General features: G+C 70.7%; 39 protein-coding genes (1 of these 39 cut by a window edge). 22 read left to right on the top strand and 17 right to left on the bottom strand.

Annotated features, from left to right (window positions below; translation table 11 throughout):
• Positions 1 to 877: primosomal protein N' family DNA-binding protein (locus tag CAP_RS27240; protein WP_503129128.1), on the bottom strand; the 877-nt coding region annotated here is incomplete at its 3' end.
• A gap of 213 nt (positions 878 to 1,090) precedes the next feature.
• Between CAP_RS27240 and CAP_RS45620 the strand changes: the two genes are divergently transcribed.
• Complete coding sequence (locus CAP_RS45620) at positions 1,091 to 1,423, top strand: hypothetical protein (protein ID WP_156041179.1); 333 nt, start codon at positions 1,091 to 1,093, stop codon at positions 1,421 to 1,423.
• 15 nt (positions 1,424 to 1,438) lie between these two features.
• Here CAP_RS45620 and CAP_RS27230 read toward each other — a convergent pair whose 3' ends face one another.
• Entirely contained in the window at positions 1,439 to 2,425 is a 987-nt protein-coding gene (locus tag CAP_RS27230; protein WP_156041178.1) for a hypothetical protein, read from the bottom strand.
• A gap of 366 nt (positions 2,426 to 2,791) precedes the next feature.
• Here CAP_RS27230 and CAP_RS54065 point away from each other — a divergent pair, with 366 nt between their 5' ends.
• The 11 genes from CAP_RS54065 (at position 2,792) to CAP_RS27175 (ending at position 19,829) form a co-directional block, all read left to right on the top strand.
• The gene (locus CAP_RS54065) at positions 2,792 to 4,456 is read left to right on the top strand and encodes a 1-aminocyclopropane-1-carboxylate deaminase/D-cysteine desulfhydrase (RefSeq protein WP_063748759.1); all 1,665 of its coding nucleotides are present in this window, start codon (positions 2,792 to 2,794) and stop codon (positions 4,454 to 4,456) included.
• Complete coding sequence (locus CAP_RS27220) at positions 4,453 to 5,970, top strand: GMC family oxidoreductase N-terminal domain-containing protein (protein ID WP_044246283.1); 1,518 nt, start codon at positions 4,453 to 4,455, stop codon at positions 5,968 to 5,970. The genes CAP_RS54065 and CAP_RS27220 overlap by 4 nt, the downstream gene beginning before the upstream one ends.
• Before the next feature lie 46 nt (positions 5,971 to 6,016).
• Positions 6,017 to 7,198: an alpha/beta hydrolase gene (locus CAP_RS27215; protein WP_197041374.1), complete on the top strand. Its 1,182-nt coding sequence runs from the start codon at positions 6,017 to 6,019 to the stop codon at positions 7,196 to 7,198.
• Positions 7,199 to 7,622: 424 nt separating this feature from the next.
• Positions 7,623 to 13,880, top strand: a complete 6,258-nt coding sequence (locus CAP_RS27210) for a HAMP domain-containing protein (protein ID WP_044246334.1) — start codon at positions 7,623 to 7,625, stop codon at positions 13,878 to 13,880.
• Positions 13,877 to 16,063: an ATP-binding response regulator gene (locus tag CAP_RS27205; protein WP_044246282.1), complete on the top strand. Its 2,187-nt coding sequence runs from the start codon at positions 13,877 to 13,879 to the stop codon at positions 16,061 to 16,063. Before CAP_RS27210 ends, CAP_RS27205 begins: the two co-directional genes overlap by 4 nt.
• A gap of 104 nt (positions 16,064 to 16,167) precedes the next feature.
• The gene (locus CAP_RS27200) at positions 16,168 to 16,521 is read left to right on the top strand and encodes a hypothetical protein (RefSeq protein ID WP_044246280.1); all 354 of its coding nucleotides are present in this window, start codon (positions 16,168 to 16,170) and stop codon (positions 16,519 to 16,521) included.
• Positions 16,522 to 16,523: 2 nt separating this feature from the next.
• Entirely contained in the window at positions 16,524 to 16,814 is a 291-nt protein-coding gene (locus CAP_RS27195) for a DUF5985 family protein (protein WP_044246278.1), read from the top strand.
• A 63-nt stretch (positions 16,815 to 16,877) separates the two neighbouring features.
• The gene (locus CAP_RS27190; RefSeq protein WP_044246277.1) at positions 16,878 to 17,159 is read left to right on the top strand and encodes a DUF5985 family protein; all 282 of its coding nucleotides are present in this window, start codon (positions 16,878 to 16,880) and stop codon (positions 17,157 to 17,159) included.
• Between the two features lie 142 nt (positions 17,160 to 17,301).
• Positions 17,302 to 17,703 (top strand): MYXO-CTERM sorting domain-containing protein, encoded by a 402-nt coding sequence (locus CAP_RS52620; protein WP_044246275.1) that lies wholly within the window; start codon positions 17,302 to 17,304, stop codon positions 17,701 to 17,703.
• Between the two features lie 122 nt (positions 17,704 to 17,825).
• A complete protein-coding gene (locus CAP_RS27180) occupies positions 17,826 to 18,149 on the top strand; it encodes a hypothetical protein (RefSeq protein WP_044246274.1) in 324 nt (107 codons plus the stop codon).
• A 729-nt stretch (positions 18,150 to 18,878) separates the two neighbouring features.
• On the top strand, positions 18,879 to 19,829 hold the full coding sequence (locus tag CAP_RS27175; RefSeq protein WP_044246331.1) for a squalene/phytoene synthase family protein: 951 nt from the start codon (positions 18,879 to 18,881) through the stop codon (positions 19,827 to 19,829).
• A 55-nt stretch (positions 19,830 to 19,884) separates the two neighbouring features.
• Here the strand turns inward: CAP_RS27175 and CAP_RS27170 are convergent, their stop codons facing one another.
• The 3 genes from CAP_RS27170 to CAP_RS27160 all read right to left on the bottom strand — a co-directional run bounded on the left by CAP_RS27170 (position 19,885) and on the right by CAP_RS27160 (position 23,672).
• Entirely contained in the window at positions 19,885 to 20,250 is a 366-nt protein-coding gene (locus CAP_RS27170; protein WP_044246272.1) for a response regulator, read from the bottom strand.
• Between the two features lie 7 nt (positions 20,251 to 20,257).
• Positions 20,258 to 22,657: a HAMP domain-containing sensor histidine kinase gene (locus CAP_RS27165; RefSeq protein WP_231511722.1), complete on the bottom strand. Its 2,400-nt coding sequence runs from the start codon at positions 22,655 to 22,657 to the stop codon at positions 20,258 to 20,260.
• A 286-nt stretch (positions 22,658 to 22,943) separates the two neighbouring features.
• Positions 22,944 to 23,672, bottom strand: coding sequence for a glycosyltransferase family 2 protein (locus tag CAP_RS27160; RefSeq protein ID WP_044246326.1), 729 nt, complete (start codon positions 23,670 to 23,672; stop codon positions 22,944 to 22,946).
• 61 nt (positions 23,673 to 23,733) lie between these two features.
• Here CAP_RS27160 and CAP_RS27155 point away from each other — a divergent pair, with 61 nt between their 5' ends.
• The gene (locus CAP_RS27155; RefSeq protein ID WP_044246324.1) at positions 23,734 to 24,171 is read left to right on the top strand and encodes a rhodanese-like domain-containing protein; all 438 of its coding nucleotides are present in this window, start codon (positions 23,734 to 23,736) and stop codon (positions 24,169 to 24,171) included.
• Positions 24,172 to 24,184: 13 nt separating this feature from the next.
• On the opposite strand, the gene CAP_RS27150 is transcribed toward CAP_RS27155, so the two are convergent.
• A complete protein-coding gene (locus tag CAP_RS27150; protein ID WP_044246270.1) occupies positions 24,185 to 24,769 on the bottom strand; it encodes a hypothetical protein in 585 nt (194 codons plus the stop codon).
• Between the two features lie 132 nt (positions 24,770 to 24,901).
• On the opposite strand from CAP_RS27150, the gene CAP_RS27145 reads away from it, so the two are divergent.
• Positions 24,902 to 25,555 (top strand): tRNA-uridine aminocarboxypropyltransferase, encoded by a 654-nt coding sequence (locus CAP_RS27145; protein ID WP_052376030.1) that lies wholly within the window; start codon positions 24,902 to 24,904, stop codon positions 25,553 to 25,555.
• A gap of 118 nt (positions 25,556 to 25,673) precedes the next feature.
• Here the strand turns inward: CAP_RS27145 and CAP_RS27140 are convergent, their stop codons facing one another.
• Positions 25,674 to 26,555 carry an ATP-grasp domain-containing protein gene (locus CAP_RS27140; RefSeq protein ID WP_052376028.1) on the bottom strand — a complete coding sequence of 294 codons (882 nt, stop codon included), beginning with the start codon at positions 26,553 to 26,555 and terminating at the stop codon, positions 25,674 to 25,676.
• 99 nt (positions 26,556 to 26,654) lie between these two features.
• Here CAP_RS27140 and CAP_RS45615 point away from each other — a divergent pair, with 99 nt between their 5' ends.
• Together CAP_RS45615 and CAP_RS27130 are read left to right on the top strand one after the other, a co-directional pair.
• The gene (locus tag CAP_RS45615; protein WP_052376026.1) at positions 26,655 to 27,506 is read left to right on the top strand and encodes a hypothetical protein; all 852 of its coding nucleotides are present in this window, start codon (positions 26,655 to 26,657) and stop codon (positions 27,504 to 27,506) included.
• Between the two features lie 666 nt (positions 27,507 to 28,172).
• A complete protein-coding gene (locus CAP_RS27130; protein ID WP_081865301.1) occupies positions 28,173 to 28,889 on the top strand; it encodes an isopentenyl transferase family protein in 717 nt (238 codons plus the stop codon).
• Positions 28,890 to 28,913: 24 nt separating this feature from the next.
• Here the strand turns inward: CAP_RS27130 and CAP_RS27125 are convergent, their stop codons facing one another.
• On the bottom strand, positions 28,914 to 30,185 hold the full coding sequence (locus CAP_RS27125) for a hypothetical protein (protein ID WP_044246268.1): 1,272 nt from the start codon (positions 30,183 to 30,185) through the stop codon (positions 28,914 to 28,916).
• A gap of 74 nt (positions 30,186 to 30,259) precedes the next feature.
• Positions 30,260 to 32,164, bottom strand: a complete 1,905-nt coding sequence (locus CAP_RS50950) for a hypothetical protein (protein ID WP_156041175.1) — start codon at positions 32,162 to 32,164, stop codon at positions 30,260 to 30,262.
• A 331-nt stretch (positions 32,165 to 32,495) separates the two neighbouring features.
• Between CAP_RS50950 and thiM the strand changes: the two genes are divergently transcribed.
• Positions 32,496 to 33,290: a hydroxyethylthiazole kinase gene (gene thiM, locus CAP_RS27110; protein ID WP_044246260.1), complete on the top strand. Its 795-nt coding sequence runs from the start codon at positions 32,496 to 32,498 to the stop codon at positions 33,288 to 33,290.
• A gap of 14 nt (positions 33,291 to 33,304) precedes the next feature.
• Here the strand turns inward: thiM and CAP_RS27105 are convergent, their stop codons facing one another.
• The 4 genes from CAP_RS27105 to CAP_RS27090 form a co-directional block, all read right to left on the bottom strand.
• Positions 33,305 to 33,718, bottom strand: a complete 414-nt coding sequence (locus tag CAP_RS27105) for an MAPEG family protein (RefSeq protein WP_044246258.1) — start codon at positions 33,716 to 33,718, stop codon at positions 33,305 to 33,307.
• A 23-nt stretch (positions 33,719 to 33,741) separates the two neighbouring features.
• A complete protein-coding gene (locus CAP_RS27100) occupies positions 33,742 to 34,749 on the bottom strand; it encodes an NAD-dependent epimerase/dehydratase family protein (protein WP_052376021.1) in 1,008 nt (335 codons plus the stop codon).
• A gap of 15 nt (positions 34,750 to 34,764) precedes the next feature.
• Positions 34,765 to 35,343, bottom strand: a complete 579-nt coding sequence (locus CAP_RS27095; protein WP_044246256.1) for a DJ-1/PfpI family protein — start codon at positions 35,341 to 35,343, stop codon at positions 34,765 to 34,767.
• Positions 35,344 to 35,432: 89 nt separating this feature from the next.
• Entirely contained in the window at positions 35,433 to 36,416 is a 984-nt protein-coding gene (locus tag CAP_RS27090; protein ID WP_044246310.1) for a bestrophin family protein, read from the bottom strand.
• Positions 36,417 to 36,709: 293 nt separating this feature from the next.
• Between CAP_RS27090 and CAP_RS27085 the strand changes: the two genes are divergently transcribed.
• Positions 36,710 to 39,259: an RCC1 domain-containing protein gene (locus tag CAP_RS27085; protein WP_044246253.1), complete on the top strand. Its 2,550-nt coding sequence runs from the start codon at positions 36,710 to 36,712 to the stop codon at positions 39,257 to 39,259.
• A complete protein-coding gene (locus tag CAP_RS27080) occupies positions 39,256 to 41,868 on the top strand; it encodes an RCC1 domain-containing protein (RefSeq protein WP_044246250.1) in 2,613 nt (870 codons plus the stop codon). Before CAP_RS27085 ends, CAP_RS27080 begins: the two co-directional genes overlap by 4 nt.
• A gap of 249 nt (positions 41,869 to 42,117) precedes the next feature.
• On the opposite strand, the gene CAP_RS27075 is transcribed toward CAP_RS27080, so the two are convergent.
• The 3 genes from CAP_RS27075 to CAP_RS27065 are packed head-to-tail and all read right to left on the bottom strand — an operon-like array spanning position 42,118 to position 45,963.
• Positions 42,118 to 43,563: a DUF1501 domain-containing protein gene (locus CAP_RS27075; protein ID WP_044246247.1), complete on the bottom strand. Its 1,446-nt coding sequence runs from the start codon at positions 43,561 to 43,563 to the stop codon at positions 42,118 to 42,120.
• A gap of 16 nt (positions 43,564 to 43,579) precedes the next feature.
• On the bottom strand, positions 43,580 to 44,311 hold the full coding sequence (locus CAP_RS27070; protein ID WP_044246244.1) for a hypothetical protein: 732 nt from the start codon (positions 44,309 to 44,311) through the stop codon (positions 43,580 to 43,582).
• The gene (locus CAP_RS27065; protein ID WP_044246242.1) at positions 44,308 to 45,963 is read right to left on the bottom strand and encodes a hypothetical protein; all 1,656 of its coding nucleotides are present in this window, start codon (positions 45,961 to 45,963) and stop codon (positions 44,308 to 44,310) included. Before CAP_RS27065 ends, CAP_RS27070 begins: the two co-directional genes overlap by 4 nt.
• A 204-nt stretch (positions 45,964 to 46,167) precedes the next feature.
• On the opposite strand from CAP_RS27065, the gene CAP_RS27060 reads away from it, so the two are divergent.
• The 3 genes from CAP_RS27060 (at position 46,168) to tesB (ending at position 49,323) form a co-directional block, all read left to right on the top strand.
• Positions 46,168 to 47,430: a hypothetical protein gene (locus CAP_RS27060; protein WP_156041174.1), complete on the top strand. Its 1,263-nt coding sequence runs from the start codon at positions 46,168 to 46,170 to the stop codon at positions 47,428 to 47,430.
• 103 nt (positions 47,431 to 47,533) lie between these two features.
• Positions 47,534 to 48,397, top strand: coding sequence for an SDR family oxidoreductase (locus CAP_RS27055; protein WP_044246237.1), 864 nt, complete (start codon positions 47,534 to 47,536; stop codon positions 48,395 to 48,397).
• 53 nt (positions 48,398 to 48,450) lie between these two features.
• Complete coding sequence (tesB, locus tag CAP_RS27050) at positions 48,451 to 49,323, top strand: acyl-CoA thioesterase II (protein ID WP_044246235.1); 873 nt, start codon at positions 48,451 to 48,453, stop codon at positions 49,321 to 49,323.
• Between the two features lie 3 nt (positions 49,324 to 49,326).
• Here the strand turns inward: tesB and CAP_RS45610 are convergent, their stop codons facing one another.
• Positions 49,327 to 49,482, bottom strand: partial view of a hypothetical protein gene (locus tag CAP_RS45610; protein ID WP_156041173.1) — the 3' portion only. It continues 414 nt past the right edge of the window; 156 of the gene's 570 nt are visible here — the last part of the coding sequence; its start codon lies beyond the right edge, outside the window; it ends in the stop codon at positions 49,327 to 49,329.

Genomic DNA, 49,482 nt, shown 5'->3' with positions numbered 1-49,482 from the left:
CGGAGCCTGGCGCAGGGCTCACCACGCTCACCGGCGCGGCGGGCGCGGCGGGCGCGGGCGTGGCGGTGGGTGGTGCAGGGGCGGGCCGGCTCGCGGCGAGCGCGGCGTCGATGTGGTCGGCAGCGCGGGCCTGGGCCTCGTTGAGCTCGGGGGGCGTGTCGCGGGCCTCGGGGTCGCGGAAGAAGGGGTCGCGGGGGCGCTCGCGTTCGTCGGTGGTGACCAGCCCCTGAGCGACGAGCTTCTTCACGACGGCGCGGGCGCTCGTGAACTTCTCTTCGAGGCGGGCGATGGGCTGCTCCCCGCTCGCGCGGAGGAGGGCCAGGATCGCCGCGGCGTGCCCGCGCAGCGTGCCGGGGGTCTCCAGGGCGTCGGTGGGCTTCGCGAAGAGGACCCTGCGACCCCCCACCTGCTTCTGTCGGCCGAGGTCGAGGGCGACGCTGAGCTGGTCGTTCTCCACCATGGCGCGCACCTGCTCGCGTTCGAGGGCGGGGAGCGCGAGCCGGAGAACCTCGCCGATGGGCGCGAAGTAGTACGAGGAGAGCGTCTGCAAGAAGGCGAGCAGCTCGGCAGGGAGCGCGGGCTCGGGGTCGACGACGGCGGCGATGGGCTTGATGCGCTCGGCCACCATCCCGGGGGGGCGGTCGGTGATGGAGAGGATCACGCCGACGAGGCGGCGGCGCCCGAACTCGCAGAGGACGCGCACCCCGGGGCGGACGTCGTCCGCGAGGTAGGCGGGAACCGCGTACAGGAAGGGCTGCGAGAGCGGGACGGGGACCGCGACGTCGGCGTAGAGGGGCATGCGGTACGCACCGCGGAGATAGCAGAGATCTTCGGGCCCGAGGAGGGTGCGACCTGCACGGTCGGGCCGAAGTGTCACCGCGCTTCGCGCCGTGAGGCGCTGGCGTGTGGGGCATGGAAGGTTGGCTGCCGGTGGCGCAATGCACACCTCGCGCGGCAGGCTGACAGCCGTGGCCTGCTCACGCGGCGAGGGCCCGGGCGCGATGGGAGCGCACCTGGACACGGCGCGGCGAGGCCCACCATGCCAACCTGTTGTGTCGAGCACGGCATGTTCGCTGCTAGCGTGAGGTCCATGACCTCGACCTCCCCCCGCTTGCTCCGCCCGTTCCTCCTCGCTGTGGCCCTGGCGACCGGTGTCGCCACGACCGGGTGCGGCACATCCATCGCGGGCCTCTGCGACGCGTACTGCGACTGCGAGGGCTGCAGCGACAGGGACTACGAGGACTGCGTGGACGACCTGGAGGACACCGAGGACGAGGCGTACGACGCCGGTTGCGGCGACGAGTACGACACCTGGCTCTCCTGCCTGGACGACGAGGCGGAGTGCCGTGGGGATGATTTCGAGCTCGGGGACGAGGACGAGTGTGGCTCGGAGTTCCTGGATCTGGCGCAATGCGCGAGCTGATCCGGGTGTGCCGCCTCAGTCGAGGTAGGTGGTGATCACCTGCGCGATCGGCGTGGCCCCGGTGCTCGCCTGACACGAGGGCAGGAATCCCCCCGCCGAGGACACTGGGGTGCAGATCTCGGCGCAGGCTCCCGCGGGTGTGATGGGACCGCAGGGAGTGCGGATCGTCTGACCGTTCGGACCGGTCCCGGGGTGGCCGATGGCGCACTCCCGGTCGGCGGCCTCGGCATGCGCGACGTTCGCGGGTTCGTGGCAGGCCCACAGCCGGGGCTCAGGTGCGAAGAGGTTCCCCCAGAAGGCCCCCTCCCGCACGGTGTAATAAGTCGCCTCCTCCGGGGAGAGCTGCGCGAGAGCCGCGTGGGGGCCTCGCAGCGAGACGACGACCTCCACGCCGTACCAGTTCGTCAGCGCGGCGAGGCAGGCCGAGACCCAGCGCTGCTCGTCCTCGTTCACGAGCGGCCCCTGCGCCCACGACGGCGCGAGGCCCACGCTCCCCCGGTACGTCTCGCGGAGGGTGTCGCCGTGGCCATCCACCCACGAGAGCGTGACCGATTGCGACGCGTCCAGCGCGCAGCGCACCGCGTACCTGAAGAGCTCCCGCGAGAGCATGCCGCTGGCACCTGGCGCGCTCAGAGGGGCGAACGCCGGGTCGCCCAGGGACGACGCGGCGAGCGCGAACTCTCCGAGGACGGCAGGTCGCAGCGCGTTCGGGTTCAGCGCGTTCGGGTTCAGCGCGTTCGGGTTCAGCGCGTTGGCCATCTGTAGCGCCATCTCGACGTCTCCCGGGTCCCCTTCCGTCTCGGCGAAGGCATCGCTCGCGCCGTGCTCACCACAGTCGTCGCACGCGTCGTCCGCCGAGCAATCGCCGCTCATGTCACACGCGGCGCTGCTGGCGGGGCCAGCGTTGCCACCGCACCCGGCGCTCCCGGCGCTCCCCAGCGCCACGGCGCACATGGTCCACACGAGCACTGCGTCGAGCGCGAACACCATTCTCTGCTTCATTGGTCCCTCCCCACGCGTCGCCCTGGCGACGCTCAGTCCACCGAAAACAGCCCTTCTCGTCTCATGTGCGTGCCGGTTCCGCGGCGCGATCCGCTGCCTCTCTTCTGCGCCGAGCGACCTGGTTCAGTGCATCGTCCGATCATGAAACCCGTGAAACCGTGCGGAATCCGCGCGCGGTGGTCCCTCCGCACGCAGGCGTGCACCGTGGTCTCACGCGGGTGAGGGGGCGTGCATGCGTTGCACCCTCCCCCCGCCCCGCGCGCAAACACCGATGAACGGGCACGCGCGGTAGGCTCCCGCGGTTCTCCCGTGGCAAGCTGCTGGCAAGCTGCGCGCCTGCTCTCCAGTTGGTTCGCACGGAGGCCCATGACGTCACCGGTTCGTTCGCTCGAAGCGTTCGATGACACCTTTCCACGGAAGGGCTTCCTCGACGCCCCGACGCCGATCACGGCGCTGCCGCGGCTTGCCGCTGATCTTGGCCTCCGCCACCTGGCCATCAAGCGGGACGACCTGTGCGGTTCTCTCTTCGGCGGCACCAAGCCCCGTAAGCTCGACTACCTGCTCGCCGCGCCGCCCTTTTCGGAAGCGGAGGCGTGGGTGGGCAGCGGCGGCATCGGGTCGGGCAACATGGTGGCATTGACCGCGGCGGGCAAGGCGCTGGGTCGCGCGGTGCACGCACATCTCTTCTGGACGCCCGTCTCGGCCGGCATCCTCGACAACCTCGCGTTCACGGCCTCCGGGACGGCCTCGATCTCGTTCTACGCGTCACGGGCCGAGATCGGTCTGAAGCAGCCGCGGCTGATGCTCTCGCGGGCGCCCTTCGTCGGGGGCATGCCGGCGCTGCCGCCTGGGTCGAGCACGCCGCTCGGGATGCTGGGGCTGGTGCGCGCGGCGCTGGAGCTGCGGGCGCAGATCGACGCCGGAGAGATCGAGGCGCCGCTGCGCATCTACGTCCCGCTCGGCTCGGGAGGGCTCGCGTCCGGGCTGTCGGTGGGGCTCGGGTTCGCCCGGATCCCGGCGCGGGTCATCGGGGTGACGGTGGTGGAGCGGTTCATCGCGCCGGCCCGTCGTTTCCGGGGGATGCAGCGAAGCCTCGTGGATCTGCTGGAGGCGCACGGCATGGGTCCGGTGCCGGAGCCCGCGGAGCTTGTGCTCGACCGTGGTCACGTGGGGCGGGGCTACGGGATCCCGACGCCTGCGTCCCTGGCCGCCTGCGAGCTGCTCGCGGCCGAGGGGATGACGCTGGATCCGGTGTACACGGGCAAGGCGATGGCGGCGCTGCTCGCGGACGCTGCGCGGGAGCGCGGGGGCTCGGTGCTGCTCTGGCAGACGGCGCGGCGAGCGCCCCTCCCTCACGACGAGGGGTGGCGCGAGAAGCTGCCCCCGGCGCTGGCGCGACGGATCGAGGATCCGGCCACCGTGGACAGGGCGCGGCGGCGGACGGTGGTGGCGCTCGGGGTCGCCGCGGGTGCCGCCGTCCTCGGGGTGCGCATGTTCGGCGGATATCCGGGGCGGGCGTCGTTCCAGGGGGCCGTGCTGTCCGCGCGGGAGGCGCACATCGTGGAAGCGGCGGCAGAGGCGCTGCTACCCATCCACCCTGGCAGCAGCGAGACAGACGGAAACGTGGGCGGGGACGTCGCGTCCGTCCCGGCGCGGGTGGACCGGTATCTCACGGGGATGCCGGAGGGCACGGTGCGCGAGGTGCACGCGATGCTCCTCCTCATCGAGCAAGGCACGACCCCGCTCGGGGGCCGCCTGCGACGCTTCACCAGCCTGTCGCCTGCCGAGCGGGAAGCGTACCTGGGCGGCCTCGCGGCGCGCGGCGGGCTCCTCGCGCAGGCGTACCAGGGGCTGCGGGATCTGGTGATGGTGGGGGTGTACCAGCAGAGGTCGACCTGGGCGGCCCTCGGGTACGGGGGGCCGCAGGTGCCGGAGGGTTACGACCCACAGGGCCCGGAGCGGCGGGACTTTCCGGCGTACGACGCGCTCGTCGCTCCCCGAGGAGCACGGCCGAAGGGGGCACAGGGATGATCTACGACGCAGGGACGCTGGCGCTGCCGCTGCACCTGAAGGCCGACCTGTGCGTGGTCGGGTCAGGGGCCGGCGGGGCGATGGTGGCGATGGTCGCGGCCGAGGCCGGGATGAAGGTGGTGCTGCTGGAGGCGGGTGAGTTCCTGACGCCCGCCGACATGGTGCAGCGCGAGGAGGTGATGCTCCCGCGCCTGTACTGGGAAGCCGGGGGCCGCACCACCGCGGATCGGGCCGTGCACATCCACCAGGGCAAGGGCGTGGGCGGGTCGACGCTCCACAACCTCAACCTCTGCAAGCGCATCCCGGCGTCGATCCGGGCGCGCTGGGCGGCGGAGCGGCGGCTCGAGCGCCTCCCCGTGGAGGCGTGGGACGCGCTCTACGCGGAGGTGGAGGCGCTGCTGGAGGTGAAGGAGGTGCCTCCCGGGCTCTGGAACCGGCACAACCGCCTGCTGGAGGCGGGGTGCAAGGCGCTCGGGTGGCGCGGGGGCGGCGTCGCGCACAACCGCACGGGCTGCGTGGGGAGCGGGTTCTGCGAGGTGGGCTGCGCGTACGACGCGAAGAACAACGCGGTGAAGGTGCTGGTGCCGCGGGCCGTGAAGGCGGGGGCCGAGATCCTGGCGCGGTGCCAGGCGGTGCTGGTGCGGCACGAGGGGGGTCGGGTGAGCGGCGTGTCGGCGGTGGGGCTGGAGCCCGGGACGAACCGGCCGCTCGGAGAGGTGACGATCGACGCGCCGCGGGTGTGCGTGGCGGGCTCGGCGACAGCGACGCCGGCGCTGCTCCTGCGCTCGGAGGTGCCGGACCCGGGCGGGGAGACAGGGAAGCGGCTCAGGATTCACCCCGCGCTCGTCGCGGCCGGCGAGTTCGACGAGCCGGTGCGCGCCTGGGAGGGGATCCCGCAGACCTACGAGTGCACGGAGCTGCTCGACCTGGAGCGGGAGGACGGGCCGCGGGCGTGGATCATCCCGGCGTTCGCGCACCCGGTCGGGACGGCGACGCTCCTGCCCGGGCACGGGGAGATGCACCGGTCGCTGATGCGGAAGTACGCGCACCTCGCGGCGTTCACGGCGATGATCCACGACCACACAGCGGGGGAGGTGCAGCCGGACGGCGACCTCGGGCTGCGCATCGACTACTGGCCCGACGCGGCGGACCGGCAGGAGCTCTGTCGGGGGCTGCATGGCTGCGCCGCGCTCCTGTTCGCGGCGGGGGCGCGGCGGGTCATCGTGCCGTCGCGGCCGACGCGCATCTACGAGCGGGGGGACTCCATCGAGGAGCTGAAGACGCTCACGCTCACGCGGGGGGCGATGGACGTGACGGCGGTGCACCCCATGGCGTCGGTCCCCATGGGAGACGACCCGGCCGTGGCCGCGGTGAGCAGCGAGGGGAAGCACCATCACCTCGGGGGGCTCTGGGTGGGGGATGGGTCCCTGTTCCCGACCTCGATCGGGGTGCCACCACAGCTCTCCATCTATGCGATGGGGCTGCACGTGGGACGCGCGATCGCGCGGTCATGAGGGCGCACAGCGGGGGAGCGATGGGATAGGCTCCGCCCTGGCCCGTATGCGCCACATCGTCGCACGCTTGGTGCTCCCCCTGGTCCTCGCCACCTCGGCTTGCGAGAACTCCGGCCTCGTGCCGCGCGACGCCTCGGCCTCCTCGACCTCGGGCCCTGGCTCGGGCGCCACCACCTCCAGCACCGGAGAGGGTGGCTTCGGGAGTGTGGGCGGCTCCGGTGGTGCAGGTGGCGCGAGCAGCAGCGTCGGAGGCGCGGGCGGCGCGGGCGGCGCGGGCGGCGCGGGCGGTGAGTGCGAGCCGACAGAGGAGGAGGGTGGACCGATGGCGATGCCGTATCCGTTCACGCTCGGCGGTCAGCAGGCGTGGTCTCACGACGAGGGGTTCGCCTCGGGCTACTTCCACACCTACGACGCGCTCGCCGTCGGAGGCGCTGCGCCGCGCAAGGTGCACGTGTTCCTGCCACGCAGCTACCCCGAGAGCTGCGCGCGGTACCCGGTGGTGTACATGAACGACGGCGACACCACCTTCTGGCCGGGGAGCGTGGGCAAGACCTGGGACGTGGCGGAGCGGCTCGCGGAGCTGTACGCCGCGGGCGGGCTCCCCGAGGTGATGGTGGTGGCCGTGCACCCGCTGAACCGCGACGAGGAGTACACGCACGCAGCGTTCGCGCCGAACCGCGCGTGCTGCGAGGCAGACGGCTACGCGGACTACCTGGGGGACCAGGTGAAGGGCTTCATCGACGCGCAGTACCGGACCCGACCCGAGCGCGAAGCCACCGCGATCGTGGGGTCATCGCACGGCGGGCTCGGGGCCTTCCTGGTGGCGACGATGCGCCCTGATCGCTTCGGGATGGCGGGGTGCCTGTCGCCCTCTTTCTGGGCAGGCCTCGATCCCGTGCACGGCGGCGCGTACCCCGGCGGGGCGCTCGCCACCTCGGCGCTGCTCGACCTTGCACGGCCCACGCTGGAGAGCGCCGCGCTGCGGCCGAAGCTGTGGATCGACTGGGGCCTGGTGCGCACGGGAGGGTTCCACAACTCCGGCATCGAGGCCGCAGCCACCACGCGGGGGCAGGAGATGGTGTCCCTCCTGGAGGCGAGCTTCGGGTACGGCGCCACGACGCTCGGCTGGGCTGAAGACCCGGCCGGAGAGCACGACGAGATCTCCTGGAGCCGCCGCTTCCCCGACGTGATGCAGTTCTTCTACGGCAACACGCCCAGCACGCCCTGAAGCGGCGAAGAGGGCGAGTGAGGGCGTGACGTGCCCTCCCCCACCCCGCTCGACAGCGCGCTCGACGAGCTGACGCAGCGCACGATCCTGCCTGCACGACCTACGTCCCCGATGTCCAGCTTCACAGGGACCATCCGGACAGGCCCTACGGGGATTTAAGCCCAGCCCTGTTACTATTTCGTCAGGGATTATCCGTAGAGTACCCCCTACAGGGCGTTATTCCGCCGCGGTCGGTGGCATCGGTCTCGCGAGAGACACGGTTCTTGAAGGGATCACGATGGACAAGGGTAGCGAGACGCGGAGCGCAGCGCGCAAGGGCGTGGCCCGCGGCAAGAATGGCCATGGGGATGGGAAGAAGGCGGACGGCAACGGCACGCGCGGCAAGCAGGAGGCGAGCCGCAAGGCGTCCACCACGACGCGCTTCATGACGTCGTCGCAGCCGGAGCTGGACCGCCGTCAGCTCCTGGCGGCGCTCGTGGCGCTCAAGAGGGGCGACTTCTCGGTGCGGCTGCCCATCGATCTGGAAGGCGTCGACGGCAAGATCGCCGACGCCTTCAACGATGTCGTCGACCTGAACGAGAAGATGGCCAAGGAACTCGACCGGCTCGCGCGCATGGTCGGCAAGGAAGGCAAGATCGCGGAGCGCGCCTGGATCGGCGAGGTGAGCGGCGCGTGGGCCGACACCGTGGCCTCGGTCAACACCCTGGTCGGCGACCTGGTGCAGCCCACGAGCGAGATGGCGCGCGTGATCGGCGCGGTGGCCAAGGGCGACCTGTCGCAGACCATGGCCCTCGACGGCGGCGGGAGGCCGCTCGAAGGAGAGTTCCTGCGGACGGCGCGGACCGTGAACACCATGGTCGAGCAGCTCTCGTCGTTCGCGTCCGAAGTGACCCGCGTCGCCCGGGAAGTAGGCACCGACGGGAAGCTCGGCGGTCAGGCCAGCGTGCCTGGCGTCGCCGGTACCTGGAAGGACCTCACCGACTCCGTGAACTCGATGGCGTCGAACCTCACCGCCCAGGTGCGCAACATCGCTGCCGTGACCACCGCCGTCGCCAACGGCGACCTCTCCAAGAAGATCACCGTCGACGTCCGCGGCGAGATCCTGGAGCTGAAGGACACCATCAACACCATGGTGGACCAGCTCCGCTCCTTCGCGTCCGAGGTGACCCGCGTCGCCCGCGAGGTAGGCACGGAAGGGAAGCTCGGCGGTCAGGCCAGCGTGCCCGGCGTCGCCGGCACCTGGAAGGACCTCACCGACAACGTGAACTCGATGGCCGGCAACCTGACCTCTCAGGTGCGCAACATCGCCGCCGTGACCACCGCCGTCGCCAACGGTGACCTCTCCAAGAAGATCACCGTCGATGTCCGCGGCGAGATCCTGGAGCTGAAGAACACCATCAACACCATGGTGGACCAGCTCAACTCCTTCGCCTCCGAAGTGACCCGCGTCGCCCGCGAGGTAGGCACGGAAGGGAAGCTCGGCGGTCAGGCAGAGGTGAAGGGTGTCGCCGGCACCTGGAAGGACCTCACCGACTCCGTGAACTCCATGGCGTCGAACCTCACCGCTCAGGTGCGCAACATCGCCGCCGTGACCACCGCCGTCGCCCGCGGCGACCTGACCCAGAAGATCACCGTCGACGTGAAGGGCGAGATCCTGGAGCTGAAGAACACCATCAACACCATGGTGGATCAGCTCAACTCCTTCGCGGCCGAGGTGACCCGCGTCGCCCGCGAGGTCGGTACGGAAGGAAAGCTCGGCGGTCAGGCAGAGGTGAAGGGCGTCGCCGGCACCTGGAAGGACCTCACCGACTCCGTGAACTCCATGGGCTCGAACCTCACCGTTCAGCTCCGCGACGTGTCCAAGGTCGCCACGGCCATCGCCAACGGCGACCTGACCCAGAAGATCACCGTCGATGTGCGCGGCGAGATCCTCCAGATCAAGAACGTCGTCAACACCATGGTCGATCAGCTCAGCTCCTTCGCGGCCGAGGTGACCCGCGTCGCCCGCGAGGTCGGTACAGAAGGGAAGCTCGGCGGTCAGGCAGAGGTGAAGGGCGTCGCCGGCACCTGGAAGGACCTCACCGACTCCGTGAACTCCATGGGCTCGAACCTCACCGTTCAGCTCCGCGACGTGTCCAAGGTCGCCACGGCCATCGCCAACGGCGACCTGACCCAGAAGATCACCGTCGATGTGCGCGGCGAGATCCTCCAGATCAAGAACGTCATCAACACCATGGTCGATCAGCTCAGCCTCTTCGCGGCCGAGGTGACCCGCGTCGCCCGCGAGGTAGGTACGGAGGGAGAGCTGGGCGGTCAGGCCGTGGTGAAGGGCGTCGCCGGCACCTGGAAGGACCTCACCGACTCCGTGAACTCCATGGCGTCGAACCTCACCGCCCAGGTGCGCAACATCGCCGCCGTGACCACCGCCGTCGCCAACGGTGATCTCTCCAAGAAGATCACCGTCGATGCCAAGGGCGAGATCATGGAGCTGAAGAACACCATCAACACCATGGTGGATCAGCTCCGCTCCTTCGCCTCCGAGGTGACCCGCGTCGCCCGCGAGGTAGGCACGGAAGGGAAGCTCGGCGGTCAGGCCAGCGTGCCCGGCGTCGCCGGCACCTGGAAGGACCTCACCGACTCCGTGAACTCCATGGCGTCGAACCTCACCGCCCAGGTGCGCAACATCGCGGAGGTGACCACCGCCGTCGCCCGCGGCGACCTCTCCAGGAAGAGCACCGTCGACGTGAAGGGAGAGATCCTGGAGCTGAAGAACACCATCAACACCATGGTCGATCAGCTCAGCGCCTTCGCGTCCGAGGTGACCCGCGTCGCACGCGAAGTCGGTACCGAAGGAAAGCTCGGCGGTCAGGCCAGCGTGCCCGGCGTCGCCGGCACCTGGAAGGACCTCACCGACTCCGTGAACTCCATGGCCGGTAACCTCACCGCCCAGGTGCGCAACATCGCCGCCGTGACCACCGCCGTCGCCAACGGTGATCTTTCCAAGAAGATCACCGTCGACGTTCGCGGCGAGATCCTGGAGCTGAAGGACACCATCAACACCATGGTGGACCAGCTCCGCTCCTTCGCGTCCGAGGTGACCCGCGTCGCACGCGAGGTAGGCACGGAAGGGAAGCTCGGCGGTCAAGCCAGCGTGCCCGGCGTCGCCGGCACCTGGAAGGACCTCACCGACTCCGTGAACTCGATGGCGTCGAACCTCACCGGCCAGGTGCGCAACATCGCCGCCGTGACCACCGCCGTCGCCCGCGGTGACCTGACCCAGAAGATCACCGTCGACGTGAAGGGAGAGATCCTGGAGCTGAAGATCACCATCAACACCATGGTGGATCAGCTCAGCGCCTTCGCGTCCGAGGTGACCCGCGTCGCCCGCGAGGTAGGCACGGAAGGGAAGCTCGGCGGTCAGGCCAGCGTGCCCGGCGTCGCCGGCACCTGGAAGGACCTCACCGACTCCGTGAACTCGATGGGTGGCAACCTGACCAGCCAGGTGCGCGGCATCGCCAAGGTCGTGACCGCCGTCGCCAACGGTGACCTGAAGCAGAAGCTGGCCGTGGACGCGAAGGGTGAGATCGCCGCCCTCGCCGACACCATCAACGGCATGATCGACACCCTGGCGACCTTCGCGGATCAGGTCACCACGGTGGCGCGCGAGGTCGGTGTCGAGGGCAAGCTCGGTGGTCAGGCCAGCGTGCCCGGCGCGGCAGGTACCTGGAAGGACCTGACCGACAACGTGAACCAGCTCGCCGCCAACCTGACCACGCAGGTGCGCGCCATCGCGGAGGTGGCCACGGCGGTGACGAAGGGCGATCTCACCCGGTCCATCCGGGTCGAGGCGCAAGGCGAGGTGGCGTCCCTCAAGGACAACATCAACGAGATGATCCGCAACCTCAAGGACACCACGCTGAAGAACAGCGAGCAGGACTGGTTGAAGACCAACCTCGCCAAGTTCTCGCGCATGCTCCAGGGGCAGAAGGATCTGCTCACCGTCGGCCGGCTCATCCTCTCGGAACTCGCGCCCGTGGTCGGCGCCCAGCAGGGCGTCTTCTACACCATGGACACGAGCAAGGAGGAGCCGCTCCTCAAGCTCCTCGCGAGCTACGCCTACAAGCAGCGGAAGAACATCGACAACAAGTTCAAGCTCGGCGAGGGGCTGGTCGGGCAGTGCGCGCTGGAGAAGGAGAAGATCCTCCTCGTCAGCGCCCCCCCTGACTACATCACCATCACCAGCGGCCTCGGCGAGGCCCCGCCGGTGAACATCATCGTGATGCCGGTGCTCTTCGAGGGGCAGGTGAAGGCGGTCATCGAGCTGGCCTCCTTCGAGCGGTTCAGCCAGACCCACCAGGCGTTCCTCGACCAGCTCACCGAGTCCATCGGGATCGTGCTCAACACGATCGAAGCGAACATGCGCACCGAGGATCTCCTCAAGCAGTCTCAGTCGCTCGCCCGCGAGCTACAGAGCCAGCAGGAAGAGCTGCAGCAGACCAACGCGGAACTCGGCGAGAAGGCGCGCCTGCTCGCGGAGCAGAACGCGGAGGTCGAGCGGAAGAACAGCGAGGTCGAGCAGGCCCGCCAGGCTCTGGAGGAGAAGGCGCGCCAGCTCGCGCTCACCTCGAAGTACAAGTCCGAGTTCCTCGCGAACATGTCGCACGAGCTGCGCACGCCGCTGAACAGCCTGCTCATCCTCTCCGACCAGCTCTCCAAGAACATGGAGGGGAACCTCTCGGGCAAGCAGGTCGACTTCGCGCGGACCATCCACTCCTCGGGCAACGAGCTGCTCGCGCTCATCAACGACATCCTCGACCTGTCGAAGATCGAGTCCGGCACCGTGGTCGTCGACGTCGCGGAGGTCTCGTTCATGGACCTGCACGACTACGTGGAGCGGGCCTTCCGCCACGTGGCCGATTCGCGGCGGCTCGGGTTCGAGCTGGACTTCGCGCAGAACCTGCCCCGCTCGCTCTACACCGACGCCAAGCGGGTGCAGCAGGTCATCAAGAACCTGCTCTCGAACGCCTTCAAGTTCACCGAGCGCGGCAAGGTCACCTTCGGGGTGGCGCTGGTGCGCGCCGGGTGGGACCCCGACAACGAGCTGCTCCAGCGGGCCGGCACGGCGATCTCGCTCTCGGTCAGCGACACCGGCATCGGCATCCAGCCCGACAAGCAGCAGATCATCTTCGAGGCCTTCCAGCAGGCCGACGGCTCCACCAGCCGCAAGTACGGCGGCACGGGCCTCGGCCTGGCCATCAGCCGCGAGATCGCGCGCATGCTCGGCGGCGAGCTGAGGCTGCGCAGCACCCCCGGGCAGGGCAGCACGTTCACCCTGTTCCTGCCCCTCAGCTACGCGCCCGCGAAGCCCCGCAAGCGCGAGGCGATGGGCGACTCGCAGCCCGCGCAGCCGCTCCTCAGCGGCGACCTCGCGCCCCGCGCGCCCGCCGATCCGCCCCCCCACCTGGTGAACCAGATCATCGACGACCGCGCCTCGGTCCAGCCGGGCGACAACGTGGTGCTGATCGTCGAGAACGACATCAACTTCGCGAGCTACCTCCTCGACGTGGCGCGGGAGCACGGGTTCAAGACCATCGTGGCGTACCGCGGGTCCAGCGCGCTGGCCCTGGCCCAGGAGTTCCGCCCCGGCGCGCTCACCCTGGACATCAACCTGCCCGACGTCGACGGCTGGCGGGTGCTGGCGCGGCTGAAGCACGACCTGGAGACCCGTCACATCCCCGTCCTGGTGATCACCACCGACGAGGACCGCGAGCGCGCGATGCGCCTCGGCGCCCGCGAGGTGCTGCACAAGCCCCTCAAGGCGCGGGACGACCTCGATGCGGCCTTCAACCGGCTGCTCGCGTTCATGCGCACCCACGAGCGCACGGTCCTCGTCGTCGAGCCGGATCCCGCGGAGCGCGCCAGCATGACCAAGCTGCTCGCCGCCGAGGGGGTCACCGTCAGGGCCGCCGAGAGCGGCGGGGGCGCCCTCACCGCGCTCGCCGAGGCGACCCCCGAGGTGATGGTCACCCGGCTCGACCTCCCCGACATGCGCGCCTTCGAGCTGATCGATCAGCTCACCCGGAGCGGCACGCCGGTCGACATTCCCTTCCTCGTCTACACCCCCGGAGAGATCTCGCTCGCCGACGAGGAGCGCATCGGGCGCGTCGGGCAATCCGTCGTGCTCAAGCACGTGCGCTCCCCGGAGCGGCTCCTCGACGAGGTGTCGCTCTTCCTGCACCTGCCCTTGCCGACGCTCCCTGGCTCCAAGCAGGATCTGCTCACGGAGCTGCACAAGTCGAACAAGGTGCTCATCGGGAAGAAGGCCCTCATCGTCGACGACGACATCCGCAACATCTTCGCCATGACCACGCTGCTGGAGGCCCAACAGATGAAGACGGTCTATGCGGAAACAGGAAAGGCTGCGATCGAAGTGCTCGGTCAGACACCGGACATCGACGTCGTGCTCATGGACATCATGATGCCCGAGATGGATGGCTACGACACCATGCGGGCCATCCGCGCAGAGCCTCGCTATCACGCGCTGCCCATCCTGGCGCTCACCGCCAAGGCCATGAAGGGCGACCGCGAGAAGTGCCTGGAGGCTGGAGCCAACGACTACATCTCCAAGCCGGTGGACACCGAGCAGCTCCTCGCGGCCCTCCGGCTGTGGTTGCACCGATGAGCACCGCCAGCAACCCGTCCGGCAGCGGCACGAGGGTCTCCGGCGTCACCGCGAAGACGGAGGATCAGGTCTCGATCCTCATCGTCGACGACAAGCCGGACAAGCTCCTCTCGCTGACCATCATCCTCGAAGAACTCGGGCAGCACATCGTCAAGGCGATGAGCGGCCGCGACGCGCTCCGCCACGTGCTCCAGCAGGAGTTCGCGGTGATCCTGCTCGACATCAACATGCCGGGCATGGATGGCTTCGAGACCGCGGGGCTCATCCGGCAGCACCGCACCTCGCGGCACACCCCGATCATCTTCGTCACCGCCTTCGGGGAGGAGCCCAACGCCCTGAAGAGCTACTCCATCGGCGCCGTGGACTACATCCTGGCGCCGGTCGACGCGGAGGTGCTCAAGACCAAGGTCGGGGTCTTCGTCGAGCTCTTCAAGAAGACCGCGGAGGTGAAGCGGCAGGCCGAGGCCCTCGAGCGGCGCGCCGCGCAGCTCAACAAGCTCGCCAACGCCTCCATCGGCATCAACGCCTCGCTCTCCCTGGACGCCACGCTCCGGTCCATCACCGAGGCCGCGCGCGACATCCTCGAAGCGCGCCAGGCGGTCTCGGTGGTCACCCTCGGCCACCCCGGCGAGCGGCCCCGGACCGCGGTCTCCCTGACCGAGGACCTGGCCTCCGCCTACCGCGGCTACCGCCCGGCGCTCCGCACCAACCGCGCCCCGGGCGCCGGCCTCACCCGCCTGCACGACGTGCTCTACACGCGGAACCGCCCCATCCGCCTCACCGAGGCCGAGCTGAAGGACCACCCTGAGTGGCTCCCGGACGAGCCCATGGGGCCGCCTCTGCGCGGGGTGCTCGCCGCGCCGCTCACCGAGGTCACCGGCCGCAACATGGGCTTCATCCAGCTCTCCGACAAGGTGAACGGCGAGTTCACCGAGGACGACGAGGCCATCCTGGTGCAGCTCGCCCAGCTCGGCTCCATCGCCATCCAGAACGGCCTCAACCTGGAGGCGCGCGAGGCCAACCGGCTCAAGGACGAGTTCCTCGCCACCCTCTCGCACGAGCTGCGCACCCCGCTCAACGCCATCCTCGGCTGGACCCGCCTCCTCCAGACGACCCCCACCGACGCCGCCAAGCTCGAGCGCGGCTTCGAGGTGATCGAGCGCAACGTCAACGCCCAGGTCCGGATGATCGAGGACCTCCTCGACATCTCCCGGATCACCACCGGCAAGATGAAGCTCGCCGTCGCGACGGTGGAGCTCCAGCCCCTGGTCGAGGCGGTGATCGACACCCTCCGCCCCGCCGCCGAAGCCCGCGGGGTCGCCCTCCGCGCCGAGGTGGATAGCTGCGAGATCCAGGGCGACGTCGAGCGCCTCCAGCAGGTCTTCTCCAACCTGCTCTCCAACGCCATCAAGTTCACCCCCCGCGGCGGCAGGGTCGACGTGGGCCTCTCGCTCGGCGAGGGAGAGGTCACCCTCACCATCCGCGACACCGGCGAGGGCATCAACCCCGACTTCCTCCCCTTCGTCTTCGAGCGCTTCCGCCAGGCCGACAGCACCAGCAAGCGCGCGCAGGGGGGCCTCGGCATCGGGCTCGCGCTGGTGCGCCACATCGTGGAGCTGCACGGGGGCTCGGTGAGCGCCGACAGCGCCGGCCAGGGCCAGGGCTCCACCTTCACGGTGCGCCTGCCCTCCATCCCCTCGACCGCGCGCAGCGCCGTCGCCTCGGTCGAGAGGCCCAGCGAGGAGAGCGAGGCCAACCTCGAAGGGCTCTACGTCCTCGTGGTCGAGGACCAGGCCGACATGCGGGAGATCCTCGGCGAGGTGCTGCGCCGGCAGAAGGCGGAGGTCACCGCCGTGGCGACGGCCCAGGAGGCCCTCGAGGCCGTCACCCTGCGCAGACCCCACGTGCTCGTGACCGACGTGGGCATGCCCAACGAGGACGGCTTCGAGCTGATCCGCAAGCTCCGCAGCCTCGGCCCCAAGTCGGGCGGCGACATCCCCGCCCTCGCGCTCACCGGCTACGCGCGCAAGGAGGACCACGCCCGGGCCCTGGCCGCGGGCTTCCAGATGCACGCCTCCAAGCCCATCGAGCCCGCGGAACTCGTCGCTGCCGTCGCCTGCCTCGCGGGTGGCAGCGACATCGTGCGCGCGCTGGGGCGCGCCCCCCGCTACACCGGATCCTGACGTACGCGCGCCGCGGCGGCAGCGCCTGAACCGACCGGCACCTCACGAACGACGGAGACGTGGTGGCGAATGAAATCCCGGAATCAGTGCGGCGATTCGTGTCGATGCATGTCTCGTCCATCGAGCTCCTGGAAGTCCTCCTCCTCCTCCGACAGAGCGCCGACAAGGAGTGGCGCGCCGAGGACGTCGCCCGGGTGATCGGCTCCAGCATGATGTCGATCCGCGACCGGCTCGCGAACCTCTCGGCCCGCAACCTGGTGGCGGCCCGCGAGGGCAGTGACGACATCTGGTACCGCTACGCCCCGGAGGAAGACCTCGCGCGCGTCATCGAAGAGGTGGCCGCGCTCTACAAGGAGCGCCGGCTCACGGTCATCAACATGATCTACGCGCGGCAGGCCGCCGGTGACATCGAGTCGTTCGCAGATGCCTTCCGCATCTTCAAGAAAGAGGGCGACTGACCATGGCCGCTGCCGTGTACCTCCTCTGCGCGCTCACCAGCCTCGCCTGCGCCGTGCTGCTGCTCCGCGCCTACGCGAAGAGCCGGGTGCGCCTCCTGCTCTGGAGCGGCCTCGGGTTCGCAGGGTTCACCGTCAACAACGCCCTGCTCTTCACCGATCTCATCCTCCTGCCCACCGACATAAGCCTCATCCTCCCCCGCAACGTCGCGGCCCTGGCCAGCCTGCTGCTCCTCCTCTACGGCCTGATCTGGGACATGAGCGAAGGCCGGCGCGGGCGCGGCGGGGAGGCGTGACCGCATGCACCGCATGCACCGCATGCACCGTATGCACCGCATACATCCACTGAGGCTCGCCCCATGAACGAGTACATCGCAGGCGCTTCGACGCTCGGTTACGCCGTGGTGGCGATGTTCTTCCTCCGGTTCTGGAGGCAGACGTCGGACCGGCTCTTCGCCATTTTCTCCGCGTCGTTCTGGCTGCTGTGCATCGGCAGGATCACCGTCCACGCCGTCCGCGTCGCCGACGACCACCTCCACTACCTCTACTTGTTCCGGCTCCTCGCCTACGTCCTCATCCTCTACGCCATCATCGACAAGAACCGCGCGAAGCCCAGCGCGCGCCCCCCCGTGTCAGGCTGACCCCCGCGCCGCGCCGATCCTCCCTCACCGCGCCGACCCTCCCCGCACCGCGCCGTACCCCCGCCGATCCCCCCGCGCCCCGTTCGACCAGCCTTCATTTCGGGCCCACGGCCGAGTTCGCCCCGGGATACAGTGGTCGCCGATGAAGACCCTCGTCCCTTCGCTTTCCCTCCTCGCCCTGGCCCTCACCCTCGTCGCCCCGGCCGCGCGCGCCGATGTCGCTCCCGACCCCTGCGAGACCCTCAACGCCGGTGATGCCTGCACCCTGCCGGATGGCTCGCCCGGCGTCTGCGTGGACGAGGGCACGTTCAACATCTGCAGGCCCGCGGAGGGCGCCGGCGGCGGTGGCGGCGCTGGCGGCTCCGGCGGCACTGGCGGCGCTGGCGGCTCCGGCGGCTCCACGTCCAGCGGTGGCTCCAGCGACGACGACTCCGGGTGCAGCGTCAGCGCCCCGAGCCCCGTCAGGCCCCTCACGGGCGCCGGGATGGGCCTCGTCCTGGGCTTCGGCGCCCTCCTCCTCGGCCGCCGCCGTCGCCGCGGCTGACGGCATCCCTGGACCCGGACGCTGCCGCGCGGAGTCCACCTCCTCCGGCAGCGCCCTCGGACCTCCCTCCGCTCGGCCTCCCTCCGCTCGGCCTCCCTCCCCTCTCCCCCCCTCCAGTCCCCGTGCTCACCTCCTGGTTCTCCGCGTTCTTCTTCACCCAGTGCGTGGAGATGCCCATCTACGCCCGCCTCGCCAAGGCAGGCTGGATCGCTGCCTTCGGGGCCAGCGCCCTCACCCACCCCATCGTCTGGTTCGTCATCCCCTCGTTCTTCCCGGGGAATTACTGGCGCATGGTGGCCGTCGCAGAGGCCTTCGCCGTCATCGCCGAGGCCCTGTACCTGCACTTCGGTTTCCGGGTGAAGCGCGCCCTGCTCTGGTCCCTGCTCGCCAACGCCACCAGCGTGACCCTGGGCTTCCTCAGCCGACACTTCTTCGGCTGGCCCTGACCCGCGTCACCGCGCGCCTCCGCGCCCGTCCTTGCCCGTCCCTGCAAGCTCTCTACCCGCAGGCGTCCCCTCCCCTGCCTATGCAATGTCCCGGCCAGAAGTCGAGATTGCATCGGCGTCGAGATGAAAGACAAAACGGGAATGATGGGGCCCCGTCCCACACGCACTTCACCAATTTCCTTGCGTGAATGCGCGCATTGTTGGCAGCGCGCAGAAGGAACAACGCTAGGATGGTCGGGCCATCGCGTACCCGGTATCCCTCAGGAACCGGATGCGAAATGGCAGATGGCGCCCCACATGGGAAGAATGTCCCATGATACCGCACGCTTCCACCCCGTGATCGCTCCTGGTCGTTCGAGAGACGGTTCGACTCCCAGCGGATCAGAACGCATAAGGATGATCGGCCGAACAACAGACCGAGCGGGGTGGTCAAGACGATGCGGGATAGCGACGAGGAGTGCGACGCCGTTCCCCTGTGCGTGAAATCTCACGTCATCGTGATGATACGCATTACGGGAGGCGCGCAGATTTGAGACGATTGGGCGCCTCGTGCGTTTTATGACCCTTCGAACCTGAGCGAGCCTAATGACGCCGGATTCCACGAACGCTTCGGTTGGTATCACGGGCCCGGGACAGCAGCACGGCGCGCCGCTGGAGAGACCGGCCCTGCTCGTGGTGGAGCATCCTCCCCCGGATCCAAGGCCGCAAGCTCTGCGCGGTGGGGCAGGCGTGGACCGCGGCAGGAAGGCCGCGGACGACGTGGCCGTCCTCTTTGGCTCCTCCCGATTCCGTGCCCTCGCCGACGATACCCTCAAGGACGAAGACAACGCGGCGTGGGTGCTCGATCTCCCCGAAAATGCGCGGCAGGCGTGGCTCTCGCGCATTCACTGGATCCGCCTGGTCGATCGTCTGGCCGAGAATGAGCGATTCGAGCCCGAGAGCCGTCGGTTCCGACACTTCCTCGAAGCCTGGCAAAGGCTGCGCCAGGGCGGAGCCGTCGATCCCTCGGATCCTTTTGCACGCGAGCTCACGAGCCTGCGCAGCGCCTGGCTCACCCCTGGGAGCGAAGCGCCCGGTGCCCCCGCTAGCCATTTCGCCCCGCGCGTGGTGGCGGCCTGGGACGCCTACCTGAAGGCGCTGGAGGACTATCACACTCCCGAAATGCGGCTGCAGACCCTGCGTGAGCACGACACCATGCTTTACCGTCTGAGCGGCCGCATCTTCCAGCTCGTCCCCTTCCTGACGGACACCCACTGGGAGGCCGCGGGAGAGTTCGGGCGCCTCGACCAGTTCTTCAACAACCTCCGCGACCTCCAGGAGGATGCCGAGCACGGCATCTGCTATCTGCCCACCGACGTCCTCCGCAGGTTCGGCGTGACCCACGAGGAGGTGCTCTCCGGCCGGTGTGCCTCCGGCGCCCCGTACCGCGCCCTGATGCGTTACTGGCTCAACGAGCACCTGCCCACCCTGCGCGCGCGGGCGCTCCCCTTCCTGGAAGCCGAGGGCCTCGACCCCTCGCTCCAGATCATGCGCACCTGGTCCCTGCGTCGGCACGCCCGCATCGAGCGCGTCCTCCGCGCCGTCGACCTCGACTACCGCCGCTTCCCCAGCCGATACTGGGCCGAGGTCCGCCACGACCTGCTCGTCAGCCGCGCCCGCACCATGACCACCCAGTTCTGACGTCGCACCCGGCACCCGGCACGTCGCACCCGGCACGCGGCGCGCGGCGCGGCGCTCAGCCCGCGTAGCGGCGCACGGTCGACAGCAGCACTTCGGGGTCGAAGGGCTTGCCGAGCCAGGCGTCGGCGCCCACCTCGGCCGCGCGCCGGTGGGCGTCGGCGGCGGCGGTGAGCACGATGATCGGCGCCTGGTGCCCGTAGCGCACCTCCAGCTCCCGCGCGAACTCCGGCCCGTTCATGACCGGCATTTTCATGTCGAGCAGGATCACGTCCGGCAGCACCCGTGCCAGCGCGTCCAAAGCTTCTCGCCCGTTGCCCGCGATCTCCACGGCATAGCCGTCGCCCTGGAGCAGAATCGAGACCAGCGCGACGAGATCCTCGTCATCCTCGATGACGAGGACTCTTTTTGCCTGCTTGCCCATCAAGACCTCACCCGTGGGCCGGCTCGCTCTCTTCGAGGGGCACCGCAAAATGGAAAACGCTCCCCCGGTTCTCCTCGCTCTCGAACCACATCCGCCCACCCTGGCGGGTGATCATGTCCCTGGCCAGGAAGAGCCCCACGCCCATGCCGCCGTAATCGTGTGGGGTATCGGTGTGGGCGCGGAAGAACCGATCGAAAATACGATCCTGCTTGGCCGCAGGAATACCGATGCCGTGGTCCCGAATGGATACCACCGCCATGGGCCTCGCGCCATCCTGCGCATTCCCGCGGCCCACCTCGGCAGGGGCAATCGTGACGCTCACGTCCACCTCGCCGCCCTCAGGTGAATACCTCACCGCATTGTCGAGCAAGCTCGCCAGCACCTGCCGCAGCCGCTCCCCGTCGCCCCGGGCCACCACCTGCCTACCCTCCGGCAACTGGAGGTTCAGGCGATGACGCGCTGCGGTGGCCGACACCCGCGTCACCGCCCCGGCCACGAGCTGCCCGAGGTCCACCGGCTCCAGGCTCACCGCGAGCTGGTCCAGGGTGATCTGCGAGATGGCCAGGAGGTCGTCCACGATGCGGTTGATCCGGTCGGCACCCCGGTCGATCGCCTCCAGCATCTGCCGGCGCGCCGGGGGCATGTCGGTGTTGGCGCGGAGCAGCGCCAGCGCGTACCCCTTCATGATCGCCACGGGCGTCTTCAGCTCGTGGGCGCCCACCCGGATGAACTGGTCCTTCACCAGCTCCAGCTCCCGCGTCTCGGTCACGTCACGCGCCACGGCCACCGCCCCGAGCACCGCCCCTTCCACGTCCCGGATCGGCGCTGCGCTCGTCAGCAGGTACACGTCGCGCCGGGTGCGCGCGTTGGTGAGCACCTGCTCCTCGCCCGCGATGGTCTCCCCCGCGAGCGCCCGGATCATGGGCAGCTCCTCCCGCGTGAACTCCCGCCCCTCGCGGTTCCGCATCGGCGCGAGCGCGTTCATCGCCTCCACCGAGCGCGCCGGCACCGGCAGCTCTCCCTCTGCCGCCTCGGTCTTCGGCCGCGTCGGCAGCGACGACAGCCCCAGCAGGCGCAGCCCCGAGGCGTTCACCATGGTCAGCTTGCCCTCGCTGTCACACGCGAACACCCCCTCCACCAGGTTGTCGAGCATGGCCTGGAGCTGCGCGGCCCGCTGCGCCGCGTCTCCGAGGAGCCGCTCCCGCTCGGCGAGGTAGCTCCGGATCCTGGCGCTCGACTCCTGAAGCCGATCCACCATGGCGTTGACGCCCCCGGAGAGCGCCCCGATCTCGTCCTTGAAGTGGATGGGGATCCTCTCGAGCCGCTCCGCGTCGCCGCGCTGGATGATCTTGTCGATCACCGCCCCCACCTGCCGCAGCGGCGTGGCCAGCGCCCCCGCGATGAACCCCGCGCACACCGGCGCCCAGCTCACCGCGACCAGGGAGAACACCACCAGGCTGACCAGGCTGTCGGTCTCCGCGAGCCGCCCCACCTCCATCAGCACCATCGCGATCATCCAGCTCGTCGGCGCCACTGCCAGGCACACGCTGAGCAGCACCAGCCGCGCTGCCAGCGAGAAGCTCCGCCCCGGCACCGACAGCCCCCGCTCCCGCGCCACCAGCGAGATGTGCCCCGCGGCCGGCGAGAGCAGGCGCCCGAGGATGCTGTACGCGAGCGGCATCGCCGCCGCGAAGAGCGCGATGGAGAACAGCACGAGCCCCACCAGCACCTGGGTCCCCGTCGGCGGGAGGCTCGGCGCCAGGCGCGGCAGCGCCGCCGTCACCGGCGCATAGAACAGCGCCCAGCTCATCGCCCAGAGGAGCGAGAACGTGAGCGGCGTCTCGTAGGCCGCGCGCCCAGCGTCCAGGATCAGCGAGGAAGGCGCACTGCTCGCGTAGGGTCCCGCGGGGCGCTCCGCACCGCCCGCGCTGCCGACGCCGCCGCCGCTCACGCCATCGGCACGCGCGGACCAGGTGAGGCCGGCGTCGAACCCGCGCAGCCGCTCGATGGGGCCGAGCATCCGCATCAGCAGCACGATGAGCGTCACCGACTTGAGGAGGTAGAGGGCCCCCACGGCCATCAGCACCCGGCTCTGCTCGACGGGATCGCCGATGTCCAGCAGGCGCAGGTAAGCGACAGGCACGAGCAGGCTGAAGGGAAGCTCGATCCCGAAGGCGTAGGCGACGATGCGCAGGCGGAACAGCGAGCGAGGCCTCATGCGACCCAGCGACAGGTTGTCGAGCGGCGGACGCTTCGGCGGCGGTTCTGGCGGCGGCTCCGGCGGCGGGGGCGGCGCGACGCGCAGGTGGACGGCCGACGAGGCGCGCACCCGCGTGGCGCTCTCCTCGCCGCTCCCACGCCCGGCGCGGATAGGAGCGTCCTCGTCGCCCTCCTCCTCCGCTGCCATGCGTTCCACCATCGCGCCCCTGCCCACCTTCGCCCCCTTCATCGCGGGCGCGCCACTCCCTGGTGGCGGCCCGCCCAGGTGAGATGTCGCGGCAGGCTGCTTGGGCGCTCTTTTTGAGCGCCTCCTTCCGCCAGTGGAGGACACTTCCTGGAGAAAAGGAAACCTTTCGATCACCGACCCTGAAAGCCTGCCATCTCCAGCGCCGCAGGCCACCACGCGGCTCCTCGACGGACCGACCCCTCCCCGGCACTCCCGCACCCATCCCGCACTGGACGGCCGGTAGCTCTCAGGCGTTCCCGGAGCCGCGCTTCCCCCGCTGCCGCAGCGCGCTACGCCCGATCACCTGCAGGATCCGCAAGAGATGCCGGGGGCGCAACCCGCTCGCCTCGCCCCGGTACACCGGCCGCACCGGCACCTCGACGATGGGCAGCCCTGCCGCGGCGAGCGAGAGGATGAGGTCGTTGGGGTATCCGTACCTCGGCCACAGCGCGTCGAGATCCAGGGCCCCGATCGCCCGCGCCGAGATGGCGGTGTACCCGCACTGGCTGTCCGAGAGCGCGGCGAGCCCCCCGACCCTGCGCGTCACCGCCGCCAGCGCCGCTGTCCCCGCGAGCCTCCCGAGCGGCATCACCCGCCACACGTCCGGGTGCGCCTGCCGGTTCCCCTTCACGTAGTCGGCCTCTCCGCGCACCACCGGCCCCACCACGCGCGGCAGGTCCCGGGGATCCATCTGCCCGTCTCCCGCCATCACCGCCACCACGTCCGCGCCGAGCGCCACCGCGCGCCGGTATCCGGTCACGATCGCCGCGCCGACCCCGCGGCACGCGTCGTGGGTCACCACGTCGAGCCGCGCGTCCCCCGCGGCCTTTGCCGCCGCCGCCGTCCCGTCCCCGCTCGCGTCGTCCACCACGATCACGTGGTCCACGAACGCCGGCACGCTGGCCACCGCCTCCCCGATCCACGCGGATTCGTCCCGCGCAGGGAGGACGACCGCGACGCGCGCGCCGAGCATCATGGCGCGGAGCACCCTAGCACCTCGGGTTGGCGTCGCTGCAGCGCGCGGCTACACCGCAGCCATGAGCACCATCCGCCGCGTCTCCCCCGAGGAGGCCAGAAAGCTCGTCGACGACGAGGGCTACCTTTACGTCGACGTCAGGAGCGAAGCCGAGTACGCCGCGGGCCACCCCGCGGGCGCGCAGAACCTCCCGTTCATGCACGTCGGCCCCGGCGGCATGCAGCCGAACCCTGACTTCATCACCACCGCCGAGGCCCTGTACCCCCGGGACGCCAAGCTCGTCCTCGGCTGCCGCTCCGGCCAGCGCTCGCTCCGCGCCGTCGAGGCGCTCCTCAACGCCGGCTACACCAGCATCGTCGACCAGCGCGCCGGCTTCGAGGGCCGCCGCGACATGTTCGGCAAGCTCCTGGAGCCCGGCTGGAGCGTCACCGGCCTGCCCGTCGCCCAGTCCACACCCGGCGGCTCTTACCCCGAGCTGCGCAAGAAGGCCGGCCTTTGAAGCCCGCCGCGTCTCAGCGGGCGCGCTCGTAGTCGAGCGCCGCGTCCTCCACCACGTCCCAGTCGCGCGCGGCGCGCTCGGCCTCGGCGACCAGCTCCGCCGTGAACAGCGACATCCCCCAGATCCCGTTCTCGCGCCGCCGGAACGGGTAGCGCGTCCCCCGCGCCGTCTCGATCGTCGCCCGCTCGCCCGCGACCTCCACCTTGGCCATCCCGGACAGGTCGCGGCGCAGCCGGCTCACCCAGCCGAGTCGCATCGCCATCTCCACCCACACGTCGGCCCCGTCCGGCGCGTCCGCAGCCGCGCTGTACGCCGCCACCAGCCTGCCGCGCTCCGGCTCCGGGTACGCCTCCGCCACCCTGTCCCGCGCCTTCTTCCGGTAGTCGCGGATGGTGTACGCCGCGTGCTGCGCCCGGTCTTCCAGGTACGCGAAGCACGCCCGTGGATCGCCGCGCCCGATGCTCCGGGCGATGCGCAGGTACGCCCCCTCGGGCGTGGTGTCCGAGGGGAAGCCGAAGAACGTCTTCCAGGCGAGCCCACCGCCGACGGCGAGGGTGGCGAGGGTGCCAGTGAAGGCGAGGGCGGTGCGGCGCTTCATCGTTCGGGCACTTCGGGCACTTCGGGCACGTCCGCCGCCCCCCCCGAGCGACGCCGCACGCGCGCATCCCTACCACACGCCGCGAGCCCGGCCACGGCCCGCGGCATTCCGTGGCATGCTCCCCCACCGCCCGTGATCGACCCTGTCGCGCTCATCCCGGCCCCCCGGTCCATCCGCACCCGCCGCATCCCGCGCTGCACCGCCTGCGCCTTGCCGCCGCCGCTCTGCCTCTGCGCGGCCCTGCGCGACCTCACCGTCACCCCCCGCACCCAGCTCGCGCTGCTGATGCACCCCAGTGAGCGCTTCAAGAGCACCAGCACCGGCCGCCTCCTCACGCGGGTCATGCCGACGCTCCACCTCCGCCTGCGCGGCACGCCCGGGCTCCCGCCTCCCCCTCCGTTGCCCGAGGCCCGCCGCCTCGTCCTCTTCCCCGACCCCACCGCCCCGGTCCTCACCGCCGACATGGCCGCCTCCGGCCCCGTCGTCCTCCTCGTCCCCGACGGCACCTGGCGTCAGGCCCGCCGCATCACCCAGCGCGACCCTGACGCCTGCCTCGCCGAGCGCGTGAACCTCCCTCCCGGCCTGTCGAGCCGCTACGGCCTGCGCCGCAACCCGCGCCCGGACACCCTCTCCACCTTCGAGGCCGCCGCGTGCGCGCTCGGCATCCTCGAAGGCGAGGCCATCGAAACCCGGCTCATGGAGGCCTTCGACCTCTGGGTGGAGCGCTCGAAGCACCTCCGGGACCACGGTGAGCGCATCGCCGCCGCCTGCCGCTCCGGCGCCTGAACCATCACCCCCCTCTGCTCGGGCGGACCGGAGTTCCCTCCCCACGGCGACACCTTCGGTCCGTCCGGGATTCCGTCGTCACGTCACGGGCACCACGGGGGCTGCGTGGTGGTCCGCCTCACGTGCGCAGCGTGGCGAGCACGGCGTCGCAGAACCGACCGGCGGCTCCGGAGTCCACGGCCTGGATGAACAGATGCGGCTCGATGAGCTCCAGTTCCACGAGCTGGAGCTGACCGTCGCGCAGGAATCCGTCCACGCGTGCATAGGTCGGGCGACCCGGCATGGCCCGCAGCGCGGCTTCGGCCTGCGCCACCACGGCCGCGGAGGGCGCGACCTGCGTCACCGTCGCGCCGTGGTCGGGCTGCGAGCGGAAGTCGCCGGGCTTCGGCAGCTTGCACACGGCGTGGCTCACCTTGCCGTTGAAGAACAGGATCGACCACTCGCCGTCGCGTGGGATCTCCTCGAAGAATGGCTGCACGAGGAGCCCCGAGCTGCCCAGGATCTCCTCGACGAGCGCGAGCACCTCGGGGCCGGGCGGCGCGTCGGCCACGAGCGTCCGCGCGGCGTTCGCGGAGATGGTCGGCTTCACGACGAAGCGCTGGTAGCCCGCCGCGGCGATCTCCCCGGCGAGATCGGGGCGGCTCCCCCTGGGGAAGTGGAGGAACGGCGCCACGGCCACGCCCGCCGCGCGCAGCTCGCACAGGTAGGCCTTGTCCACGTTCCAGCGCAGCACCGAGGGCGGGTTGAGGAGCCGCGCGCCGCGCGCCTCCAGCTCGTCCACCCAGGCGAGGAAGGCGCGCGCGTCCTCGTGGTAGCCCCAGCAGCCGAGGGGCAGCACGGCGTCGAAGCTCGCCCAGTCGACGGACGGGTCGGGGGCCGCGATGACGTCGAGCGTGGCCCCGCGCGCGGCGAACGCCTCCTTCAGGGTGGAGGACTCGTTGTAGGCCGAGAGGGCAGCGTAGGCGCGGTAATACGGGAAGGCGACGAAGGCGATGCGCACGAGCGCGTGGCTAGCAGCGGATCACCAGCGGTGGCAAGGGCGCACGCGCGACGGCCGGGCAAGACAGGGGGGAGCGACGGGGCATGGTAGGCTCGGGGCGTGCACCGCGCCGTCGTCGCCCTGTCCTTGCTGCTCACGGGCTGCAGCCTGTTCGTCGACCTGGAAGCACTCGACAGCGCCAGCGCAGGCTCGGGCGGCGCGACGGCGACGTCGGGCAGCGGCGGGGGCGGCGCAGGGGTGACGGGCCCGGGCGGGAGCGGCGAAGCAGGGGGCGGCGGGAGCGGCGAAGCAGGGAACGGCGGCACGGGCGGCGGCGAGGCGCCCCTCACGCAGTTCGTCGATGACTTCGAGCGCGCCGACGGAGACGCGCTCGGCAACGGCTGGACCGAGAAGAACTCCGAAGCGTTCCGGATCACGGGCGGGACCGTGATCAAGGACGCGACCATGATGTCGGTGTTCAGGAACAACCTCGCCTCCAGGCCTGCGTCGGAGGATCAGCGCGACGTCGAGGTATCGATCGAGTTCCGGCCCACCACCGACGCGTTCCAGTACCCGCAGCTCTTCCTGCGCGGGCAGCGGCTGTCGCTCGACACCTCGAACAACTTCCACGCCTACGTCCTGTATGTCGGCTACCAGATGACGGGCGCCATGCTCGGTTACCAGGATGGCGAAGGCGATGTACAGGATATCGCGAGCCTGGCTGGGACCTACGACTTCGAATCCGGCGCCGTCTACCGCCTCACGCTGAGCGCAGTCGGGGAGGTCCCGCAGCTCACGGCTTCCGTCGAGCGCCGCAACGGCAACGACTGGGTGATGATCGACAGCGTGAGCGGCATGGATCCACGCGCGCTGCCGCTCACCGGGCCAGGCGCGATCGGCTTCAGCGCCCACATCGGAGGAGGTTGCGTCTACGACAACTTCTCCTGGCGCGCGCTGCCCGCGACGCCGTAGCGGGACCAGCGCACCGCCGAACCTTGGACGAACGCTGACGCCCGGGGGAGGGTACCGACGGAGCGCGGACGAAAACCTTGCGCCGCGCACCGACGGATCCGCTCCGCGCAGCACGTATGGAAGATCAATCGCGTGGGGGTGCAGCGCGCGTGTCGAAGGTGTGGCTCACGGTATGGGCTGGGGTCGATCACGCAGATTTCAAGGCCTGGCGATGCGGTTGGCAAACGTGACAAATCCCGCGAGAGGATGGTGATTCCCAGTTCCCAGAGCAGACGAACCGTGGCAGCTTGAACTGGTCAGGCACTCGGATCGGTTCATCCGGAACGCGCGGGCGCCTGATGACTCTGTCGATATCTCCGGGGGGGGATGGGGACATGGAGAAGGGCGCGGCGCGCGTCATCGACATCGAGGGACAGGCAATGGTGACGGACGCCGCGCACGCGGCTCGCTGCCGGACGCACGCTGCGTCAGGCAGGGAGTGCGTGACGTCAGGGGGGCGCAGGCTGCGCGCTGCAGCTCACGCCCGGCGGACCGCGACGGCGCGACGGCGCTGAAGGGCGCCGCACGGCGAGGGTGCGCCGCTGCGCCTCGGCGCACCCGGTTCATGGCATCGCGCGGCGGGTGGGGTGGGGACGAGGCTTCTGCACGAGGGGGAGGGAGGCAGTCATGAGGGCACACTGCATCGTGGGGGCTACAGGGACGGGGAAGACAGCGCGGGCGACGGAGCTCGCGCGGCAGACGGGGGCGCCAGTCGTGGTCCTCGACAGGTTCCAGGTCTTCGAGGACCTGGGTACGGGCACGGGGAGACCGCTCCCGCACGAGATCGCCGGGACCACGCGGCTCTACCTGGCGCGCCGGTACATGATGGATGGCGAGTTCTCGGCGGAGCAGGCGACCCTCGCGTTCCTGCGCACGGTGGGCGCGCTCGTCGAGGATCACGACCTGATCCTGCTCGAAGGGGGCTCGGTGGCGCTCTACGAGATGCTGATGGAGGAGGAGCTGCTCGGCGCGAGCGGGGTCACCGTGGAGCGGACGCGCTGGGCGAGCGTGCCCTCGTACGAGTACACGCTGCGGCGACGGGCGCAGGCGATGCTGAAGCCGGGCGGGGGACGCCGCTCGATGATCGAGGAGGTCGCGCGGGGCTGGGACGATCCGCGGATGCGCGCGTTCCTGGCCACGATCACGGGCTACGACGCGATCATCGCGCACTGCGAGCAGTCGGGCATGGAGCCCGCGGAGCTTTCGGGGGCGCCGCTGGACGCGATGCTGGTGGAGGAGGTGGTGCTGTCCCACCTGCGGTACGCGGCGCGGCAGAACGCGGCGCTGAACCGGCTGTTCGGGGACGCCTCGTTCGGCGCCGAGGGGTCCTCGTGCACCGCGTGATGCGCGACCACACGGGCGGGTGGATCATCCTGGGGAGGAGGCCCCCGCGGACGGCACGCCGCTCGCGGCCGCCGCCTCGTCCAGCACCCCTGACAGGTCGGCCTGGATCTGGTCACGGAGATCTCGCGCGGGCTCGTCGTGGAACGCCAGCGAGACCTCGTGCGGTGCGACGCGCTCCGTCCAGACGTAGAACTTGAGGCGACACGGCGTCTTCTGAGGGGCGCGCGAGGCACGCGAGGCGCGCCGGGAGCCCGTGTCGCCCATGCCCATCGCCTCCACCAGCGTAGGCCAGCGCTCGGGCAGGTCGTCGCGGTAGCGGGCGAGGCCCCAGTCGTCGCGGCGGTCGCGGGTCAGCGCCCGGAGCTGGGTGGCGATGGCGTCTTCGAGCTTGCGGTGCGCATCGGCCGGGAGCATCGGCCACGGGGAAGTGCCGGCTGCTGGCCGCGCGGTGGGGCCGTGGGCGCCCGCGTCGCGGAGCAGGAACAGCTCGCCGAGCACGGTGGTCGCGCGCAGGTGCGCGGCGGAGATCACCACGTCCTCGTTGGGGCCCTCGGCCATCAAGGTCTTGCGGAAGCCAGGCGCGTCGGGGTCCACGATGCCCGCGGCATGCGCGGCGTCCACGGAGTGGCCGAGGGGCTCGGCGGAGCGCTCCCAGTCGAGCAGGATGGCGAGGTCGGGGTCGGGCTGGCAGTAGAGGGTGTGGTCGAACGAGGCGCGCGGGTGCACCTCGCCGTCGTGCACGTGGAGCGTGGGAAAGAAGAGGGTGGAGGGGTCGCGGCGCGGGAACGAGAACGCCATGGGGTGGACGGTGCGCAGGCGCCGGAACCAGGAGAGGAGGCCGCGGGGCCGGCGGAGCTTGAAGACCGCGAAGCCGTGGTCGCGCACCTGGGGGAGCGCGGACCAGACGGTGGAGGGGAGGCGGAAGCGCGGGTCGAGGCGGTCGAAGTCGCCCACGGTCGGCACGTAGGAGGCCTCGAACTCGCCCACGGGGTGGACAGGCAGGGTGGGGCGATCGCCGCCGAGGCGGGAGAGCGCGCCGCCCTTGCGCGCGGGCAAGTAGATCTCGGGGAAGCTCTTGCCGAGGTCGTCGAAGAAGCGGGGGTAGCCGGAGAGGTCGATGAAGGAGACCGCGTCGTCACCGGAGCCCGGGGTGACCGGCAGCGGGAGGACCATGGCGAGGTCCTCGTCGAGGGACACGTTCATGCCGTAGACGAGGACCTCCTGCCCGTCCGGCATGCTGCGCGCGAAGATCTTGGTCGCGGACACGTGGCGCACCGGGCGGGAGAAGCAGCACATCGGGATGGCCCTCCGGGTCGAGCGCTGACCGGCGACGTCGCTGCACACCCTGCCTCGCCGGTCAGGCCTTCCGTTCAGTCGTCGTCGTCGTCCTCGTCGTCCTCGTCGCCACCCTCGTCGTCGTCGTCGCCGAGGCTGTCGTCGTCGCTCACCTCGTCCTCGTCCTCGCTCTCCTCTTCGCTCTCCTCGTCCTCGTCCTCGTCCTCGTCGTCCTCGTCCTCGTCGCGCTCCTCGTCCTCGCGCGGGGGAGGCGCCTCGCTGAGGTCGATCCGGGGGTAGCGGGTCTCCGAGGCGCTGCGCTGCGCGGTGGCCCAGGCGTCGTCGACGTTGACGATCTCGAACCAGCCGAGGTCACCCTCGGCGTTGACGTAGAACTTGCCGTCGGAGGCGTGGAAGCTGGCGGGGGTGACCTTGAAGGCGGCGAGCGTGCGCACGCCGTCCTCGAAGATGCCCCAGACCCGCAGGGGCCTGCCGCTGGAGGCCTGGAGCACGGCGACCCGGCCTTCGCTGAGGATCTCGGCCTCGCGGATGTCGAGCTGGCCGCGGATCTCGACGCGGGGAGTGCCGCCGGCGACGGAGAAGATCCAGGTCTCGGAGGAGGTGCCGACGAGGACGCGCTCGTGGGCGAGGGCCTGGAGCACGTAGATCTCCTTCTCGGTCTTCTCCTTGGAGAAGTCGCGGATCAGCGTGGCCTTGCCGGTCCTGAGATCCACCCGCCAGAGCTTGCCGTCGCCGTCGGTGGGGACGAAGGCCGAGGTCCGGTCGGGGCTCATGCAGATCAAGGTGGACTGGGCGCTCGATTTGAGCTCGGTGTCGAGCAGCTCCTTCCCGCGCACGCCGCCGTAGATGGCGTACCGGAAGGCGGTCTTGCCGTCCTTCTTCCAGCCCGTGTAGAGGTCGCCCGCGCCCGCGTGGACGACCGTGGCCCGCGCCCCGAACAGGGCCTTCACGTCCTTGGGGATCGCCTCGTCGCGCTGGCGGCGCAGGGGGCTCTTCTTGCCGAGGGAGCGCAGGCCCACGCGGCCGGGGGCGGGCTCGACGACGACCTCGTCAGGGGACTTCGGGGGCGCCTCGTCGAGGTCCTCGTCCTCGTCGACGAGCGCGTCGTCGTCGCTGCGCGCGTCGCTCTCCTCGTCGAGGCCCACGTCGTCCGTGGGCCCGCGCTCGAGCACGGGCACCTCGGGGAAGGACTCGGGGCGGGCGTCGAGGAGGGCGCGCAGGACGCTGACGCCAGCGAGCTCGTAGAACTCGGCCTCGTGGCCGTTGTGCTCGAAGAAGACGCGGCCATCCTCGGCGAAGAGTGCGCCGACGTTGGTGTTGGCGCGGGCGAGGAGCCGGAGGGAGTCGCCGTGGAAGCCGTAGAGGGTGATGCCGTCGCGCCCGTCCTCGATGCGCTTCACGGCGACGAGGCGGCCCTCGTGGAGGGTCATCATCCCGTAGCCCTCGATGTGCCAGCGCCGGTCGAGCACGGCGCGGGAGCCCACGCGGCGGTAGGCGTCGAGGGCAGTGCCCGCGAGCATGAGGATGCGGTCGTCAGGTCCGTAGCCGATGTCGCTGAGCGACTCCTCGTGCTTGAGGAGGCGCCGGGCGACGTGGCCCTCGAAGTCGACCTCCCACAGGGAGTCGAAGTCGAGGCCGATGAGCGCGGCGGCGCCGTCGTCGCGCGCGGCGAGGTACGCGGTGCGGCCGCCCGGCAAGGGGGTGTCCTCGGCGGTGTGCAGCTCGCCCCCGACGACCCACGCGGCGACGTGCGGCTTGCGCTTGTCCTTGCAGACGCCGTAGAGGAGGCCGCCTGGACCGAGAGCGACGTCGCCCTCCGCGCCGAAGGGCCTGCGCTGCTCCCTGGTGATCGCGGTGGGCCGCGGCCACTCCGCCCGGGGGATGGGGGCGACCTCGATGGGACCGTGCAAGACCGCTGGCGGTCCGGTCTCCTCGTCCTGATCCTCGTCGGCCTCGGTACGGTTGACTTCGCTGTTCATGCACGCCTCGCGTCGGCGAAGCACCCCGTCGCGCGGGGCGCCATCGACGGCGTGCTGCGCACCCTACCCGAGCACAGGGCGGAGGTGGAGCCCCGGCGTGCGCTCGCGATGACGTGACGACGATGAGGGCGGGTCGCGGGCGGGCCGCAGGCGAGCCGTAGCACCGAGGGGGCGCCGGCTTGACATGGGACGACGCGCTCTGGTGTCCTGCACCCCCAAAGATCGAGGCGCGGCGCGCATCGCGCGTGACCGTACGGACCGCTTGGAGCGCATGAAGCGCACGAAGCACACAGGGCACGTGGAGCGCGCAAGGCGCGCAGGGTAACGACGCATGGGTCACATCGAGGAGCTGTCGGAGACGTTGCGCAAGCTGAGGGAGCTTTCCCCGCTGGTGCACAACATCACCAACTTCGTGGTGATGAACAGCACCGCGAACGCGCTGCTGGCCATCGGCGCGTCGCCGGCCATGGCCCACGCGGTGGAAGAGGTGGAGGAGATGACCTCCCTCGCGCACGCGCTGGTGGTGAACATCGGCACGCTGTCGCTGCCCTGGGTGGAGGGAATGCGGCTCGCGGTCGGCAAGGCGCTCCGGAGGAAGAAGCCCTGGGTGCTCGACCCGGTGGGCGCCGGGGCGACGTCGATGCGGACCCGCATCTCCCGGGAACTCTTGGGGATGAGCCCGACGGTGGTCCGGGGCAACGCCTCGGAGATCCTGGCGCTCGCGTCGGAGGACAGCGGAGGGACCCGAGGGGTGGACAGCACGTACGGGTCCGGCGCGGCGCTGGAGACGGCCCGGGAGCTGGCGAAGCTCCACGGCTGCGTGGTGACGGTGAGCGGCGCCGTGGACTACGTGACCGACGGGACGCGGATGCTGGGGGTCCAGAACGGGCACCCGATGATGACCCGGGTGACGGGCCTGGGGTGCACGGCGTCCGCGCTCGTGGCCGCCTTCCTCACGGTGCAGCCCGACCCGGTGCTGGCCGCGGCGCAGGCGATGGGGGTGCTGGGGATCGCGGGGGAGATCGCGGCGGAGCGGTCGGCAGGGCCGGGGAGCCTGCAGCTCCACCTGCTCGACGTGCTGTACGGGATGGATGACCAGGCGCTCTCGCGGCTGCGGATGGATTGACGGTCGATTGACGGTCAGTGATGCGGGGGGACGCCGGCGGCCATGGCGGAGATGACGAACTGGCCGACCACCGCGAGGTTGCCGAGGACGAACATGCCGGACCGGGCCTTGTCGATGTCGGCGATGTAGAAGACGCCGTGCAGCACGCGGGCGACGATCCAGGCCACGGCGAGGATCGTGGAGAGGGTGGGGTCGGCGTGGGTGACGTGGGCGACGAGGACGGCGATGCCGAAGGGGGGGAGCGCCTCCAGGGCGTTCTGGTGGGCGGCGTAGGCGCGGGCGCCCTTGCCTTCGAGCTGCGCAGTCTGCTTGCGGGGGTTCTTGTTGTCCGCCGTGCCGAACTGCTTCTTGCGCTCGCCCATGGCCGTCATGGCCCAGGGATAGGGCAGGATGATGGCGACAAGGAGACACCAGAGGGGGATGGTCATGCCGCCATCCTCGGGCCGCGCGCTCAGGTCCGCAAGAGGCCTTCCTCGCGGAGCCACGCCTCGCTGCGGCGCATGCCCTCGTCGAGAGAGACGCGCGGCTTCCAGCCGAGGAGCTGCTCGGCCTTCTGGGTCGGGTAGCGCAGGCGGCGGACGTAGGTGCGGAGGCGGAGGGTGGTGAGGGGGATGCCGAGCTTGAAGGTCTCGTTGGCCCAGGCGATGGCGCGCGCAACGGCCATGGGGACGCGCCGGGGGCTCTTGCCGAGCATGCGGCCGTAGTGGCCGAAGAAGGTGGCCCACTCGACGGAGGGGCCGCTGACGTTGAAGGCCTGGCCGGTGGCCTCGGGCCTGGTGGCGGCGAGGAGGATCGCGTCGACCACGTCGTCGATGTAGACGGGGTAGGCGAAGCCGCTCTTGCCGTAGAGAACGGGGACGCCGCGCTGGACGAGGCGGAGCATGCCCGTGGTCCAGCCGGGGGAGCCGGGGCCGATAACCATGGCGGGGCGGAGGATGGTGAGGGAGAGGCCGGCACGCGCGGCGGCTTCCTCGGCGGCCTGCTCGCCGAGGGCCTTGGTGCGGCCGTAGAGGTCGCCCTGGTGGGTGTCGAGGGGGACCGACTCGTCGATGTCGTCGACGACGGGGAGTCCATAGGCGGCGACGGTGCTGACGAGGACGAAGCGGCGGACGCCGGCGGCAGCCGCGGCCTCGATGAGCACGCGGGTGGCGTCGATGTTGATGGCGTAGGCGTCGGCCTCGCCGCCGCGGCCGCGCTGCACCCAGGCGGCGAGGTGCACCACGATCTGCTTGCCGTGGCAGAGGCGCTCCATGGCCGTGCGGTCACGGACGTCGGCGGGGCAGAGGGTGACGCCCGCACTGCGGAGGCGCGCCTCCTCGCGGAAGCTGCGGCCGGTGCCATCGACGCGCGCGCCCTCCTCGGAGGCGAGGCGCTCGGTGAGGCGCCCGCCGATGAATCCGCTGGCGCCGGTGACGAGGATGGGGACGTCGCGCAGGGCGTCGTGGACGAGGCTGGGCATGGTGGGGTCTACGTACTACGAGGAGACGGCGGCGAGGACGTCGAGGAACCGGGCGAGCCACACGGGGTGGGCAGGCCAGGCGGGCGCGGTGACGAGGTTGCCGTCGACCACGGCCTGGTCGACGGGGACGTCGACGAAGGTGGCGCCGGCGAGGCGGACCTCGGGGGCGCAGGCAGGGTAGGCGGTGCAGCGGCGGCCGGCGAGGTCGCCGGTGGCGGCGAGGAGCTGGATGCCGTGGCAGACGGCGGCGATGGGCTTCTTCGCGCTGGTGAAGTGGCGGGTCGCCTCGATGACGCGGCTGTCGAGGCGCAGGTACTCGGGCGCGCGGCCGCCGGGGATGACGAGCGCGTCGTAGTCGTCGGGCCGGATCTCGGCGAAGGTCGCGTTCACCACGAAGTCGTGGCCGCGCTTCTCGGAGTAGGTCTGGTCACCCTCGAAGTCGTGAATGGCAGTGCGGACCTTGTCGCCCTTCTTCTTGCCAGGGCAGACGGCATGCACGGTGTGGCCCACCATCTGGAGGGCCTGGAACGGCACCATGACCTCGTAGTCTTCGACGTAGTCACCGACGAGCATCAACAGCTTTTTCACGCTCATGGAGATCCTCCACAGCCACGCTGCTCCCGCGGGTGGGTCATGTCAATTGCGGGCGGGGGGCGCGGAGGCGCGCGCCTCCGCGGTGGGCATCACGACAGGACGCCGGACTTGGGCTTGAGGAGCGCGGGGAGGTCCGCCTCGCCGAGACGCTGGCGGAGGTTCACCTCGATCATCCGGCTCAGGCTGGAGAGGGGCAGGTCGTTGGGGTCGAGGCCGAAGGGGTTCTCGACCTCGTCGCCGATCGCGTCGAGGCCGTAGAAGGCGTAGGCGACGATGCAGACCACGACGGGCGTGAAGACGCCCACCGTCTTGACCAGGCCGAAAGGCAAGGCGACGCAGTAGATGGCCACGATCTGGTGGATGAGCGAGGTGTACGAGAGGGGGATGGGGGTGCTCTTGATGCGCTCGCAGCCACCCTGGATGTCAGTGAGCAGGGTCAGGCTGTGCTCGATGACCGGCAGGTGCATGGCGTGGACCCAGCCGCGCTGCCAGGCGTCGCGGAGGCGGTGGCCCAGGGCCTGGACGATGGCGTTGGGGCGGTTCACCTCGTCGCGCAGCGCCTCGATCTCCGTCGCCGAGAGGAGCCCGTCGAGCTCCTCGAGCCGGTCCTGGTCGCGCAGGTGCATGCGGAAGCAGTGCACGAAGGCGATCAGGCGGTAGACCATCTCGCGCCGGAAGGCGGTGATGGCCTCGTCGGCGGGGGCGTCGTCGGCCGCGTCGACGCCCGCGCGATCACCTGCACGGTCAGGGGACGTGGCGATGAGGGTGAGGAGCTGGCGGGTGAGGCTGCGGCTGGTGTTGACGAGCTGCCCCCAGAGCTTGCGGCCCTCCCAGAAGCGGTCGTAGCTCGTGTTGTTGCGGAAGCCGAGGAAGATGCTCAGCGAGAGCCCGACCAGGGTGAAGGGGATGGTGGTGAGGTCCGGGTGGAAGAAGGAGACGCGGAGGTCGATGACCGTGACCACCACCGCGAGCAGGGTGGTGACGATGAGGCGGCCGCGCATGCGCGCGAGCGCGGTACCGCGGTACTTCAGGAGGAGGCGAAACCACGAGTAATGGCGCTCCGGAACGATCATTGGCAGCCTCTCGAAGGGGCGCCGCGCGTACCATGAGCCGGCGCTCGCCACCATTGCCCAAGATGGGACAGGGGGGGGTTCCCCGCCAATGCGTCGGCCGGCGCGTCGGCGAGCACGTCGGCGAGCACGTCGGCGAGCACGTCGGCGAGCACGTCGGCGAGCACGTCGGCGAGCACTCGAAATGGCGGGATGCGCCCCGGGCGTTGTTGACACGTGATGACGTGCCCGTAGCATTGCCGATAACCAGGATGCCCCTCTTTGTTCGACGTGCACGCGCGCTGCCGTGCTGGCTCATGGCCGCGTTGTTCCCTGCCACCACGACGCTCCTCGCCTGCGGAGGGGGAGGAGAAGAGCCTACGCCCCCGGGCGGCGACGGCGGAACGACGACCGTCTCCGGGACAGGAGGTGCTGGCGGCGAAGGCGGCGGCGGAACCGGGGGGTCCGGAGGCACGAGCGAGCCATGCGGCGTCTGCGGCGAGAACGCGAGCTGCGGGGCCGAGGGGGCGTGCGTCTGCAACGAGGGGTACAGCGGTGACGGGCAGTCGTGCGACGACGTCGACGAGTGCTTCGATCAGCTCGACGACTGTCACCCGAGCGCGGCGTGCACGAACACCGAGGGGAGCTTCACCTGCGCGTGCCCCTCGGGCACCGTGGGCGACCCCTACGCGGGCTGCGAAGCGCGCTACAAGGGCATCGCCTCGGGGAGCTACCACACCTGCGCGCTGCGGGTGGACGGCGCGGTGGTCTGCTTCGGCGCGGGGGGCAACGGGAGGCTCGGCAACGGGCTCGGCGCGAACCAGGCGACGCCGGTGCGGGCCGGCGCCGCGAGCAACTGGGCGCACCTCGCGGCCGGCGCGTCGCACACCTGCGGCATCAAGGAGAACGGCAACGTCTGGTGCTGGGGCAACAACGGCAACGGTCAGCTCGGGCTCGGGAACACCGAGAGCCAGTCGCTGCCCGCGTGGGTGAGCCTCGACAGGACGTGGACCGGGGTGGCCGCAGGCGAGCAGCACTCGTGCGCGGTGGAGAGCGACGGCACCCTCTCGTGCTGGGGGCGCAACAATGCCGGGCAGCTCGGGGTGGGCGCCGCGGTGACGCAGGCGGTGTCGCCGACCTACGTGAGCGTGGATCCTGCGGCGCTGACACCGGAGAACGACTGGCTCCACGTGGAGGCGAACCGGGAGTCGACGTGCGCGCTGAAGCAGGACGGGCGCCTCTACTGCTGGGGCCAGAACAGCGACCTGCAGATCGCGAAAACGGGTGGGGGCACGGTGCCGACGCCCTCGCTCGTGGAGACCGCGGCAGGCGCGATGGACATGGACTGGGCGGCGGTGTCGGTGGGGCCCACGAGCTGCGCCGTGAAGATGGACGGGCGGCTGTTCTGCTGGGGGCGCGGTGCGGAAGGGCAGCTCGCGAACGGGGTGCTGGCCGCGAGCGCGGTGCCGGTGCAGGTGGCGCCGGGCACGACGTTCGCGAAGGTGCGCGCGGGCATCACCCACGTCTGCGCGATCGACACGGCGGACGCGCTGTCGTGCTGGGGGCGCAACCAGTCGGCGCAGGTGGAGGCTGGCCAGAACACGGCGGTGACCTCGCCGCGGCCGCGGGGCGCCGGGTCGAGGTGGGTCGACGTGGCGCCAGGGCTGACGCACACCTGCGCGCTCGACGACGAGGGGCGCGTCTCCTGCTGGGGGTCGCGCCTGTACGGCCAGCTCGGCGACGCCATGACGAGCCTGGAGACCACGGCCGCGCCGATCGGCACCGCGTCCTGGGCGCGGGTCGACACCTTCGGGGAGCTGGGGTGCGGCATCCAGGAGGGCGGGGACCTGTACTGCTGGGGGAACAACGAGACCGGGCAGCTCGGCTTCGGGGACACGGCGAGCCGCGCGGCGCCGACCGAGGTGACGACGGCGCTCTCCTTCAGCAGGATCGCGATGGGGCGGCAGCACGCCTGCGGCATCACCAGCGCGGGGGCGATCGTGTGCTCGGGCCGCAACTCCAGCGGGCAGCTCGGCCGGGGCAACACCACGCCGGCCACGACCTTCGAGGCGATCCTGACCCAGGGCAAGCCGTACAGCGGCCTCACCTGGGGCGAGATCGCGCTCGGCGAGGATCACGGCTGCTCCATCGCGACGAACGGGACGCTGTGGTGCTGGGGGCGCAACAACCAGTACCAGCTCGGCGCCGAGCAGAACCCGGCGGTCGGCTCGCTCCGGGAGGTGCTGCCCACCGGCGAGTGGACCGCAGTCGCGGCGGGGCAGTTCCACACCTGCGCGACGCGCGCCGACGGGGCGCTGTGGTGCTGGGGGCGCAACAACGAGGGGCAGATCGGGGTGGGGACGGCCGGCAACCCGACGGGGAAGAACGGCTACGTGCCGACCTCGCTGGGCACCGGCTGGCGGCCGGCGCTGGCGGGGGGCGTGAGCCACACCTGCGCCATCAAGCAGACCGGGACGCTGTGGTGCTGGGGCCGCAACGCCAACGGGCAGCTCGGAGACAACACCACCACCGACAACCCGGCGCCGCTGCAGGTGGGGACCGACACGGACTGGGTGGAGGTGACCGCGGGCAACTCCAACACCTGCGCGCGCAAGCAGAGCGGCGCGGTGTACTGCTGGGGGTTCAACGGCACGGGGCAGCTCGGGCTCGGTGACGTCACCCAGCGCCGGGTGCCCTTCCTGCTGGGCGGCGCGGCGGACTGGGGCTCGATCCGGCTCGGGTTCACGCACGCCTGCGGGCTCTCCACGGACGGGGCGCTGCGCTGCTGGGGCTCGGGAGAGAACGGGCAGAACGCGCAGGGTGACGGCTTCTCGGCGGACCTGGTGGCCATCGCGGAGGCGAAATGAGGCGCGCCCATCGGGCAGGGGCGAGGGCCTTCGGGCAGCTCCCGGGCGGCGCGTGGCTGGTCCTCGCGGCGCTGTGCGCGGCATCCTGCGGGGGCGATGAGGGGAGCGGGGGCGGCGCGGGCGGCGCGGGCAGCGGCGGCGCGGGGGCCGGTACAGGCGAGGGAGGCGCTGGCGCGGGGGATCCGTTCGCCATCGACGAGTGCACGGAAGGAACGCACGACTGCGTAGAGGACGCGGAGTGCACCGACACGCCGGCCTTCTACGAGTGCACCTGCCGCCAGGGCTTCGAGGGCGATGGGCACACGGGCGAGGGGCACGGGTGCACCGACGTCGACGAGTGCGCGATGCTCCTCAACGACTGCGATCCGATGGCAGTCTGCACGAACACGCCAGGGAGCTTCACCTGCGCGTGCCCGCCCGGGACCGAGGGCGACGGGCACACCTGCGACGCGACGTACCTGACGGTCGCCGCGGGGCAGTACCACGCCTGCGCGGTCCGGAGCGACCACACCCTGTGGTGCTGGGGGCACAACACCAGCGGGCAGATCGGCACCGGCACGGGCGACGCGGTGTTCGTGCGGCCCGCGATGGCCGGTGGTGCCTCGGACTGGGTGGCAGTGACCGCGGGAGGTTCGTTCACCTGCGCGCTCAACGAGGCGCACCGCGCCTTCTGCTGGGGGACGAACAGCCTGGGTCAGCTCGGTGACGGGACCACCACGAACCGGCCCAACCCCACAACGGTGGTCGGCGACGTGAGCGACTGGGCGACAATCGAGGCAGGCTCGGGCCACGTCTGCGGGCTGCGCGCGGGCGGGGAGCTGTACTGCTGGGGCTACAACAACCGCGGTCAGCTCGGCGACGGGAACACCACGAACCTCACCCAGCCGACGCAGGTGGGCACCGATCTCTGGATCTCCATCTCGGCAGGCAACGAGTTCACCTGCGGCGTGCGCGCCGACCACACGCTGTGGTGCTGGGGGCTGAACACCAGCCGTCAGCTCGGGGACAACACCAACGCGGGGACAAAGCCAAGCCCCACCCAGGAGGCCACGCTGGCCACCGACTGGGCCTCGGTCTCCACGGGCGGGGGCTATGCGTGCGGGGTGAAGGTGGACGGGACGCGCTGGTGCTGGGGAGCGAACACGCTCGCCCAGGCCGGCAACGGGGCGCAGCTCCCGACAACCCTCACCCAGCCCCAGGCCGTCGACGCGGAGACCACCTGGCACCGCATCGACGCCGGGGAGTACGCGGCCTGCGCGCTCCGCGCCGATCGGACGCTGTGGTGCTGGGGCGAGGGGACCATGGGGCAGACCGGTCAGCCCGGCAACGAAGGGGTGCTGGCGACGCCCGCGCAGGTGGGCACCGGCGCGGACTGGCTGACCCTCGCGAGCGGGCTGCGGTTCGCGTGCGGGGTGCAGGAGGGCGGGCACCTCTCCTGCTGGGGCTCGGCGAGCCGCGGCGCGACGGGCCTGGGGTTCGCGTCAGATCGCACGACCCCCACCGCAGTGGGCACGGCGAACGACTGGACCTGGCTGGCAGTGCAGCTCGACGACGGCTGCGGGATCCGGGGCACAGGCGACCTTTATTGCTGGGGGCGCAACGTCTACGGGCACCTCGGCGACGGGACGACGGTGGCGCGCGCAGCGCCGACGCCCATCGGGGCCGGCAAGACCTGGAAGCGCGTGGCCGTGGGGCGCACGCACACCTGCGGCATCGCGGAGGAGGGCGGGGTGAACCAGGTGCTCTGCTGGGGCTGGGACAACAACGGGGAGCAAGGAAACGGGACGGCGGTGACGACGCCGCAGCCCCTCCCCTCCCCCGTGGTGGCGCCCGCGCCCGCAGACGTGCCCTGGACCGAGATCGCGGCAGGCTACAACCACACCTGCGCGGTGCGGCAGAATGGTACGCTGGCGTGCTGGGGCCGCAACGCGAACGGGCAGCTCGGCGACGGGACGACGGCAGGCCGCGCGCAGCCGGTGCTGGCACTGCCAGCAAACGTGACCGACTGGAAGAGCGTCGCCGCGCACGGGGACACGACCTGCGCGCTGCGCGCGACCGGGGCGCTCTACTGCTGGGGCGCGAACGGCAGCGGTCAGGTGGGCACCGGCGCCACCAGCGCGGCGGTGAGCACGCCGTCGCCCGTGGACGGGGGCCCCTGGGCGACGTTCGACGTGAGCGCGAACCACGCCTGCGCCGTGGCAACGAACGGGACGCTGTGGTGCTGGGGCCGGAACGCGAACGGCGAGAGCGGGATCGGGAGCAACGCGAACCCGCTGCTCCAGCCCACCCAGGTGGGTACCGACACCGACTGGGCGCGGCCGAGCCTGGGCCAGGGGGTGTCGACCTGCGCAATCAAGACCGGCGGGGCGATGTTCTGCTGGGGCAACGGGTCGTACGGCCAGCTCGGGCTCGGGAACCTCAGCTCGTTCAACGCGCCGCAAGCCGTGCCCAGCGTGATGCCATGGCAGTCCGCAGCGCTCGGCAACGAGCACGCCTGCGGTCTGTCACTCGGGGGCAACCTGCTCTGCTGGGGCGCGAGCTACTGGGCCCAGCTCGGCTCCGGCCAGCCCTTCACCGCCACCCCCACCCCCATCGTCGACCCCGAATAGGTACTGGTACTGCGTACCCTGGAGCAGGGGCCTCTCGGCCCCTACGCTCCCGATGGTCGCTACCCCTCCTGCCTGAGGCAGGCGTCGCGCGACGACCGGAGACGAACCCGGGAGATCTAAGGAACCTACGGCGAGACGATCTGCCCAGGGGCACGGCGTCGCGGCTGGCGCGAGCGGTTCGCGGGGAGTGGGGCCCCGACGGGATTCACTCCCGGCGGGGCGAGGGGACGCGAGTCCCCTCGTGGAGACTCAAGGATTGGCGAGCATCGCCTGGATGAGCTTCGGCTCCTGGTTGGAGATGTGATCGTAGGGCAGCCCGGCGGCGCGCAGCAGGGTGGCGTGCACGTCGGAGGGCTTGATGATGGTGCCCATCTCGTCGTCAGGGGCGCCCGTGGCGACGTTGATCGGGCGGCCGTCGTAGTTGGTGTCCTTGGTGGCGCCAATGACCTGGTTGCCGCGGATGCCGTGGCCCGCGACGAGGCACGCGGAGGCCAGGTGGTGATCGCGGCCTCCCTGCTGGTTGATGCGCGGGGTGCGCGCGAACTCCGAGAAGCAGAGGAGCGTCGTCCGGTCCCAGAAGGACTTGCCGTTCTTGTCCTCGGTGTTCTGCAGGTAGGTGATGAGCTCACTCACCGCGTCGAACCCGGAGCGCTGCCGCGCCGGGTGGTTGGAGGGCCAGTCGTCGTCGAAGTGCGCGTCGGTGACGTTCACCAGCCGGAGCAGCACCACCTGGGAGATGCGGTTCACCAGGGCCTGCGCCGCGAGCGCGGCCTGGCCGCGGGGCTTGCCGGCGAGCGCGGCGGCGGGGTTCGTGGGGTCCACGCTGAAGGCCTGGTAGAGCTTCTCGAGCTGGCTGCCCGCGGGCGGGTTCGACTTGAAGTCGAAGTGCTTCCACAGCCCGCCGTTGGCGAGCGACTGCGCCGAGCCCCACGCGGAGAGGTGGGTCTTGAGCTGGCCCCCGGCGTCGAGCTGGCGGTGCACGCAGCTATTCGTCTGGTGGAACTTCGCGGCAGCCTGCTCCACCTTGCCGTCGAGCGCGACGGAGGCGTTCAGCGGCCGCAAGACCTGCAGCATCTCGTTGTAGCTCGGCACCTGCAGGCCGCTCGCGAGCGGGGTGAGGCCCTCGTTGTAGGTCTCGGCGCCGCCGGCGACCAGGTTCGGGATCTCGTGGGCGTCGAAGGCGTTCGACGCCGCAGCCCACCAGGTCTCCAGCGAGCTGCCCGAGGCCGCGAGCCCACGCGGGAACTTGCCGGTGAGGAAGTAGCGCCGCCCCACCTCGTGGGTCAGCGTCCCCATGTTCACGCCGCGCACCACGCAGAGGTCCTGGAAGTGCTCCCGCGCGAGCTTGCTCATGGTGGGCCCGAAGGCCACCTCGCTGCCCACGGGCTTGACGAGCCCGGTGCCGCCGGTCTCCTCGATGACGTTCTTGGTCGGAACGTCCGTCACCATGTCGAAGCCAGTGAAGATGCCGCCCGCGGGCTCGTTGAAGTCCTGGTGGTTGCGGGGATCGAGGCAGTACAGCGTGTCCCACCCGTTGGCGAACTCGCACATCACGAGGAGGGGCGCGTTGTCGGGATCGGTCACGTCGGCGCGGGCGTGGCGCAGGCCGAGGAGGCCGTCGAGGAGCAGCGCGCCACCGCCGAGCCCCAGCGCGCCGAGGGCGGCGCGGCGGGAGATCTGGGTCTTCTTGCTCATGGCTGGGTTCTTCTCCTCAGTCGTTGTGAAACAGCGGTGACTCGAACAGCGCCACGCACACCCCGCGCCACCCTTCGGCCGCCGGGGTCAGCTCGCTGCCGGCCGGCGAGGCGACGCTCTCGACGCCGGCGTCGTACACGCCGCGGAGCGCCGGCAGGAGCTCGTCGGAGGCGGCGACACGCAGGCCGAGGAAGCGGAGCACGAGGTACTGCAGGTTCGCGGTGATCTGCGCCTCGGTGGCGCTCCCGTCCACGGGCGCCGCCGGGAACAGGGCGCGCGTCCCGGCGTCGAGGCGCACGAGGTCGTTCTTCGCCATCTGCGTGCAGATGTCGCGGGCCGCGTCGCCGACGAACTTCACATAGAGCGCGTTGGAGACGGTGCCCTCCTCGGTGGACGACTGGAAGTCGGGCCTGCCGAGCGCCTTGCCGAAGGCCGCGTCGCTGAAGCCGTCGCGGTTGTTGAAGCGCCAGAGGATGGGGTTGCCGGCGATGTCGTTGCCCGCGACCCTGCGCATCGACGCCTGCAGGGTGTCGATGGTCATGCGCCGCACGGAGCGCGAGGTGCCCTGGAGCGCGCCGCCCCCGAGCTCTTCGGGCCCGACGCCCGGGATGCCCTCGGCGCCGACGCCCGGGTGCTCGAAGGGAGGATCCCCTTCGAGCGGCGTCGTCCCTCCCTTGTCCACGAAGCACCCGGACGCGCAGGCGAGGAGCGCGGCAAGCCCGGTGCGGACGATGCAGCCTCCGCTCATGGCATCCTCCGGTAGATCGAGAGCGTGAGCAGCCGCTCGACGAGCAGCTTGAAGTTGTCGTGGGTGCGGAACTCCTCCGCGATCTCCTCGATGAGCTTGCCCTCGTAATCGGTCGAGGTCGCGTCGAGGTTCGGCGCGCGCTTCATCAGGAACTCGAACATGTGGCGCGTCGCGATCACGTGGAACAGACCGCTGTCGATGTTCGCCTGGGCGATCCCCTCCGGCCCCTCGTCGAAGTTCGGCCCGATCAGCGGGTGGGCGGCGTCGTCGTACTGGAGCGCCTTCAGCTTGTAGGTGCGGATGTCGGGGTCCACGAGGTCCGGGACAGCCGAGTAGTAGCGGTCGCACCAGCCAGCGTTGCGGGGGGCGATGCCCTTCGCGCAGGCGCTCGCGGTGGGGTACGCAGGCTCGAAGTCCCTCAGCGCGGTCGTGCCGGACTCCACGAACACCCCGAAGTGCGCGGCGAGGGGCTCCAGCGTCACGTGGCAGCCGCGGCAGACGCAGCGCTGGGTGAGGTCGTCGCCTTCCTTGGCGCAGCCCGTGTCCTTGGTGCCCGAGGGCTGGAAGTGCTGCCCCTCGAAGGCGATGCGGAAGCGATTCGCGCGGGCGCGGTTGGTCTGGAAGCGGAGCAGGTACGCCGGCAAGGTGAGGATGCCGGAGTGCGGCGACTCGCGCTCGATCTGCACCCACTGGTCCGCCGCGGTGAAGGGCAGCTCCGGCAGCACCCCGTCGGCAGGCTGCCGCACGTTCTGGGTGAGCGAGAGGCTCTGCCGCTGCCCGAGGTAGGTGGCGTAGTGGGTGAGCGGGCCGTTCACCCAGCTCCGCTTGGTGGTGATCAGCCGAGAGTAAGGCTCCTGGCCGCTCGTGTGATCGTCGACCAGGCGCAGGAGCTGCTCGCGCATCGAGGTGAGCACCGCCGGCTGCACCGTGCCGGACACCATGCAGTAGTTGAGGTTCGGCCCGCAGCCGCAGGACTTCGACTTGATGGCGAGCACGCTGTCGCAGGAGTGCGTCCCCGCGTCCGGATCGCCGTCGGGCAGGGTGTACTTCTCCGTGGTCTGGGCGTCGAAGGCGCACACCTTGATGGTCGCGTTCGGGTTCGCGTCCCAGTACGGGTGCACCTCGACCCAGCCCTCGGCGACGAACGCGCCCGTGCCGTCGACGCCCGCGGGCTCCGCGTTCGGCAGGCCAGAGGCGGCGTCGTACCCCAGCTCGGATTGCGGACGGTTCTGGCAGAAATGCGTCCCGTCACCACCCCGGAAGAGGCGCGAATTGCCGGCGCCGGGGACGTAGTACACCAGGGTGGTGTCGGGAAACCGCGCCGTGGTGAGCGCGAAATTGACGTTCCCGAGCGCGACGTTGGGGTTCGTCCAGAGGAGGCTCTCGTGATAGCGGCGCATCTGGAGGCGAAACTCGTCGCTGTCCAGGTAGGCCTTGATGACCTCCGGGGGGATCTCGTCGACGCCCTCCACCGCCTCGTACTCCGCGACGTCGGGCACGACGCCGCGCAGATCGAGCGACAGCCGCCGGAGCAAGCGCTCGGGAGACAGCTCGCGGTGGAGGTAGCACTGGTCCTCCTCGGCAGACGCCGACGAGGCCAGCACGGAGCAAAGGGCAAACCCCAGCGCTTGCCAGGGACGGGATGTCTTCATGGCGGGCAGGTTTCAGATGGCAATGGCAGACGGCGCCCGCGCGGGGCGAGCGCGAGAGACGCCTGTGCGGGCGTTATCAACCGACCAGAATCACCAGGTCACGTCAAGAAGAAGCGTGAATGCCTTACACAGTTCTCGCCCGCTTCCTGGTAACGTTGCGGTGTGCTCCGAAGACTGTTTCCGACGTGCGCATCTGCGGCCTGGATGCTGATCACCCTCGCAGGGTGTGGGGGAGAAGAAGCTGCACAGCCAGGCCCGCCAGGTGGTGGCGCAGGGCCGGAAATTGCCGTGGTCCACGGCGCGCCCAGAGCCATGGGCGAGGAGCCGGCGAGCGAGGAGCACGCCGTCGAGGGATATGCCGCTGCAATGGCATCCAATGGGGCGCTGGTGGCGGTGGGGACGACGAAAGCCGTCTATGAGCTGGGCGCCTCCGGACCCCTCCAGCTCGCTATCGTGGGAGACGGGCCTGATCTGCCGGTGTCGACGGGTCAGGTGCGGGCAATGGCTCCTTATGAGGAGGGGCTGCTCGTCGCCGCCGAGGGGGGATTGTTCTACACGGCCGGTGGCGCGCTCCAGCCGTCGCTCGGGTCCGAGGCCCTCGCCGCGCTCACCATCACCGCCATGAACGCGCGGGTCGTGCGGGTCACCACGGGCGAGGATGACGCGACCGAGACGCACCTGGCGCTCGTCACCACGGACGGCGCTCGCGAGCTGAGCCGCGGTGAGATGGTGAGCTGGACGGTGGAGGGCGAGGCCGGCGCGCCGACCGCGATGCTGGCGCAGCAGGACCGGATCATCCTCGCCTTCGAGGAGCGGGTGTACGAGATCGACAAGGCGACCAGCAAGGCCTACCCGGTGCTGTTCGACGCCGGCCGCATCCGCGCCATCGCGTGCGACAGCCTCGCCTGCGAGGAGGGCTCGCTCATCTACCTCGCCTCCGACGAGGGGCTCGTGGAGCGCTCGCCCGACGGCGCTTACACCCTGTATCCGCTCGCCGCCGAGGGTGAGCCCGCGGTGGCCGTGGAGTCGTTCGCGCTCGATGCCCAGAAGCAGCGCCTCTACGCGCTCGCCGGCCCGAGCGTGCTGCGCGTCCACGCGGGCGCGCTGCCGGACGCGATCGCCACGGCCACGCCCGCCGATCTGCCGCGCCGCATCGCCGTGGACAAGCTCGGCGACGTCTGGTCGGGCGGTGGCCTCGCGGTGCGCAAGCACGCGGTGGGGGCGCCCCTGAGCTTCGCCGCCGACGTGCGCCCGATCATGCACGAGTACTGCGCAGGCTGTCACGCGGACGGCTCCCAGGGCGCTCCGCGGGTCGACTTCACTTCGTACGACGTGATGCTCGAAGCTGCCGACGTGCTCCTCGTCCGGGTGACTCAGGGCACCATGCCCCCCGCCGGCTACGAGAAGAAGCTCCCCAAGGAGAAGATCCAGATCCTCATCGACTGGGACGTCACCCGCGCGCCCTGACTCCCGCATCGCCGCATCGCCGATGCAGGGAATGCATCGCCCCTCCCGCGCGGCATCTCCTACGCTCGCTGGTACCTTCGAGACACGGCGAAAGGATCGAACGATGACCACGGTGCTGGTGACGGGCGCGACGGGCACGATCGGGACGCAGGTCGTGAAGAGCCTGAAGGGCAAGGACGTCACCCTGCGGATCGGGCTGCGTGATCCCAGCAAGGGAGATGCCTTCCGCGCGGACGGCGCCGAGGTGGTCGCCTACGACTACGATCGGCCGGAGACGCTGGAGGCCGCATTCGCCGGCGTCGACCGGGTGTTCCTGATGACCCCCTTCGTGGAGAGCGCCCTGCCCCTCGTGCAGCGCGCCGTCGCGGCGGCCAAGGCGGCGCACGTGAAGTTCATCCTGCGCCTCTCCGCCTTCGGGGCCGACCCTCACGCCACACGCGCCCTCATGCTCGATCACGGCCAGTGCGACAGCGCCATCAAGGACAGCGGCATTCCCTGGGCCATCGTCCAGCCCCAGGTCTTCCAGGACAACACGCTGACCAGCAGGCTCCCCACCATCAAGTCGCAGAACGCGTTCTACGGGGCCTCGAAGGGGGGTCGCCTGGCCGTCGTCAGCTCCGCCGACGTCGGCGCCGTCGCCGCCGAGATCCTGAGCAACCCCGACCCGCACCGCGGGCAGGTGTACATGCTCACCGGCCCCGAGGCGCTCACGAACACCGAGGCGGCCGAGAAGCTGTCGCAGGTTACCGGCCGCACCATCAGCTACATCGACCTCGCCCCCGAGGCCTACCACGGTGCCCTCACGGGCGCCGGGCTCCCCCCCTGGGCCGCCGACGCCATCGTGGGCCTGGATCTCGCGACCGCGAGGAGCGAGGCGTCCGCCGTGACCCCGACCGTGCAGGAGATCCTGGGCCGTCCCGCCGAGACGTTCGACGCGTTCCTCACCCGACACCGCGAGCAGTTCTAGCGCAGGGCCGATAGGCCCCTGATCCGGGAGACGCAGGACTAGGATGCGTCTCCATGTCGACAGTCCTCCAGGAGCTCGTGCAGCAGCTCGCCCTCGAGCGGCTCGAAGAGAACCTCTTCCGCGGCCACAGCCACGACATCGGCTCGGGCAGGGTCTTCGGGGGCCAGGTCCTCGGCCAGGCCCTCTCCGCGGCCGTGCAGACCGTCCCTCCCGAGCGCCACGTCCACTCCATCCAGGCCTACTTCCTGCGGCCCGGTGACCTGAAGCGTCCCATCATCTACGACGTCGATCGCATCCGGGACGGCACCTCGTTCACGACCCGCCGCGTGGTGGCCATCCAGCACGGGAAGCCCATCTTCAACATGGCCGCCTCGTTCCAGCTCGTGGAGGAGGGCTTCGAGCACCAGGACCCCATGCCCAAGGTCTCGCCTCCCGAGACGTTCCCCACGGAGCGGGAGATCGTCACCAGCGTCGCTGGCCGTCTGCCTCGCCAGGTGCGCGAGCGCGCCCTCGCCGAGCGCCCCTTCGAGGTGCGGCCCATCGATCCCGACACCGACCTCTTCATGCCCGAGCCGCGCCCCCCGACGCGCAGCGCCTGGCTCCGGGCTGCCGCGCGCCTGCCCGACGATCCGGGGCTGCACCGGTACCTGCTGCTCTACGCCTCGGACTACGCCTTCATCACCACCGCCCTCCGCCCGCACGGCGTCACCTGGCTCTCTCCGGGGATGCAGGTCGCGAGCCTCGATCACGCCATGTGGTTCCACCGCCCCTTCCGCGTCGACGAGTGGTTGCTCCACGTCTTCGAGAGCCCCACCGCGCACGGCGCCCGCGGCCTCGCGCGCGGGCGGGTCTTCACGCAGGACGGGAGGCTCATCGCCTCGACCGTGCAGGAAGGCCTCATCCGCCAGCGCGCGCCGCAGCCCTGAGCGTCAGCACGAGGTGTTGCAGGCGGTGGACCCATCCGGGCAGAGCATCCCTGCGCCTTGCGTGCAGGTGACCTCGCACCCCTCCTCCAGGGCCTCGCAACGCACCAGGCACCCGCCGCAGGACACCTCGCAGTCCCCGCGGCAGGTGACCTCGCAGGA

Origin of the sequence: Chondromyces apiculatus DSM 436 (assembly GCF_000601485.1) — a bacterium.
Taxonomy (GTDB): Bacteria; Myxococcota_A; Polyangia; order Polyangiales; family Polyangiaceae; genus Chondromyces; species Chondromyces apiculatus.
This window is presented reverse-complemented; position numbering and strand designations above follow the sequence as displayed.

Coding starts and splice junctions, on each gene's coding strand:
- CAP_RS45620 (WP_156041179.1), top strand. CDS start 1,091: ATGACCTCGACCTCCCCCCGCTTGCTCCGCCCGTTCCTCCTCGCTGTG.
- CAP_RS27230 (WP_156041178.1), bottom strand. CDS start 2,425: ATGAAGCAGAGAATGGTGTTCGCGCTCGACGCAGTGCTCGTGTGGACC.
- CAP_RS54065 (WP_063748759.1), top strand. CDS start 2,792: ATGACGTCACCGGTTCGTTCGCTCGAAGCGTTCGATGACACCTTTCCA.
- CAP_RS27220 (WP_044246283.1), top strand. CDS start 4,453: ATGATCTACGACGCAGGGACGCTGGCGCTGCCGCTGCACCTGAAGGCC.
- CAP_RS27215 (WP_197041374.1), top strand. CDS start 6,017: ATGCGCCACATCGTCGCACGCTTGGTGCTCCCCCTGGTCCTCGCCACC.
- CAP_RS27210 (WP_044246334.1), top strand. CDS start 7,623: ATGACGTCGTCGCAGCCGGAGCTGGACCGCCGTCAGCTCCTGGCGGCG.
- CAP_RS27205 (WP_044246282.1), top strand. CDS start 13,877: ATGAGCACCGCCAGCAACCCGTCCGGCAGCGGCACGAGGGTCTCCGGC.
- CAP_RS27200 (WP_044246280.1), top strand. CDS start 16,168: ATGCATGTCTCGTCCATCGAGCTCCTGGAAGTCCTCCTCCTCCTCCGA.
- CAP_RS27195 (WP_044246278.1), top strand. CDS start 16,524: ATGGCCGCTGCCGTGTACCTCCTCTGCGCGCTCACCAGCCTCGCCTGC.
- CAP_RS27190 (WP_044246277.1), top strand. CDS start 16,878: ATGAACGAGTACATCGCAGGCGCTTCGACGCTCGGTTACGCCGTGGTG.
- CAP_RS52620 (WP_044246275.1), top strand. CDS start 17,302: ATGAAGACCCTCGTCCCTTCGCTTTCCCTCCTCGCCCTGGCCCTCACC.
- CAP_RS27170 (WP_044246272.1), bottom strand. CDS start 20,250: ATGGGCAAGCAGGCAAAAAGAGTCCTCGTCATCGAGGATGACGAGGAT.
- CAP_RS27165 (WP_231511722.1), bottom strand. CDS start 22,657: ATGGCAGCGGAGGAGGAGGGCGACGAGGACGCTCCTATCCGCGCCGGG.
- CAP_RS27160 (WP_044246326.1), bottom strand. CDS start 23,672: ATGATGCTCGGCGCGCGCGTCGCGGTCGTCCTCCCTGCGCGGGACGAA.
- CAP_RS27155 (WP_044246324.1), top strand. CDS start 23,734: ATGAGCACCATCCGCCGCGTCTCCCCCGAGGAGGCCAGAAAGCTCGTC.
- CAP_RS27150 (WP_044246270.1), bottom strand. CDS start 24,769: ATGAAGCGCCGCACCGCCCTCGCCTTCACTGGCACCCTCGCCACCCTC.
- CAP_RS27130 (WP_081865301.1), top strand. CDS start 28,173: ATGAGGGCACACTGCATCGTGGGGGCTACAGGGACGGGGAAGACAGCG.
- CAP_RS27125 (WP_044246268.1), bottom strand. CDS start 30,185: ATGTGCTGCTTCTCCCGCCCGGTGCGCCACGTGTCCGCGACCAAGATC.
- CAP_RS50950 (WP_156041175.1), bottom strand. CDS start 32,164: ATGAACAGCGAAGTCAACCGTACCGAGGCCGACGAGGATCAGGACGAG.
- thiM (WP_044246260.1), top strand. CDS start 32,496: ATGGGTCACATCGAGGAGCTGTCGGAGACGTTGCGCAAGCTGAGGGAG.
- CAP_RS27105 (WP_044246258.1), bottom strand. CDS start 33,718: ATGACCATCCCCCTCTGGTGTCTCCTTGTCGCCATCATCCTGCCCTAT.
- CAP_RS27100 (WP_052376021.1), bottom strand. CDS start 34,749: ATGCCCAGCCTCGTCCACGACGCCCTGCGCGACGTCCCCATCCTCGTC.
- CAP_RS27095 (WP_044246256.1), bottom strand. CDS start 35,343: ATGAGCGTGAAAAAGCTGTTGATGCTCGTCGGTGACTACGTCGAAGAC.
- CAP_RS27090 (WP_044246310.1), bottom strand. CDS start 36,416: ATGATCGTTCCGGAGCGCCATTACTCGTGGTTTCGCCTCCTCCTGAAG.
- CAP_RS27085 (WP_044246253.1), top strand. CDS start 36,710: ATGGCCGCGTTGTTCCCTGCCACCACGACGCTCCTCGCCTGCGGAGGG.
- CAP_RS27080 (WP_044246250.1), top strand. CDS start 39,256: ATGAGGCGCGCCCATCGGGCAGGGGCGAGGGCCTTCGGGCAGCTCCCG.
- CAP_RS27075 (WP_044246247.1), bottom strand. CDS start 43,563: ATGAGCAAGAAGACCCAGATCTCCCGCCGCGCCGCCCTCGGCGCGCTG.
- CAP_RS27070 (WP_044246244.1), bottom strand. CDS start 44,311: ATGAGCGGAGGCTGCATCGTCCGCACCGGGCTTGCCGCGCTCCTCGCC.
- CAP_RS27065 (WP_044246242.1), bottom strand. CDS start 45,963: ATGAAGACATCCCGTCCCTGGCAAGCGCTGGGGTTTGCCCTTTGCTCC.
- CAP_RS27060 (WP_156041174.1), top strand. CDS start 46,168: ATGCTGATCACCCTCGCAGGGTGTGGGGGAGAAGAAGCTGCACAGCCA.
- CAP_RS27055 (WP_044246237.1), top strand. CDS start 47,534: ATGACCACGGTGCTGGTGACGGGCGCGACGGGCACGATCGGGACGCAG.
- tesB (WP_044246235.1), top strand. CDS start 48,451: ATGTCGACAGTCCTCCAGGAGCTCGTGCAGCAGCTCGCCCTCGAGCGG.